Raw genomic sequence first — 53587 nt, 5'->3', positions numbered from 1 at the left:
ATCGCCGAGCTCGGTCGGGGTGCCGTCGGCGGGGAGCTCCTCGATCGCGAGGTGGGTCATCGACGTGGTGTCGGTGGCGCCGTGCCAATGCCACTCGCCGGCGGCGACGCGGACGGTGTCGCCCGGCCTGATCAGCTGCGCCGGCCCGCCGCGGCGCTGGACGTAGCCGGTGCCCTCGGTGACGACGAGCACCTGGCCGAGCGGGTGCCGGTGCCAGCGGGTGCGCGCGCCGGGCGCGAACTGCACGCGGTCGACGCGGGTGCGGGAAGCGCCTTCCGGGACGGCGAGCGAGGTGACCCACGCGCTGCCGGTGACCGCGTCGGCCGGGGCCGGGGTGCTGGTGGACGGAACGTGGCGGACGTGCATCGGGGTCCTCCCGGGAAGTCAATGGGCGGCGAGCAGCGCGAGCACGCCGGAAACGGCCTGGTCGAAGGGTTCGGTGCGGCCGGCCGCGCGAGCCAGCACGTAACCGCCCTGCAGGACGGCGACGATCGTGGCGGCCAGCGCGGCGGTGTCCAGCGTGGCGGGCAGCTCGCCGGCGGCGCGGCCTTCGTCGAGCACCTCGGCCAGCCGGGTGCGCATGCCGGTGAGCGTTTCGTCCACCGGCGCGCGCAGCACCGGGTCGCCGACGATGTCGGGATCCTGCGTGAGCCGGCCGATGGGGCAGCCCTTGAGCACCTCGCGTTCGCGCCGCAGGTAGGCGGTGACGCGCTCGACCGCGGTGCCGGGCCGGCCGAGCTGCTCGTCGGCGGCGGCCAGCAGATCCTCGGCGCTGCGTCGCACGGCGGCCAGCGCGAGCTCCTTCTTGCCGGCGAAGTGGTGGTACATGCTGCCCTGGCCGGCGCCCGCCCGCTGCTGGATGGCCTTCGGGCTGGTGCCGACGTAACCGCGTTCCCAGAGCAGGTCGCGGGCGCTGTCGATGAGCTGGTCCCGGGTCCCCATGGGTCCGGACTGTACATACTAGTAGGTACAGAAACAAGTGACTCGCGCCATGTCACAGCCGTGCGCCCTTCGGTGTCTTGAGGCCGAACGGAAGGAGACACCATGGACCTCGCCCGGTGGATCGCCGCGGGCCTGATCCTGCCCGCGGCGACCGGGATCGCGCCGGTGCTGGTGCCGGTGACCGCCGTGTGCTGGGTGCTGCTGATGGCCGGTGCGATGATCACCCACGTCCGGCACGGCAGCGCCGAGTTCGCGGCGGTGAACCTGGGGTACCTCGCCGTGGCGGCGTTCGTCGCCTGGGGCGGTTTCACCGCGTGATCGAAGGAGACGTCATGACCGACCCGGCGACCGGCGTCTTCGTCGCCCACCGGAACCTGCTCTTCACCGTCGCCTACGAAATGCTGGGCTCGGCGGCCGACGCCGAAGACGTCCTCCAGGAAACGTGGCTGCGCTGGGTCGAGGTCGACGCGCACCAGGTCCGCGACGAGCGCGCCTACCTGGTCCGGATCACGACCCGGCTGTCGCTGAACCGGCTGCGCACGATGAAGCGCCGCAAGGAGGCCTACGTCGGCCCGTGGCTGCCCGAGCCGTTGCTCACCACCCCGGACGTCGCCGAAAACGTCGAACTCGCGGAAAGCGTGTCGATGGCGCTGATGCTCGTCCTCGAAACGCTGGCGCCCACCGAACGCGCGGTGTTCGTGCTGCGCGAGGTGTTCGAGTTCGGCTACGGCGAAATCGCCGAGGCGGTCGGGAAAACCCCGGCCGCGGTCCGGCAGATCGCGCACCGGGCACGCCGGCACGTCGACGCGCGCCGCCCTCGCGAGACGGTGTCGGCCCGGGAGACGCGGGCGGTGCTGGAGTCGTTCCAGCGCGCGTTGGAGGGCCAGGACCTGCAGGGACTGCTGGACTTGCTGGCCCCGGACGTGGTCCTGATGAGTGACGGCGGCGGCGTCAAGCAGGCGGCCCTGCGCCCGGTCGACGGGGCGGCGAAGGTGGGCCGCTTCATCGTCGGCGGCATCGGCAAGGCGGAGATCGAGCTGACGACCGCGGTGGTGACGGTGAACGGGAACCCGGCGCTGGCGCTGCACGTGGACGGCTCGTTCGACGGGATCATGGCGGTCCGCGTCGAGGGGGGCCGGATCACCGGGCTCTACTACGTGCGCAACCCGGAGAAGCTGACCCGGGTGGCGTCGGAGACGCCGTTGACCCTGCGCTGAGGCCGGCGGTGTGCTTCCCCGCACGCCGCCGGGTCCGCCTCACCCCAGCCGCTCGTGCCACTCCTCGAAGGCGGCGACGAGGTCCGCCGGTCCGCCGGTGTCCCGCAACCGCCGGATCTCGGCCTCGATGTAGTGGCGGTACAGCGGAACCAGGCCCGCCGCCAGCTCCGGCTCCACCTCGGCCGCGTCCAGCGGGTGGCCGCCGCGCACCCGGGCGCCCAGCCGGACCAGGGACTTCGCCGGTGCCTCCGTGCGGTCCAGGTACCACGCCAGGGACTCGTCGTTGGTCGCCGCGCGGCCCGAGGCCGTCGTTCCCGAGTACAGGAAGCGGACCGGGAAGAACACCGCCTTCGTGAACCACACCTTGTCCGCCAGGAGACGGCGTGGGTGCCGGAACTCCGCCGTCACCTCGTCGGTCGCCAGGATCGCGATGGCGAACTTCGCGCTCTCCAGCAACAACTGCGCGGGCTCCGGGCGGGCCACCTCCGGCGTGACGTCGTCGCCGAGGAGGACACGGCCGTGGTCCGCCAGCTGCAGGCGGTCCAGGGCCGGGAAGCGGCCGTCGTCCTCGCCCGCGCGCAACGCCGGGAGGGAGGCCCAGAACACCGAAAGCTTGCGGTGCAACGGGCTTCGGCCCTGCAGGGCCTCCGTCGTGGCCGAGACCGCCGCGTGGTCGCCGTCCCGGACGTCGGTGAGGATTATCGCCAGGTCGATGTCGCTCACCGCGGGGGAGTAGCCGCCGTACGACAGGCTGCCCAGCAGGTACGCGCCGATCAGGCGGTCCCCGAACGTCTCCTGGTACGCGCGGGCGGCCTCGGCCGCGATGGAGCGGGCCCCGGTGGCCGGGTCGGTCGTCGTCATGCCGCCACGGTATCGCGGCGGGCGCACTCCGCGATGCGGTCGGACACCACGCCGATCACCTGCCACGCCCGGTCCAGCACGTCGATCACCGCGTCCACGGTCCAGTCGCTGCGCCGCCGCAGGATGTCGTAGCCCATCTCGAGGTGCTCGACGTCGGCTTCGTCGTGCAGCTCGAAGTACTCGTCGTCCGGGAACGCGCGGGTGCCCGCCTGGCTGAACACCAGGCTGCCGGCTTCCAGCGCCAGGTGCGCCAGTGCGGCCCGCTGCACGCCCGGCAGGATCGCGAACTGGTCGACGAACCAGGACGCGCCCATCTCTATCACCGGGTCCCAGACCAGCTCGGGGTCGTCCGCGCGGCTGCGGGCCAGTATCCGGTCGTGGCCGACCTCTTCCTGCTGGTGCTCACACGCGAGCGCGCGCAGTTCCGGGTCGCTCTCGAAGGTGACGCGGGCGCTGATCATCCGCTGGAACGCGTTCGACCACGGCTGCAGGTACGTGAGCACGGCCTTCTTCGTCTCGGCGGTCGTGGTTTCGTCGGTCAGCAGCCGGATCAGGTCCGACGACTCGTACTCCCGTTGCCGCTGCTCGTTGTGGCGGGCCACGCGCTCGACGTCCTGGGTCACGCTCTGCTCCTCACGGTGGTGCTGCACGGAGATCATCTTTTCGCGGCCGCTAAGCAAGATCAACGGGCGAAAGCGGGGACGGCGGGGGCCGGTCGTAGACGGGGAGCCGGAAGTAGGTGGTCACGTCGCCGTGGCGGGCCGCCGCGCGGAAGCTCACCAGTTCCAGGACGCCCCTGCTGTCCGCCAGCGGCCCGGGGGTCAGCGCGGCGGCGAGGGCGCGGAACCGGCCGGGATCCACGCCCTGGTCGTGCAGCAGCGCGGCGGTGCGCTCCACGGCTTCCCGGTCGTCCGGCGCGAGGTCGGGCAGCCGCAGGTACGTCGTGGACTCCGCGGCGCGGTCCACACCGGACCGGAACGCCAGGCAGCTCAACGCCGCCTCGCCGGCGTCGGTGCGGTCGCCGGCGAGCGTCCGGTACGCGGCCCGCGCCCGGCGCGCGTCGTGGTGGACCGCCGCCGAAGCGACCCGCTCGACCTGGGCGAGGTCGGCGCCGTGGTTGCGGTAGTAGATCTTGACCCGGGCGTGCGCCTCGTCGGCCAGGTCGACCGCGAAGAACTCGATCTCGCGGTCGCCTTCGACAGTTTCGACGTGGCGGCGGGCGTCGTCCCAGGCGGCGGCCATGCCGAGCCGTCCCATCGCTTCCGCCACCGCGGCTTCGCGCTGCGCGTGCGGCCACGAGTACAGCCCGAAGTAGGTCTTGTGGACGATCCCCGAGGGCGGGCGCCAGGCGAGCGAATGCCACAGCGGCGCCGGCGACGGCCGGCCCGCGCGCGGGGTGAACGTCTCCCGGACGTGCTCGAAGCGGCGGGCCCGGAAAACGCCCTCACCAGGCCAGACGATCTCGTGGCCGAGGCTGTCGAACAGCACGCGCAGCTCCGGCTGCGCACCGGACCAGTTCACCGACATCTCGGCCGGGAAGCCGTCGTCCGCCACATAGGACGGCTGGGCGGGGGCCGCGCCGATCCGTTCGTGCGCCCACGGCGGCAGCAGGCCGCGCAGCATCCGGGTCGTCCGGACGGACTGCTCGAGCGGGATGTCGAGTGCCTCGCACGCGGCCGACCACAGTCCACCCAGGAAGTCACCGAAGAGACGGCCCTGTGCCGGATAGTTTTCCCTTATATATTCAGGAAACTCCGGCGCGCGACTCGTCACGAGCGGATGCTATCAGTTTGATGCTTGCTCAACTAAAAGGCTGCACCCGGGTGGTCCAACCAATTGGGCCATGTGGGTACGCCGGTGCCCGCCGCGGCCACGTAGGGCCACAACGGACGCCGGCGGTGTCCAGACGAGACAAAAGCGGACAACGCGCAGGTCTCAGACCCGGGCGGGCACAACCGTCATCGCGTGCTTGACCAACCGGATCAGCGCGAGCTTGCTGGAGTCGCGGTCGCGTGCGTCACACATGACGATCGGCACACGGTCCGGGACGACCAGCGCCTCGCGGATCTCGTCGGCGGTGTACCGCGGCGCGTTGTCGAAGCAGTTCACCGCGACGACGAACGGGATCTTCCGGCGTTCGAAGAAGTCGATCGCGGCGAAGCTGGTCTCCAGCCGCCGGGTGTCGACCAGCACGACCGTCCCGATCGCGCCGCGCGCCAGGTCGTCCCACATGAACCAGAAACGCGCCTGGCCCGGGGTCCCGAACAGGTACAGCACGTGCCGCGGCGAGATGGTGATCCGGCCGAAGTCCAGCGCGACCGTCGTCGTCGTCTTCCGCTCGACGCCGGACAGGTCGTCCACACCGGCACTCGCCTCGGTGAGCACCTCTTCGGTGGTCAGCGGCGGGATCTCGCTGACCGAACCGACCATCGTGGTCTTCCCGGCGCCGAACCCGCCCGCGACGATGATCTTGACCGGGGTGGGGACCATGTCCGCCCCCGTGCCGTCAGTACTTGATGAGGCCATCGAGAACCGCCTGGAGAGTTTCGAGGTCCGGCGACTGCGCCGGGTTATGGGTGGGCGAGCGCGTGATGACGAGGCCGCGTTCGATCAGGTCGCCGACGAGCACCCGCACGACCCCCAGCGGGATCTTCACGTAGACGGCGATCTCGGCGACGGACACCGGGTGGCGGCACAGCTGCACGATCGCCACGTGCTCCGGGCCCAGCCCGGCCGGCTCCTGCTCCGACCGCAGGGTCATCACCTGCGTGGACAGATCGAGCCGCGCGGTGCCGGCCGGCGTCCGGCCGCTCGTGATCGTGTACGGCCGGACCAGCGGTCCGGCGGCCTCGTCGTACCAGCCGTCGTCGGAGCTCATGTGGCCTCCCGGAGGACCGACGCCGCTTCGCGCGGCGCCGATGCCATGTAGTCGCCGACCCGCTTGACCAGCCGGCTCATTTCGTAGGCGATCATTTCCACGTCGACGTTGTCCGCGGCCAGCACGGCGAGGCACGCGCCCTGCCCGGCGGCGGAGACGAACAGGTAGCCGCGCTCCATTTCGATCATGTTCTGCAGCACCGGTCCGCGGTTGAACTGCTTGCTCACCCCCTTGGCCAGGCTCTGCAGGCTGGAGGCGATCGCCGACAGCTGGTCCGAGTCGTCCTTGCTCATCCCGGCCGACTTGCCGATCAGCAGCCCGTCGGCGGACAGCACGATGGCGTTCTGCGCGCCGACCACGCGGTTCACCATGTCATCGAGCAACCAGTTGAGATCGGGTTTGGGGTTCCCGTACTCGTTCATTCGACGTCAGACCCTGACTTTCGGTGTGTGGACTTTCCTGTGTGCGGTCGTCGCGGACTAGGAGTCGAGGCCGCCGCGCCCGCGGCGGGTGCCCTTGTGGAACGCCGCGAGGGTGCGTGCCGTGCCTTCCCCCGGCGCCACGACGTCGTCTTCGCTGTCGTCGGGTTCGTTCTCGAGCTGGGCGACGAGGTTCTGCTGGGGCTCCCGCCGGGGCAGCCGCGGCCGGTCGTCGGTCGGCCGCACCGCGGGCTCCGGCTCGGCCACGGCCACCGGCTCCGGCACCGCCGCCGGGACGGACGGCAGGTCGTCGGGCGAGGGGAGCGCGCGCGCCGGGTACGGCCTCGGCTTGGTGTCTCGCTTCATCGGGATCTGGCCGCTGAACGAGCTGGGCGTGTCCATCGTGCGGAGCGAGCTTTCTGCCGCCTGCTTGGCCGGGGCGCCCACCGGGGCGAGGACCGCGGTGTCCTCCGCCGGGGTGGCGGCGGGGGCGCCGTCGTGGTCGGCGTTCTGGCCGGCCAGGTGCTGGGTGGGGATGAGGACGGTGGCGCGGAGGCCGCCGTAGCGGGACGGGTCGAAGGTGACGGTGATGCCGAGCCGGGCCGCCAGCCGCGCGACCACGAACAGGCCGAGGCTGGAGTCGGCCCGCAGCGCCATCGCGTCGAACTCGGGCGCCTCGGCCATCATGGAGTTCGCCCACTCGCGGACGCCGTCCTTCATGCCGAGCCCTTGGTCCGAGACGTCGACGACGACCCCGCGCGCGACCATCCGGCTGGTCACCTCGACCGGCGAGCCGGGCGGCGAGAACGACGTCGCGTTGTCGACCAGCTCGGCGACGAGGTGGATCGTGTCGGCGACCGCGGCGCCGACGATCGCGACGTCGGCCACCTGCTCGACCTGGACCCGCGCGTACTGCTCGGTTTCCGAGACGGCCGCGCGCAGGACCTCCATCAGCGCGACCGGCTTGCGCCAGCGGCGCCCCGGCTGCTTGCCGCCGAGGATGATCAGGTTCTCGGTGGTGCGGCGGGCGCGGGCGGCGAGGTGGTCGAGCTGGAACAGCGACGCCAGCTGCGTCGAGTCGTCCTCGCGGGCTTCCATCTCGTCGAGGATCTGCAGCTGCTGGTGGACGAGGACCTGGTTGCGGTGCGCGATGCCGAGGAACACGTTGTGCACACCGCTGCGGGCCTTCGCCTCGCTGGCCGCGGCATTGACGGCGGTCAGCTGGGCGACGTTGAACGCCTCGGCCACCTGGCCGATCTCGTCGCGGCCGTGGTCGAGCTGCGGCAGTTCTTCCTTGAGGTCGACGGGTTCGCCGCTCTTGAGCCGCTCCACGATGTTCGGCAGCCGGTTGCGGGCGAGGTCGAGCGAGTCGTTGCGCAGCCGCGCGAGCCGCGTCATCAGGGCGCGGTCGACGAGCGAACGGGACACGCGCACCGCGACGATGATCGCGGCCAGCGACGCCAGCAGGGCGACGATGCTGCCGATGATCACGTTGCGCAGCTGCGCGTCCCCGGCGTCGATCGCGGCGGCCGAGACCTTGTCCGCCTGGGTGATCGCGAGGTCGTTGAGGCCCTGGGCGACCTGGGTCGTCGCGTTCTCCCAGTCCGTTTCGGACACCGGCACGGAGTTCTGCTCGCCGGTCGACCACGGGCCGTGCTTCACGATCGCCTGTTCGGCGGTCGCCAGCTGCCGCCACGCCGTGCTGGTGGTCAGCGCCTGGTACTTCTGCCGGACGCCGGGGTCGAGGAACGGCGCGATCTGCGCCAGCTGCGTGCGGTAGAGCCCGGACAGCTGGGCGAACTGCGCGAAGTCGTCGGGCGCGAACGTCCCGGCGGCGAAGGCGGTCGAAGCCAGCGACGTCTCCCGCGACATCATGTCGCCGGCGCGGAACACCGACGTCGCCGTGATGCCACCGGTCGCGGCTTCGGCGTCGGGCACCACGCGGGCCTGGGTGTCGAAGAGGTTGGACGCGGTGTCCATCACGCCGTTGTAGTAGGAGTTGACCTGCGCGCGGTCGATGCTGCGGAAGCTGATCTGCGAGCGCAGCACGGGCAGCTGGTCGAACTGCGACTTCAGCGCGTTCACCTTGGACGCGATCTCGTCCGGCGCGTTGGAGATCGTCGCGGCGAAGGCGTCCTTCAGCGCGGAGAGCTTTTCGTCGGTGGCTTTCTGCTGCTGCTGGAGCCGCGCCGGGCCGAGGCCCGGGTCGTCCAGGTACTGCAGCGCGGTCTGGCGTTCCTTCTGGAACTCGGCCAGCGCGGTGGCGGCGGGGATCGACACCTCACGCACGGAGGCGGCGACCAGCCGGACGTAAACGCCGTTGAAGAGGAAGTAGGACGAGACCGCGATCCACAGCACCAGCAGCGTCACGCTGGGAATGAGAACGGTCCTGGTCAGCCTTTTGCGGATCGACTTGTCGTACGGCTTGTCCGACTCGTCCCGGGGGTCTTTGTTCAGCACGGCGGTTCACGAACTCCTGAGTGACGGTCGGCGAGGAATGGGGACCCGGACGAGGAAGCGGACACGACGATGGGTCACAGCGGCCGCCGTCACCCGTCTTCGCCTCACCCTCCGTGTTGCCGCGGAATCGATCAGGGTCCGTTTTTTACCATGAACCCCTGGGAGGTGGTCGGCTCGACCCGCCTTCCGGACAGGCGTCCGGCTGGCGGCGAACGGCGTTTACTGTCTGCTCCGGGATGATTACCGGCATTTCCTCAGGTACTGGCGCCGCGGGTGAATTCGGGATGCCGAGCGTTGGGCCGAACGGGTGAAAGTCAATTCGGCCGGTTCGGCGTGCCCGCGTGTCCGGAGTGCGGGAAGAAAGGGCAACGGCGGTGCCCCGGTGTCGGTACCGAGCCTGGGATGGCGTCTTGGTGTCCCTTTACATCGACCGGACGATTGTCAAACTCGCTGTACGTCCCCTATCGTCTTGTCAACTCAGCCGCCAAGGAGGGTGTGATGAGCGAAGTGACCGGGACCGTGCCCGCCGGCTCCACCGAACGGTGGCGCGACCGCAAGCGGTACCTCTGGCTGATCGGCCTGGTCGTCCCCTCGCTGGCGTTCCTCGCCATCGGGCTGCACGCCGCCACCGGGTGGGGCGGCTGGTTCTGGATCGGGCCGGTCGTGATCCTCGTCGTCGTGCCCCTCATCGACCTGGTCGCCGGGCTGGACCGCAGCAACCCGCCCGACGACGTCATCGCACGGCTGGAGAACGACCGGTACTACCGCTGGATCACCTTCGCCTTCCTGCCCGTCCAGTACCTCGGCTTCGCCGCCGCGTTCTGGCTGATCGCGCGCGGGGAGCTCGACGTGGTGGACAAGGTCGGGCTGGCCGTGTCGATCGGGTGCGTCGGCGGGATCGGCATCAACACCGCGCACGAACTGGGGCACAAGAAGGAAAGCCACGAGCGCTGGCTGTCCAAGATCGCGCTGGCGCAGAGCTGCTACGGCCACTTCTACATCGAGCACAACCGCGGCCACCACGTCCGCGTGGCGACCCCGGAGGACCCGGCGAGCAGCCGCTTCGGCGAAAGCTTCTACCGCTTCTGGCCGCGGACCGTCTTCGGCTCGCTGAAGTCGGCGTGGCGGCTGGAGCGCAAGCGCTACGCCCGGCGTGACCGCCACCCCTACCGGCTCGGCAACGACGTGCTCAACGCCTGGCTGATGTCCGCGGTGCTGTGGGCGGCGATGACCGTCTGGCTCGGCGCCGGTGTCCTGCCCTACCTGGTGATCCAGGCCGTCGTCGGGTTTTCGCTGCTGGAAGTCGTCAACTACATGGAGCACTACGGCATGCGGCGGCAGCGGGTCGGCGCGCCCGGGCGGCGGCGCTACGAGCGCGTGGACCCGAGCCACAGCTGGAACTCCAACAACATCGCCACCAACGTCCTGCTCTACCACCTGCAGCGGCACAGCGACCACCACGCCAACCCGACGCGCCGCTACCAGACGCTGCGCGACTTCGCCGAGTCGCCGGTGCTGCCCACCGGGTACGCCGGGATGATCGTGCTCGCGCTCGTCCCGCCGCTGTGGCGCCGGGTGATGGACCCGCGGGTGCTCGCGCACTACGACGGCGACATTTCGCGCGCCAACATCCAGCCCGGCAAGTGCGCCAAGGTCCTCGCTCGCTACGGAACCCGTGTCACGGCCGAGGCCGGCGAGGTCGCCGACACCCGCGGCGACGCCACCGAAGGCGGCATGTGCCCCGGCTGCGGGTACGTCTACGACGAACAGCGCGGCGACCCGCGCGAGGGTTTCCCGGCCGGTACGCCGTGGGCGGCGATCCCGGACTCCTGGTGCTGCCCCGACTGCGGCGTGCGCGAGAAGATCGACTTCGCCGCACCGGGCCGGGTGGGCTCGGCCGGGAGCGCCACCACCTAGAATGCCGATCATGAGCGGGGCACTTCCGGCGCCGCCCGAGGGCGGCCAGCACCGGCGGCCGATCATCGCCGCGGCGATCGAGCTGACGGCGAAGTCGGGGTGGCCGGCGGTCACGATGGCCCGGCTGGCGGAGCTGGTGGGCGTCAGCCGCCAGACCGTCTACAACGAGATCGGTTCCAAGACCGCGCTGGCCGAGGCGATGGTCGCACACGAACTCGACCGGTTCCTCGCGGCCGTCGGCGCGGCCTTCGACCGCCACCCGGACGACCTGGTCGAGGCCATCCACGACGCCGTCCGCGCGGTCCTCGAGCTCGCCGACGACAACACGCTCCTGCGCGCGATCGCCTCCGCGACCCACGGCGCCGCCCCCGAGCTCCTCCCGCTGCTGACCACCGACGCGGGCGCGCTGCTCACGCAGGCGAAGGTGATGCTGGCGCACCGCGTGGCGGCCTACCGCCCCCCGCTGGACGACGACCGGGTCACGGTGGTGATCGACCTGGTCGTCCGCGCGGTCCTCAGCCACGTCATGCGGCCGTCCGACACACCGGCCCGCACCGCGGACGCCCTGGCGTGGGTCGTGGCGCGCGTGCTCGGGGTGCCGGCGAACCCGCCGCTGCGGCACACCTAGCCGCAGTGTTCAGCGACGGCGGCCGAAGGTGCGAAGACGTTCATGGTCGCGGCGACGACCGCCGGGCGTTACGCCTGGCGCAGCCCGTGCCGGTCGAGCCACGCCGCGATCTCCGCGGCGATCTCTTTGGGCCGGTCCTCCTGGGCGTGGTGCCCGGCCTCCCCACAGGCGACCACGTCCAGCGCGGCCACGTGCTCGGTGCACCACCGCGTCATCTTCTCGCCGATGAGCAGCGTCGGTGAGCCTTCGAACGTCATGAGCAGCTTGGGCGTGCCGTCGCTCGCCGCCAGCCACTCGTCGTAGGTCTCGATGCGCTCGACCAGCTCCGCCGGGTCGCCGCCGAGGGGCAGCTGGCGGGCCCAGGCGAGGACCGGGCGGCGGCTCTCGGGGGTCGGGAACGGGGCGAGGTAGGCGGCCAGGTCGTCCTCGCCGACCGGCGTGCGCACGCCGCCGGTGAACGCCTGGCGGATGAACAGGTCCTGCGTCAGCACCATTTCCTCGCCGACGCCCGGGGTGCGGATGCTGCGCGAGCGCTCGGCCGCCTGCGGCGTCAGGTCGTCCCAGGCCATCGGCTTGACGATGGTTTCGAAGAACGCGACCCCGCGGATCCGGTCCGGATGCCGGGCGGCCCAGTCGAACGCGAGCGCACCACCCCAGTCGTGCCCGACCAGGACTACGTCGTCGAGACCGAGCGCGTCGAACCACGTGTCGAGGTGGCGGGCGTGGTCGGCGAACGAGTACGGGATGTCCGGCTTGGGCGAGCGGCCCATGCCGATCAGGTCGGGGGCGAGCAGCCGGCCGCCGCCGACGTGCGGGAGGACGTGGCGCCAGCCGTGCGAGGAGCCGGGATTGCCGTGCAGGAAGACGATCGGGGTGCCGGTGCCGGTTTCTTCGTGGTGCAGCATGCGGAGTCCCTTCAGGAATCCAGCGGGGTGTCGAGGAGGACCGTGAGCTCGCGCGCCAGCGCCGCGGTGCGCTCGCCGGCCCGGCCGCCGAGGGGTTCGAGGAGCCGGTCGAGCAGCGCGGCCACGGTGGCGATCGCCGGCTCGGTCACCTCGCGCCCGCGGGCGGTGAGGCGCAGCCGGACGGTCCGGGTGTCGGCGGGGTCACGGGTGCGCTCGACGAGACCGCCGGCGTCGAGCGTGCGCGCGAGCTTGGAGACGTAGAGCGCTTCCAGCCCGGTGTGCTCGGCCAGTTCGCGCTGGCTCGGCCGCTCGCCGGCGCGCTCCAGGCCGAAGAGCGAGGACAGGAAGACGTACTGCGCGTGCGTCAGCCCGGCGGGGGCGAGGGCGCGGTCCACCGCCACCCGCCACTTCGTGGAGAGGCGCCAGACGAGGTGTCCCGGAGTGCTCACGGCAGTTACTGTACATGGCTACTAAGTACATGGCTACTGAATCCGCGGGTGGTCAGCCGGCCAGCTCGCGGATGCGGTCCATGGCCCGCCGCACTTCGGCGAACCCGGTGGTGAGCGGGCTCAGCCCGATCCGGATGCCGTCGGGACGGCGGAAGTCGATGAGCACGCCGTTCTCGATGAGGACCCGCGAAAGCCGTTCGGCGTCCGGGTGCCGGAGGGTGACGTGACCGCCGCGGCGGTCGTCGTCGCGCGGCGAGGCGACGGTGAAGCCGAGCGGGACGAGCCACGCGTCGGCGAGGGCGAGCACCCACCGGCCCAGCGCCACGGCCTTGGCCCGCACGCGGTCGATCCCCGCTTCCGCCAGCAGCGCCACGCCCTCCTGGACGCCCACCATGCCGAGCACCGGCGGAGTGCCGGACAGCGCCCGCCGGATCCCGGGCGCGGGCACGTACTGCGCGGCCATGCCGAAGGTGTCGGCCGCGCCCATCCAGCCGGTGATGGGCTGGCCGAACGCCTCGTGGTGGCGCGCGTTGACGTAGAGGAACGCGGGCGCGCCGGGCCCGGCGTTGAGGAACTTGTAGGTGCAGCCGACGGCGAAGTCGGCCTCGGCGGCGTCCAGCTCGACCGGGATCGAGCCGACGCTGTGGCAGAGGTCCCAGACCACGAGGCCGCCGCGCTCGTGCACCAGCCGCGTCACGGCGGCCAGGTCGGTGATCGCCGCCGTCCGGTAGTCCACGTGGGACAGCACGACCGCCGCGGTCCGCGGCCCGGTGACCGCGGCGACGTCGGCGTCGCCTTCGATCCACCGGACGGTGAGGCCGAGTTCGGCGGCGACGCTCTCGACCAGGAACCGGTCGGTGGGAAAGTTCGCGGTGTCGGTGACGAGCTCGTCGCGGCCGGGCCGCAGCGCGACAGCCGACCGGAGCGTCTTGTAGAGGCACACCGACGTCGAGTCGGCGACGATCGTCTGGCCGGGCGCGGCCCCGAGCGCGACGCGGCCGAGCTCGTCGCCGATCTCTTCAGGCAGCGTGAGCCAGCGCTCTTCCCACGACCGGATCAGCCGGCCGCCCCACTCGTGCGCGACGAGTTCCTGCAGCCGGTCGGCGGTGGCGCGCAGGGGACGGCCCAGGGAGTTCCCGTCCAGGTAGGCCACGACGCCGGGGTCGCTGATCGGCACGAACCGCTCGCGGAACGCGGCGAGTTCGTCTTCGGCGTCGAGGCGCTCGGCTTCCCCGGGCGAGATGTCGGCAGTCATGCCCGCCATCTTGCCGGGCGTGCCCCGCTCAGCGGTTCTTTTCTTTCACCCGCACGGTTTCCTTCCGCACCTCGGCCTGCGTGGCGCGCTCGCGCACCAGCCAGTCGGGGCTCTGCGCCTTCAGCTCGTCGATCTGCTCCGTCGTCAGCGGCTCGGTGATCCCGCCGCGGGTGAGGCCGCCGATGGAGACGCCCAGCTTCGCCGCGACCACCGGACGCGGGTGCGGGCCGGTGCGGCGCAGCTCCCGCAGCCACTCGGGCGGGTCCGCCTGCAGGGCGTTGAGCTCGTCGCGCGTGACCACGCCCTCCTGGAACTCCGCGGGGGTGGCTTCGAGGTACACACCCAGCTTCTTCGCCGCCGTCGCGGGCTTCATCGTCTGGGCGGTCTTGTGCGACGTCATGCCGTCCAGGGTAGCCAGCGTCACTCCCGGTAACCTGACCCGGTGACCTCTTTCAAGCTCGCGTACGTCCCGGGAGCGACCCCCGCCAAGTGGGTGCGGACCTGGGCCGAGCGGGTCCCGGAGGTCCCGCTGATCCTGGTCCCGGTGGCCGCCGCCGACGCAACCGGCCTGCTGCGCGCCGGCGACGCCGACGCGGCCCTCCTGCGTTCCCCGATCGACCGCGACGGCCTGCACGCGATCCCGCTGTACACCGAGACGTCGGTGGTCGTGGTGCCCAAGGACCACCTGCTGGCGGCGGCGGACGAAGTGTCCACCGTGGACTTGGCCGACGAGGTGGTGCTGCACGCCCTCGACGACACGCTGGAGTGGCCGTCGTTCCCGGGCCGTGCGGCGGTCTCCCGCCCGGAGACGACGGCGGACGCGATCGAGCTGGTCGCGGCGGGCGTCGGCGTGCTCGTCGTCCCGCAGTCGCTGGCGCGGCTGCACCACCGCCGGGACCTGACCTACCGGACGGTGGCGGACGCACCGCAGTCGAGCGTGGCGCTGTCGTGGCCGGAGGAGGAGACGACGGACCTGATGGAGCAGTTCATCGGCATCGTCCGCGGCCGCACGGTGAACAGCACCCGGGGGCGCCCGCCGGCGGCGGTGGAGCGCAAGCGCGTGGAGCGGAAGCCGGTGGAGCGGAAGGCCGCGGCGAAGCCGGCCCGGCGGGGCGGCGGGCCGGGGAAGCGGCGCCGCCGGGGCTGAGCCGCCGGGGAGGACTGCGGCGGTGCAGCGCGGGCGTCCGGAGGGGTCGGTGGAGCAACGCCGAAGCCGGCCCGGCGGGGTGGAAGCGGCGCCGCCGGGCCTGGGCGTCAGGGAGTCGTGCAGACGCAGTTGCCGTCCACGCGGTCGGGCAGGTCGGGGTCGTCGAACCAGTGGCCGTCTTCGCCGAGGTAGCGGAAGTGCAGCACGGTGCCCGGTGTCACGTCGATCGACGCCGAGCGGCGGCCGTTGGAGCGCGGGGTGAGGTGGTGGCGGCCCGGCGTCCAGTCGTTGAACGAGCCGACGACGCTCACCCGTCCGGGCGGCGCGCCGGCCGGGAGGCTGAAGGTGACGCGCTGGGTGCCGGCCAGGCTCTTGCTGATCTTGATCACTCGTGGGGGCCTTTCGCGGGAACGGTCGGGAGGGCGTGCTCGGCACTGAGCGCCGACATGATGGCACGCCAGTGACGATTCGGTCACGCCCAGTACCCGATTGGGTTACGTGGCCGCTCAACGGTTCGCCACTGACCGGGTGGTCCTCGGCTGAACCATGATCATTTCGTGTTCGGAGCGCGCCCCGGTGGGAAACTGACAGCCGTGACCGTCGCCGCTGATCGTCAAGTCAAGGACCCGTGTGCCTGGCTCAGCGCTGTCACCCACGAGCTCGCCGAGGCCCATCCGGCCGACACGCGAGCGGTGCTCCTGACGGTGTGGGACGGGCTGGCCGCCGCCCGGTTGGCCGGGCTGTACGCGGCCGCGGCTTCGCCGCGCTGGCGAGCCAGACAACGTCACGCCGAAGCGGTCGAGTTCGATCTCGCCCTGCTGCTGGCGCGCAACTGCACCGTGGCCACCGGCCTGGCCATCCCGGCCCGGCTGCCGCGAGCCGCGGTCGCCTGGCCCGCCGAACGGGCCGACGCGGCGGTCGCTGCGGTGGTCTCCTTCTGCGGCACGGCGGAAGCGATGCTGCGCCGCGCGGGCGAGCTGACCCCGGTGTGGGAGGACAGCCTCCTCGGGCCGGTGGCGCTGGCCCGCTGGCTGGCGGACTGCTGGACGGGCCGCCACACCGGCGGCTGCCCCCTGCAGCTGCCGGTGCCCCCGCCCCCGTGGTGGCGGTGAGGACTGTCCGTCAGGTGAAGTCTGGGCCGGCGAGGGCCGGCACGGGCGGGAGAGGAGGCCGAGGGTGACCGAAGCAGCGGCCCCGCCCGCAAGACTCCCGGAGCCGGCCCGGGCAGCGGTCCGCGAGGTACTCCTGGCCGAACTGACGGCGGCGGCCGCCCGAGCCCGGGCGGCCGGCTGCTCACCGGAGACCCTCGCGGCGGTGTTCGAGGGCCGCCGCCGGCGGGTGGGTGAGGACGGCGCGAGGCCGGAGAGGTGAGGACGGCTCGCCGCGAGCGGCTGAGTCGGTGGCTGCGGTTGGTTGCGCCGCTTCCTGGCCGGCCGTGTGGCGAACGTGGCCGGCTGTGTCGCGTCCCGCCGGCGTGGGCCGGCGGTCGCGATGCTCAACGGCCCAGAATCGCCAACGCCGTCGCCACGATGCCGGCCAGTCTCGCCGGGTCCGCCAGGGCCGCGGCCAGCCAGTCGTCGCGGGCCGCGGTTCCCAGTGGGTCCTCGCCGAACACCAAGGTCAGCACCGTGGCCACCGCCGTTGCCGGCTCCTCTCCGCGGTTCAAGCGGAGCTCGATCGCGCCCAATGCCTCCTCGGCCAGTTCCGCCAGCCTGGCGTCCGCCCGTTCCTCGCGGCCGACCAGCTCCAGGGCCGGGAGCTCCGCCGGCATCGGGGCCACCGGGGCCTGCTTGTGGCCCAGCGGGCGCTCCACGTGCTCGGCGTGCCACCGCTCGCGGGTGCGCATCGCCGCCAGGACCTGCCGGACTTCGCCGTCGAGGGTGTCGCGGTCCGCCGCCGGCTCGCCCGTGCGCTCGGCCCGGCGCGCCGCCCAGCCGTCCAGGGGCCAGAGCTCCGCTCCCGCCGTCGCCGGGACGCCGACCCAGAGCAGGATCTGCACCGCCAGATCGCACAGCCAGGCGTCGCCGCCGAGGGCGTCGGCCAGCCAGGCCGGGAGACGAGGCCGTTGCAGGGCCCCGATTTCGCCGCGCCGGCGGCGGTGCGCGTCGACCGTTGCCGGGTTGAGGCGGGTCGACAGCCAGCCCTCCAGGTTCTCGATCGGGTCCGTCGCGCGCCGCAACGCGTGCTCCACCACCGCCTCCACGTCGTCGTGGAAGCGGTCGAGGCAGTCCGGCCGCAGCCACTCGAGCCCGCGGGCGCAGTCCGCGTGCCGGCGCCGGTGCTCCAGCGGCCGCGTGATCCGGGTGAAGACCAATGGCCAGGCCACGCTGTAGACCCCGGCGCGCAACCGGGCGAGCGCGCGGGGCTGGGCGGCCGCGGCCGAGCCGGCGAGCAGGCCGTCGCGGGCCAGCCGCCGGATCCCGGCGACGTCGGCCGGGTGCACTGTGCCGAGCAACGTTCCCTCCCCGATGTCGACGGGAAAATCGTCGGGCAGCCGGAGAATGGGAAAAGGCCACGGCCGGGTCGAATCCACGGCGGACTGGCCAACGACAGGCCACATCGGAATCACCTGATCGGCGCAGCGAGCGCCGCTGATCGCCGCGAAGCCCGCGTGCCACAATCGAAATCCCATGGCACACAAGGACGGGCTGCTCCGGGAACTCACGACGTTGCGGCGCGGCTGGGGATTGGAAGCCGAACGGCTGCGCAGCCGGCTCGGGCCGCTCGTCTCCGGCTGGTGCGAAATCCACCGGACGACGAGCGACCGGGACGCGCGGCGCGTTCTGCGCGAAGCCATTTCCGCCGCGATCGCGGAATTCCCGGCCGACGACCAGCTGGCGGTGAACGTCGCGCTGGCCATCGCCCCCGGCGCGCAGCACGCCCTCCTCAGCGACCGGATCGGCGTCCTCGCCGAACGCCTGAGCGTCTCCGAACGCACGGCCCGGCGGCGGATCGACCGGTCGTTCGCCCGTCTCGCCGCGGAGATCGAGGCCGGCACGCGGCCGGGCGACGGCGTGCCCGATCCGGACAAGGGCTGGTTCGTCAAGCGGCTCAAGGTGCTCGTGCGGCTCGACACGCCGGAGCCCGAGGTGACCGAGGAACGCCTGATCGTGGCGACCAGCGACGACCTCGGCCGGATTTCCGCGCAGTTCACGGTGCCCCGCACCTACGACGACCGCGACGGCGAGCGGCACGTCACCGCGGACGCCCAGCACGGCGCCCGGATCAGCGCCGCCCACCGGGAGGGCCAGCGGCACTTCCGCTGGCTGCTCGACCTGCCGCGTCCCCTGTCCCGCGGCGACAGCCACACGTACTCGCTGGTGTTCCGGCTCCAGGACGGCCGGCCGACCCGGCCCTCGTACGTGTTCGTGCCGCTGGTGACGTGCGAATCGTTCACCGTGCGGGTCCGCTTCGACCCCCGGCGGCCGCCGCGGGTGGTGTGGCGGCTGGACCGGGTGCCGCCGTCGGTGCTCGCCGATCCGCCCCAACCGGGGCCGGCCCTGCCGCTGGACGGCGCGTGCGAAGTGGCCCAGGAGTTCGCCGCGCCGCAGCTCGGATACGCCTACGGCCTCCGCTGGCTCCCCGCCGAAGATATTCCTTGACCTGAATATTCTTCTGTGTGAATACTAGGTCCCATGGACCGGATCGCCGCCGCACTCGGGGACGCCGCACGCTGGCGCATCGTCGAGCTCCTCGCCGAGCGTCCCCGCTCGGTCGGGGAGCTGGCCGAGCTCACCGGGCTGCGGCAGCCGCAGACCAGCAAGCACCTGCAGACCCTGGCCCGCGCCGGGCTGGTCACCGTCTTCCCGCTCGGGCAGCGGCGCGTCCACGCGCTGGAAGCGCAGCCGCTGGCGGCGCTCGCGGGCCGGCTGCGCGAGCTGGCCGAGGCCACCGAAGGGCACGCGGGGGAGCGGGACGTCGTCGCGCGGTACCGCGCGGCCATCGACCGGGAGTCGGCGGCCGCGGACCGGGACCGGTGGGCGGACGGGCGGTCGTTCGCGTTCGAGCGCCTGCTGCCCGGGCCGCCCGAGGTCGTCTGGCGGCACTGGGCCGAGCCGGACCTGCTGGTGTCGTGGTGGGTGCCGCCGTCGATGACGATCACCGCGTGCGTCCTCGAACCGCGGGCGGGTGGCCGGGTCCTGCTCGGTTACCGCGACGCCGACGCCGAGTACCACTCCGAAGGCCGGGTGCTGGTCGCCGAGGAGCCGGCGCACCTGGTCTTCGACCTCGCGGTGACGGGGCCGGCGTCGTTCACCGGCCACTACGACCTCCGCATCGAGCCGGGTGCCGGCGGCACGAAGCTGCGGCTGGGCCTCGAAATCACGGCGACGACCGTCGACGCCGTTCCGTTCATCGCCGGGATCGAACCCGGCTGGCAGCAGGTGCTCGACCACCTCGCCGACGTACTGACCGAGAGAAGGGCCTGAACCATGACCGCACGCCGGGTGACCGCAAACCTGAGCCTCACCCTCGACGGGCGCTACCACGGCCCGGCGGGGCCGGCCGACATGGGCGCGATCGTGTCGTACGCGACGACCGAAGTCGCGCGGCGCTACCTCACGCGCATCTGGGAGGGGGCGACGACGGCGGTGCTGGGCCGCCGCAACGCGGAGGGTTTCCTGGGCTTCTGGCCCACGGTCGCCGCGGACGAAAACGCCGACCCGCGCGACCGGGGTTACGCGAAGTGGCTGGTGGACGTGGAAAAGGTGGTGTTCTCCCGCACGTTGACCGAAGCTCCGTGGGAGCGCACCCGTCTGGTCGACGCCCCGGTGGCCGAGGTCGTCGCCGACCTGAAAGCCACCGGCGAAGGCGACATCCTGGTCAACAGCAGCGCAAGCATCATCAAGCCCCTCCTGGCGGCGGACCTGCTCGACCGCCTGTCGTTGATGATCTGCCCGGAGATAGCCGGAGGAGGCCCCCGCCTCTTCGACGGCGGCCTCCCGCCATCAAGGTGGAGCCTCACCCACCACGAAACAGGCGACCTGGGCGAAACCGCCCTGACCTACGACCGCATTCGCTGAGCGAGAGGCGCGCACGGAACGCCAGGAGTCCACCCCGCAAGGCGAGCCGCATGGCGCCGCCGGGAGTCCAGCCACGCAAGGCGAGCCGCGTGGCGCCGCCGGGAGTCCACCCCGCAAGGCGAGCCGCGTGGCGCCGCCGGGAGTCCACCCCGCAAGGCGAGCCGCGTGGCGCCGCCGAAGGGGCAACCACGCAAAGGGAGCCGCGTCGCGCCGCCGGGGGTCCGGGGGGTCGCCCCCCGGGAAGATACTGCGGGCACTGGGAGGGCGGCCGAAGGCATCCCGAACAGGGCATGCCGCCTCGTGGGGCGGGCGGGGCTCGAACCCGCGGCCAAGGGATTATGAGTCCCCTGCTCTAACCAACTGAGCTACCGCCCCCTGGCCTCGGCGCGTAGGCGGCACGAGGATTTGCATCTGCACAAAACACTCAGTTCGCTCCAAGTTATCACAGCGGCCATCCGGGCAGATCCGGTAGGCCAAACAGGTTGAAGTGCCCGCCGACCGGCGCAGGCTCGTCTAGGTTGCAAGGGCGTCACCGCTGACCGGAACGGCGGGAGGAAGTGATGGCCTCTGCTCTGTGGGCCGGCTCGTCCCGGGACCGGGTGTTCGGGCTGGCGCTGCTGGACGCGTTCACCGCCGGGGCGGGCCTGGGCTACCTTGCACACCAGTACCGGGAGGTTCTCGTGGCGAACCCCGCGACCGTCGGCTTGGTGCTGTTGTTCACGTTCACTCTGGTGGTGCTGATCGGTTCCGCGGTGCGCGCGTTGCGCCGGGCGGCTTCCCGTGTCGACACCATTTTCGCGGAGGAACTGCGGAAGAAGCCTTCGCCCGGGCCGCGGTGACGGAAAAGCTTGGTGGACAAGGGGATTGCTGCGGATTCCGCTCAGCTGTCACGGCGACCGATGTCCGGCCCGAGAGACTGATTGTGCCGCAGAATCCCGCCCGTTCATGACCGCGCGAGCGCTGCCGCCCCCGACATGGATCAGCCTGCTGCGGAACAGGCCGCCGCCGGAGGAGCTGCGCCTGACCATCCACATAGGACGTTCACCCGATCCGGTACCGGAGGTTGGCGATCGGCCCGGCCTGGCTCACCTCCACCGGCTCCAGCCGCACCCGGGTGCCGCCCGGGTGGTCGAAGAAGCGGACGCCGTCGCCGAGGAAGACCGGTGCCACGTGAACCAGGACTTCGTCGAGCCGGCCGGCTTCCAGGCACCTCCGGGCCGTCGCCGCGCCCAGGACCGCGACGTAGCCGTCGCCCGCCGCCTCCGAAGCTGCCGCCATCGCTTCGGGCAGGTCCGCGACCAGGGTGAAGCCCGGGGCCGGCTCGGCGTCGCGGGTCACCACGAAGATCCGGCCGTGCCAGCGGCCGCCGTACACCTCTCCGTCGGCCGTCGCGGCCGGGGCGTACGTTCGGTGTCCCATCAGGACCGCGCCGACTTCGCCGAGCACCCGCTCGACGGCCGGGTTCGGGCCCGCGGGCACGTCGTGGAGCCAGGACATGTCGTCGCCGAGGGCCGCGATGAAGCCGTCGAGGGACATCGTGACGTGGTACAGGAACTTGGCCATGGGGTACGCCTCCCGGTTGCGGTTTCCCATACCGACGGGCCCGGGCCGGGAAACTCATCGGTCAGGCCGGCACGAGTTCCCCGGCTTCGGCGTAGCGGCGCGCCAGTGCGGCGCAGACGATCAGCTGGATCTGGTGGAACAGCATCAGCGGCAGCACGATCAGGCCCACCTGCGCGGGCCCGAACAGGACGGTCGCCATCGGCAGGCCGCTGGCCAGGCTCTTCTTCGACCCGCAGAACACGATGGTGATCCGGTCCGCGCGGGCGAACCCCAGCAGGCGCGCGCCCCAGCCGGTCGCGGCCAGCACCGCCGCGAGCAGCACGCCGCACACCAGCACGAGCACCAGCAGGTGCCCCACGTCGAGCCGGTGCCAGCTGCCCTCGGTCATGCCCGCGCTGAACGCCGTGTAGACCACCAGCAGGATCGAACCGCGGTCGACCAGCTTCAGCGGCGCGGAATGGCGCTTGATCCAGCCGCCGATCCAGCGCCGCGCCAGCTGCCCGGCCACGAACGGCGCCAGCAGCTGCAGCACGATCCCGAGCACCGCCGAGCCGTCGACGCCCGCGCCGTCGCCGGCGAGCAGCAGGGCCACCAGCAGCGGGGTCAGCACGATGCCGGCCAGGTTGGACAGCGACGCGCTGCAGATCGCCGCCGCGACGTTGCCGCGGGCGATCGAGGTGAACGCGATCGACGACTGGACCGTCGAGGGCAGCACGGCCAGGAACAGCACGCCCGCGGCCAGCTGCGGCGGAAGCACCGAGGCGGGGAGCAGGAACAGCGCCAGACCGAGCAGCGGGAACAGGACGAACGTCGCGCCGAGCACCACCGCGTGCAGCCGCCAGTGCCGCAGCCCGTCGAGGGCCTCCTGGGTGGACAGCCGCGCGCCGTACAGGAAAAAGAGCAGGCCGACGGCGATGGTGGTGGCGACGCCGAAGCCGCCGGCCACCGCGCCCGACGCGGGCAGCAGGGTGGCGACGCCGACGGTGGCGAGGATGGCGAGGACGAACGGGTCGAGACGAGGCATGGATCTCCTTCCGCAGCCATTTTCGGCGCCCGGCCGCTCATTGTGAACCTCGATGACCGGACTGACTGTCATCGCGAATCGCGATAAAGTGCCGGGATGCTGGACCCGCGCCTGTGCCGTTCGTTCCTCGCCGTCGCCGAGACGCGCAGCTTCACGGCGGCCGCGCGGCGGCTCGGGGTCGGCCAGCCGACCGTCAGCCAGCACGTCCGGCGGCTCGAGCGCGACGCGGGCGGGCTGCTGTTCGCCCGGGACACCCACACGGTGGAGCTCACCGGGCGGGGGCAGGCGATGCTCGGCTTCGCGCAGACCATCGTCGACACCGAGGAACGCGCGGAGCGGCACTTCCGCGGCGCCGAGCTGCGCGGGCGCGTGCGGTTCGGCGTGTCCGAGGACTTCGCGCTCGGCGAGCTGCCGGAGATCCTGCACCGGCTGCGCCGCAGTCACCCGCTGGTCGACGTCGAGCTGACGGTCGAGCTCTCGGACGTGCTGACCCAGCGGCTGCGCGCCGGCCGGCTCGACCTGGTGCTGGGCAAGCGCCGCCCGGGCGCGCACCACGGCCGGCTGCTCTGGCGGGAGCCGCTGGTCTGGATCGGGTCGGCGGCCACAGTGCTGGAGCCCGGCGAGCCGGTGCCGCTGGTGCAGTACCCGATGCCGTCGATCACGCGGCAGCTGGCGGTGGAGTGCCTCGAGCGCGCGGGCCTGGAGTGGCGCGCGGCGTGCCAGACATCGAGCCTCACCGGGCTGCGCGCCGCGGCGGCGGCCGGGCTCGGGGTGACGCTGCACGCGCGCAGCCTGGTCCCGGCCGACCTCATGGAGCTCGACGGCCTGCCCGAGCCGGGCGACATCGAGTTCATGCTGCTGTCCCGCGAGTCGATGGCGGGCCCGGCGGCGGCTTTGGCGGAGTTCATCGTGGAGCGGGTCGGGCGCGAGCCTTAGCCGCGGTGGGGGCGAGCGGCCGGCGGAGCGGGGCGGTGGTCGCGAGCGTGGCGCCTGCCGGGGTCCGGCGGTGCCATCGGCGCGACCTCGAACCGTTCGGCGCGCGCCTTGCCGGTGAGCAGCAAGCGGCGCGGAGCGGGACGGCGGTCGCGAGTGTGGTGCCTGTCAGGTCCGGCGGTGTCGGCGCGACCTCAGCCGTCCTCGCCGGTCAGCATCCGCCGCAGGCGGGCGAGCGCGCGGTGCTGGGCCACGCGGACCGCACCCGGGGTCGACCCCACCGCCGCCGCCGTCTCCTCCGCCGACAAGCCGACCACCACGCGCAGGACCACGATCTCGCGCTGCTTCGCCGGCAGCACGTCCAGCAGCCGGGCCAGCTGCTCGTTCAGCTCGAACCGCAGGGCCCGCTGCTCCGGACCCGCCGATTCGCTCACGCCGTCGGGGACCTCGGGCACCGGGTCGGCGCGGTTGCGGGCCGCCGCGCGGTGGGCGTCCGCCACCTTGTGCTGGGCGATGCCGTAGACGAACGCCAGGAACGGGCGACCCTGGTCGTGGTAGGACGGCAGCGCCGTGAGCACGGCGAGGCAGACCTCCTGGGCGACGTCGTCCGCCGACGCGAACGAGCGCTCGTGACGCCCGACCCGGGCCCGGCAGTAGCGCACCACCAGGGGCCGGATCGTGGCGAGCAGGCGGGCGATCGCCGCGTAGTCGCCGGCGATCGCCGCGGCGACCGGCTCGTCGTGCCGGCGCCAGTGCGGCGGGAACGCTTCGGGCGGCGGGGCCGCGGCGATCTCCCGGACGAGCGCCCGGCTGCGCACCCGCAGCAGGGTGCCCTCGACGTCGAGGCCGGCGCGCAGCGAGTCGTGCAACGCGGCGTTGGACGCCCGCAGCAGCTCGGTGATCGCGCGATCCCCGTACTCGGTTGCCGGCATTTCGCTCACCTTTCCCTGTCCCGCTGGTCACCGTGCCGCGCGGCCCGGTGTCGCCTGAGGCGTTCCCGCACGTGGCGGAGGGTGGAACGGACCGTCGCGGGCGCGATCCGCAGCGCCTCCGCGATCTCGGCCGGCGTGAACCCGTCGAGCGACCACGCCAGGACCATGCGCTGCCGGCCGGGGAGGGAGGCGAGCAGGTCGATGAGCCCCGCGTGCTGCTCCACCAGCCCGGAGAGCTCCTCGTCGTCCCGCGGGTCGCCCGCCAGGGTCCAGTCCGCCCGGCCGCCGCCCGGGGCGTCGAGCAGCCGCCCGGCGACCCGGCGGACCCACGCCCGCGGGTCCTCGAGGGTCGGCCACGCCTCCAGCGCGTGCAGCATCGCCTCCGCGGCGACGTCCCGCGCGGTCTCGACCTCGAACCCGGCCTTGCACAGGAAGGCGACGAGCTGCGGGAAGTCGGCGCGGAAAAACGCGTCGAACTCGTCGTGACCGCCCACGGACCCCTCACCACCCCTCGCCTCACCAACACAGGTGCGCTGAGGTGCCGGCTACGTGTAACGATTCGATCAAGACTGCTCGGTAGGAGTAATGGACCGCGTTGCTTCGGTGACGCCGGGTGACAGCGACCCGCCCGCGAACGGCGGATTCCGGTCGCGCGGATGGTGCGTCGCGCCGGTCATGTTTGATCACGCCCGAGCCGGAAACCCGTGCTGGACAAGGTAAGCGGGCCCGGTCGGGGGCCGCCCGGCGGACGTGCGCCGGGGCCCGGCCGTCGCCGATCGGGTGACGTGATCGACATCGAGATCCGGGGAAGAAGGGCGTACTCTCATGTGTTGCAGTCTTGGTTGCCCGGAGGGTGAGCCGGGGACCGAAGCCAAAACCCCCTTGACCCAGGCGGATACGCTCGCGCGTCCGCCGGAGTTAAGTCGGTTGACGCGCCCCAACAATGGGAAGCAGTAAGAGATAGGAGGTGAACGAAGGAAATGGAAGCCACGATGACGGGCTGGGCGGAACTCGCGGCCTGCAAGGACGAGGACCCGGAACTGTTCTTCCCGATCTCCGAGGTCGGTCCCGGCGCCCGGCAGACAGCACAGGCGAGGGCCGTGTGCGCGCGCTGCCCGGTGCGCGCCGATTGCCTCGGCTACGCGCTCGACAACGGCCTTGACCACGGCGTCTTCGGCGGCACCACCGCAGACGAACGCCGGCGGCTGGTGCGCACCGCGCCGCAGCGGCACCGAGCGGCCTGACGCACTGCCGGTGACCTCTTCCCGGCGGCCTCGAGCATAACCACAGAATCCGGAACAAAATCGGTTCCGGTCGTGTGCGCGCCCGGGTGGGTGATTCCTCGTGGATCACCCACCCGGGCTTTTTCCACCGCTCGGTAAACATGCGATTCATTGCATCTTTCCCGCCGGCCCGCCGTCGCCGTGCCCGGCCGGCCAGGTTTCCGGCAGGTCCCACGCGGCCGCCGTCGCCGACTCGAACGCGGCCATCCCGGTGATCAGGCCGTCCTCGATCGTGAGGAGCGTGACGCCGAACCAGTGGTGTTCGTGCTTTCCTGGTCGCCGCAGGTAACCGGCCACCGCGGGCTGCCGGTTGGCGCGGACCGGCTGCATCCGGAACCGCCCGATGCAGTGCGGCGATGCCGGATCCATCGACAGCGACAGCGCCCGGATGATCGAAGCGCGGCTGTCGAACCACAGCGAGTACGGCGGCATGACCGCCTGGGCGTCCTCGCGCAGCAGCCGGGCGACCGCGGCGGGGTCGCCGTCCTGGTAGGCGGCGATGAACCGCTTCAGCAGCGCCGTTTCTTCCGCCGTCGGGTCGCCGACCGTCCACTCGGCACGCCGCGCGGGCAGCCGCTCACGCAACGTCGCACGGGCCCGCTGGAGCGCGCTGTTGGCCGACGCGACGCTCGTCTCCAGCAGCGACGCCGTTTCCTTCGCCGGCCAGCCGAGCACGTCCCGCAGGATCAGCGTCGCCCGCTGGCGGGGCGGCAGGTACTGGACGGCGGCGAGGTAGGCCAGCTCGATGGTCTCCCGCTCGACCACGGCGTCGTCCGGGCCGGCGCCCTCGAGCAGCCGGTCCGGGTACGGCTCCAGCCACGGCAGGTCGGCGGCGGTGATCGGGCCGGCCGGCTCCCCGGCCGGGCCGAGCTGGTCGGGCAGCACGCGCCGCGGCCGGCGGGCGAGGACGTCGAGGCAGGCGTTCGTCGCGATCCGGTAGAGCCAGGTCCGCACGCTCGCCCGGCCTTCGAACGCGTCCCGGGCCTTCCACGCGCGCAGGAACGTCTCCTGCGTGAGGTCTTCGGCGTCGGCCAGCGAGCCGAGCATCCGGTAGCAGTGGACCTGGATCTCCCGGCGGTGCCGTTCGACGAGCGTCTCGAAGTCGTGCCCCACCCCGGCACGCTAGCGCACCCGGGCTGCAAGACTGCGGCGGTGAGCGGAACGGTGCTGGTACTCGGCGGACGCAGTGAAATCGGGCTAGCCGTGGCGAAACGCCTGGTCAGCGGGGATGTGCGACGGTTCGTGCTGGCCGCGCGCCCGGGTGCGGACCTGGCCGCGGAGGTTGCCGCGCTGCGCGCCGCGGGCGCCGAAACGGTGGACACGGCGGAGTTCGACGCCGACGACCTCGGCGCGCACGGTCCCTTCCTGGAGAAGGTGGCGGCCGAGCACGGGCCGCTCGAAACCGTCGTGCTCGCCTTCGGGATCCTCGGCGACCAGGCCCGCGCCGAACGGGACAGCGCCCACGCCGCCGCGATCGTGCACACCGACTACGTCGCCCAGGTCGGCGTGCTGACCCACGCCGCGAACCTGCTGCGCGCGCAGGGGCACGGCCGGCTCGTCGTGTTCTCGTCGGTGGCCGGGGTGCGGGTGCGCCGCGCGAACTACGTCTACGGCTCGGCCAAGGCCGGGCTCGACGGCTTCGCGAGCGGCCTCGCCGACGCGTTGCACGGGTCCGGCGTCCAGTTGCTGCTCGTCCGTCCGGGTTTCGTGATCGGCCGGATGACCGAAGGCATGGCGCCCGCGCCGTTTTCCAGCACGCCGGACCAGGTGGCCGACGCGACGGTCGCGGCGCTGCGCCGCGGCCGCGGGGTCGTCTGGGTGCCCGGAGTACTCCGTCCGGTCTTCTTCGCGATGCGCCTGCTGCCGCGCGCGGTCTGGCGCCGCCTGCCACGCTGAGGCCACTGTGTCCGGTGCCACAGCACTTTCCCGTGCGCGCTTCGGTACCGTGCGTGGCAAAACCGACCGTGGTGCTCGGCCGTTCGGGCAGCGTCACAGCATTCCGACAACTTTCTCAGCTGATTCCCAGCTAACGCGGTGATCCTCGAAGGGGGGAACCGTCAGAGGGAAGCAAGGGGAAGTGCCGTGCTGTTGTCGTCGCGGGGGCGCCGCATCGGCGGCCGGGTCGCGCTCGGCGTCGTCTCGACCGTGGTGCTCGGCGCCACCGGTTACCTGTGGACGCAGCTGAGCAGCCTGGACGCCGGCATCGTCACCGCCGACGTCATCCCGCCGGCCGCGCAGCTCGACAACGATGACACCCCGCCCGGCGAGCCGCTGAAGACCGCCCAGAACATCCTGCTCGTCGGGATCGACGCGCGTACCGACGCGTACGGCAACCCGTTGCCACAGAACGTGCTCGACGCGTTGCACGCCGGAAGCGGCGACGACGGCGGCGACACCACGGACACGATGATCGTGGTGCACATCCCGGCGGGCGGCGCCGCGGCCACCGCGATCTCGATCCCGCGTGACTCCTATGTGGACATCGCGGGCGGCTACGGCAAGCACAAGATCAACTCGGCGTACAGCCGCGGCAAGAACGCCTCGATGTCCGGTTTGCGCGCCCAGGGGCTGTCCGGCGCGCAGCTGGAGGTGGCCGCGAACGCCGCGGGCGCCCGGACGGCGATCCAAACCGCGGAGAAGTTCACCGGCCTGACGATCAACCACTACGCGGCGATCAACCTCGCCGGCTTCGACGCGCTCTCGCAGGCCGTCGGCGGTGTCGAGGTCTGCCTCAAGGCGCCGGTGCACGACAGCTACTCCGGCGCGGACTTCCCGGCCGGGACGCAGACGCTGTCCGGCGCGCAGGCGCTCGCCTTCGTCCGCCAGCGCCACGGCCTGCAGAACGGCGACCTCGACCGGATCGCGCGGCAGCAGGCGTTCCTGTCCGGGATGGCGAAAACCGTGCTGAACGCGGGCACGTTCACCGACCCGTCCAGGCTTTCCGCGCTGGTCGGCGCGGTGCAGGGCTCGGTCGTGCTGGACAAGGGCTGGGACATCCTGAGCTTCGCGCAGCAGCTGCGCGGGATGACGTCCGGCGCGATCGCGTTCGTCACGATCCCGGTGCAGAGCCTGTCGCTGCAGACGCCGTACGACGGCGACGCGGTGAAGGTCGACCCGGCCCAGGTGCAGCAGTTCGTCCGCACGGCGATCAGCACGCCGGCGGTCCGGGCCTCGGGCGACGACACGACCGGCGGCGTGAAGCCGGTCGCGGCCACCGGCACGAAGACGCCGGCGCCCGGCAGCGCGGCCACGGACGCGAAACAGCCGGCGACCGGTACGGCCGCCGGCTGCGTCAACTGAGCTATCTCACACGAACGCGGACTGTCCCGTGATCGCCTTGCCGACGATCAGGGTGTTCATCTCGCGCGTGCCCTCGAAGGAGTAGATCGCCTCGGCGTCGGCGAAGAACCGCGCGACGTCGTATTCGAGCACGATCCCGTTGCCGCCGAAGATCTCGCGGCTCCAGGCGACGACCTCGCGCATCCGCGAGGTGACGAACGCCTTCGCCAGCGACGAGTGCTCGTCCTGGAAGATCCCCGCGTCCTGCAGGCGGGCCAGCTGCACCAGCATGCCCCAGGAGGCGGTGATGTTGCCGAGGCTCTTCACGAGCAGGTCCTGCACCAGCTGGAAGCGGGCGATCGGCCGGCCGAACTGCGTGCGCTCCTTGGCGTAGTCCAGCGCGAGCTCGTAGGCGCCGATCATCACGCCGAGTGCCTGCCAGGCCACGCCGCCGCGGGTGGCGCGCAGGATTTCGGCGACGTCGCGGAAGGAGTTGATGCCCTGCAGGCGGTTCTCCTCCGGCACGCGCACGTCGGTCAGCGTGATTTCGGCGTTTTCGACGATCCGGAAGGCGGTCTTGCCCTGGATCTTCTCGGCCACGAAACCCGGCGTGCCCTTCTCGACGACGAACCCCTTGACGTGGTTGTCGTCGAGGTCACGGGCCCACACCACGACGTAGTCGGCGAAGGTCGCGTTGCCGATCCACTTCTTGGCGCCGTTGAGGACCCAGCTGTCGCCGTCACGCTGAGCGGTGGTGCGCATGCCGCCGGCGACGTCCGAGCCGCCCAGCGGTTCGGTCATCGCGAACGCGCCGATCTTGTCCATCGCGGCCATTTCCGGGAGCCAGCGGTCGCGCTGCTCCTGGCTGCCGCCGCTGTGGATGGAGTACATCGCGAGTCCGTTGTGGACACCGAAGAACGTCGCCACGGACGCGTCGGTGCGGCTCATCTCCATCGCCATCATGCCGGTGAGCAGGTGGCTGACCGCCGCCTTGTGCTCGCCGTAGCCCTCGTAGGGCAGGCCCGCGAGGCCGGAGCCGCGGAACAGCCCGATGAGTTCCTTCGGGAACGTGCCGGCTTCCCAGTTCTCGTTGACCAGCGGCTTGACGTCGTTGCGCATGAACTCGCGCGCCTGGACCAGCAGCTTGCGCTCGTCGTCCGGCAGCAGCGCCTCGAAGTCGTAGAAGTCGGCGGTGAGCTTGTCCTTCAGCGGTTCCATTTCAGTTCTCCTCCAATGCGGACAGGATGGCCAGCTGCTTGCGGTCGCGCGTCTCGGCGAGTTCCGAATACGTGGAGGAGCCGTAAGCCCGTTCGACGGCTTCGATCAGCCGTTCCTGCTCTTCGGGGCGCTGGCTGGGGGTGCCCAGCCCGGCCCACATCTGCTTCATGGACTTGCCGATGTGCTCGGCCATGTGCCGGTAGCCGCCGGGGCCGCCGCCCAGGTGCGAGCCGAGGAACGGCCCGACCGTGGCCCAGCGGATGCCGAGCGAGCTGGTGATCACCCTGTCGAGGTCCTCGGGCGTGACGACACCCTGCTCGACGAGGTAGATCGCCTCGCGGCTCAGCGCGTTCTGCAGGCGGTTGCCGACGAAGCCGGCGATCTCCTTGCGCTCCACGACCGGCGTCCGGCCGAGGGAGGTGTAGAAGGCGACGGCCTGCTGCACGGTTTCGTCGCTGGTGTGCTCGCCGGGGACCACCTCGACCAGCGGGATCAGGTGCGGCGGGTTGAACGGGTGTCCGATGAGGACACGACGGCCGTCGATCTCGCCGGTGAACGCCGTCGAGGGGATGGCGCTCGACGAGCTCAGCAGCAGCGCGTGCTCCGGAGCCTCGTCGACGAGCTGCCGGAACAGGTCCTTTTTGAACTCGACGTTCTCGGGACCGTTCTCCTGCACCACATCCGCGTCCCGCACGGCCTCGGTGACGTCGGCGGCGAGGTGCACGCGGGCCGCCAGTTCGGCGGCGGTCGTGCCGAGGTGCGGGGCGAACGTTTCGAGCGCGTCCTGCACGGCGTCGGCGAGGTCGGGGCGGGGGTCGCTGACCCGGACGGTCAGGCCGTGGCTCGCGAACAGGGCCGTCCAGGACAGGCCGATGGTGCCGGCGCCGATGACTGCGGCGTTCTTCACGACTGCGCTCCCTTCAGGTAGTCGAAGACCGGCTTGACCGGGGCGAGCGTCAGGTCGGTGCGGATGTGGCTGGCGGAGACGACTTCCAGCACCGGCAGGTCGGCCAGCGGGGCCAGGACGTGCTGGAACAGCTGCAGCCGCGCCGGGCCGGTGTACGCCTCCTTGACCACGACGTCGCTGATCTCGGTGCGGACCAGCTCCTGGACGCGCGGGGCGCCGTCGTAGCCGGGGATCGTCTTGAGCATGAACGTCGGGACGGTGATCTGGCGTTCGGCCTCGCCGGCGTCCAGCTCGTGGTGCTTGTAGCCCATGGTCGCGGTGGCCACGCGCAGCGTCCCGTAGTCCAGGGTGCCCACGAGGACACCGTTGTCGACATAGAGATCCGGGCGGCCCACCGTTTTCGGGTAGGCGCTGACCTCGCGCCCGGACGCGGTCGCCGGGAAGTTGTCCAGGTACATCGCGTGCAGGTACTCGCCGCGCTCGCCGTCGAAGCTGACCTCGATCGCCTGGCCTGACTCGGTGTACGGCCCGTAGCCGGAGACGTCGCCCATCTTCATGACTTCGAAGCGCACCAGCGGTTCTTCGATCCGCAGGGGCTCGGGGACGACGGCGCGCAGGGCGTCGGCGTCGGTGCGGTAGACGATGTTGAGGTACTCGCGATCGGTGAACCGCGGGACCACGGGCGCGAACGCCGGGGCGGTCAGCGGGGTCGTCACGTGCCGCCGGACTTCTTCGATCTTCATTCGCCTGTCCACTTCGGAGCGCGGCGTTCGGCGAAGGCGGTCATGCCCTCGCGGACGTCTTTGGACTGCATCAGTTTCTTGGTCTCTTCGCGTTGCACGGCAAAGGCTTCCGCCTCCGAGCCGCGCACGATCTTCTTCACGGCGGCCAGCGCCAGCGGCGCGTTCTCCGCCAGCTGCTCGGCAAGGGCGACGGCCACCGCGGCGGCGTCGCCGTTCGGCGTCACGCGGTTGACCAGGCCCAGCTCGCCGGCGCGGCGGCCGGTGACCGGCTCGCCGGTGAGCAGGAACTCCATCGCCAGGTGGTGCGGGATCCGCTTCGGCAGCCGGATGACGCCGCCGCCGGCGGCGATCAGGCCGCGCTTGACTTCGGGGAGCCCGAACGTGGCGTCTTCCGCGGCGACGATCAGGTCGCAGCCCAGCGCCAGTTCGAACCCGCCGCCCATCGCGAAGCCTTCGACGGCGGCGATCAGCGGCTTGGTCAGCTCGGCCTCGGTCAGGCCGCCGAACCCGCGGCCCGGGATCTCCGGCGACTCGCCCTTGAGAGCGGCCTTGAGGTCCATGCCGGCGCTGAAGGTGTTCTCGGCACCCGTCAGGACGCCCACCCGGAGCGTGGGGTCGCTCTCGAGTTCGTCGAGGGCGGCGGCCAGCTGGGCGGCGACGGCGGCGTTGACCGCGTTGCGGGCCTGCGGCCGGTCGATCGTGATCAGCAGGGTGCTGCCGATCCGCTCACTGCGTACTTCACTCATGCTCTTCACTTCCCAGGTGCCACTTTCACGTGAAAGTGACGGTGGTTCAGACCAGTTCGGCGAGGACTTCGGCGGTGTCCTGGCCGGCCAGCGGGGCCAGGCGGCGGATCGAGCCGGGCGTCGCGGAGAACTTCACCGGGATGCCGACCGTGCGGATGACGCCCTCGCTCGGGTGCTCGACGGTGTCCAGCAGGTGGCCGTCGCGGACGTACGGGTCCTCGTGGGCCTTGTCCAGGTCCAGGACCGGTGCCATCGGGATGCTGTGCTTCGCGCAGACTTCGGCCCACTCCTCGGTGGTCAGCGCCGGGGCGCACACCGCGATCTGCTCGCTCAGCCACTCGTTGTCGGCGCGGTCGATGGCTTCGCCGTTCACGCGCGGGTCCGCGGCGAGGTCGGGCCGCTCGGCCGCGGCGAAGAAGTCGCGGAAGTTCTGCGGGTTGTAGGGGATGACGCAGGCGAGGCCGTCCTTCGTGTGGACCGCGGCGTGGCCCTTCGTCATCGACAGCGCGAAGCCGGTGGGGCCCTCGGGCGGCTCGTAGGTGTGCCCGGCGAGGTGTTCGACCAGGTTGAACGCGAGCAGCGTGTCGGTCATCGGGATCTCGATCTGCTGGCCCTGCCCGGTCTTGTCCCGGTGGACCAGCGCGGCGAGCACGCTGTAGGCGATGGTCAGCGACGAAACCTTGTCGCCGATGATCGTGGGCAGGTAGACCGGCTCGCCGAGCGCGCGGTGGGTCACGTCGACCAGGCCGGAGGAGGCCTGCACGGTCTCGTCGTAGGCGGCGTTCCCGGCGCGGTCGGAGTCGCTGCGGAAGCCCTGCGCGTGGGCGTAGACCAGGCGCGGGTTGCGCTCGGCGACGTCGGCGTAGTTCAGGCCGAGGCGGCTCAGCGCGCCGGGGCGCATGTTGGTGATCAGCACGTCGGCCGTGTCGATCAGCTTGAGGGCCTGCTCGCGCTCGGTCTCGTCCTTGAGGTTGAGGGCCACGCTGCGCTTGTTGCGGTTGACGTTCAGGTTCAGCGCGGTCATGCCCGGCGTGGTGCGGTACTGGCCCACCCGCACGGTGTCCGCGGGGGACTCGATCTTGATCACGTCGGCGCCCAGGTCGCCGAGGATCTGGGCCGCGTACGGGCCCATCACCACGGTGGAGAGGTCGATCACGCGCACGCCGTCCAGTGGTCCGGTCGTGATGTCCGTCATCTTTCTTCCTTTCGCACCTTGCGGTTTCGCTCTACTTACGAACGTAGGCGCATCGGCCGCGAAAGGGAATGATCATGATGCGAACAATGGTGTGACTCTGGCGGTCATACCATTTTGCTAGGAGTTGAGCGGCTCGGCGAAGATCGCTTTTGCGGCATCGACGAGCTCGCGCAGGTCGCCGTCGGTGCGGTCGCGCCGCCAGAGCAGGCCGGTGTCCAGCTGGGGGCGGAAATCGGTGAACGGCAGCACGATGACGTTGTCGAGCCGGTAGCCGTGCATCGGGCTCTTGCTGTCGAGCATGGAAATGGAGAAGGCTTCGCCGCTGGAAATGATTTCCGACGTGCCGCCGTAGCCGGTGTTGCTCAGCCGGATGCGTTTCTTGACGCCGAGTTCGTTCAATTGGTGGTCGAGCTGGTCGAAATACGCGGGGACGATTTCACCTGGTGAGGCCACGTACGGGAACTCGGTGAGCTCGGCGAGGGAAACGGAGTCCCGCCCGGCGAACAGGTCGGCCGGCACGACGGCACCGAGCCGTTCGGTCATCACGGGCAGCTGTTCCAGCGCGGGATCGGTGACCGGCAGCCGGGCGAGGGTGAGCGCGAGCTTGCCGTCGTGCACGCCCTGCACGAGGTCGGCGGTGGTGCCGGGCCAGCGTTTGAGCTCGTAGGTCTGCTTCACCCGTTCGGCGAGGGCGTTGACGCGTTCCCGCAGGTCGGGGTGCACGCCGGCGGGCATCCCGAGGAAGACGGTGCTGCGTTGCGGCGTGGTCGCCTCCTTGAGCTTCCACGGAATGGCGCCGACCTGCTCGAGGACGTCCCGCGCGAGCGGCAGCAGCGCGGCCCCGGCGTCGGTGAGGGTGACGTGGTGGGTGCTGCGGTCGAACAGCTGCTGCCCGAGTTCGTGTTCGAGATCCTTGATCCGCTGGCTGAGCGGGGAGGCGGCCATGTGCAGCTTCCGCGCGGCGGCGGAGAAGTTCAGTTCCTCGGCGACCGCGACGAAGTAGCGCAGGTGCAGCATCTCCATCCCTCGACCCTAACCACCCGACCCTCCCGGCCCCCGAACCGACCGTCCCGGCACACGAGATGCCCCTCCAATCACGCGAGTTCCGTCTCCAATCACGCGAGTTCCGTCTCCAATCACGCGAGTCCCGCCTTCAATCACGCGAGTCCCGGCCCGGATCACGCGAGTGCCGCGTACCGGACCGGCGAACTCGCGTACCCAGGCGGACGACTCGCGTACTCGGAGGGTCGGCTCGCGTGACCCGGCACGTATCTCGCGTGATCCGGCACGTATCTCGCGTGATTGGGCACGTAACTCGCGTGATTGGGGGCGTGACTCGCGTGATTGGAGGGGCATCTCACGTGATTGGCGGGGCGACACGGGCCAGGGGGAACGTGAGGGTGAAGGCGGCGCCGCCTTCGGGGGCCGGGCCGGCCGTCAACGTGCCGCCCATGCGGGTGAGCAGGCCGTGGACCAGGGCCAGGCCGATGCCCGAGCCGACCGGACGGCGGTCGCGGTACCGCGCGTTCAGGACGCCGCGCTCGAACGCCACCGGGTAGTCCTCCGGCGCCAGCCCCGGCCCGCCGTCGCGGACGGACAGGGAAGCCGACGAATCCGACACCGAGAGCGAAAACACCATCGGTGCGCCCGCCGGCGTGACCCGCAGGGCGTTCTCCGCGAGCCCGTCGACCACCTGACGCAGCCGGCGCGCGTCCGCCCGCACCGGTACCGGCGAAGGCGGCACCGAGACGGACAGCGCAACGTCGTCCCGCGAGCACCGCAGCCGCCACACCTCCGCGCAGTCGTGCACCAAAGCCGCCAGGTCCAGCGAAGAGACGTCCAGCCGGAACTCGTCGGCCCCCAGCCGGGCCAGCTCCAGCAGGTCCGTGACCAGCCGCTCGAGCCGCGCGGCCTCCCGCTGGATCGTCTGCCCCGCGCGCACCGCGTCAGCACCGGAAGCGACGCCGTCCGCGATCGCCTCGGCGAAACCCGTCACCGCCGTCAGGGGCGTCCGCAGTTCGTGCGACACCGACAGCAGGAACTCCCGCTGCCGCGCCTCGCTGACGGCCAGCGCGTCGGCCAGCGCGTTCAGCGACCCGGCCACCTCCGCCACTTCACGCGGTCCCTGCACCGGTACCCGCACGTCCCGACGGCCCGCCCGCAGCGAACCCGCGGCCAGCGCGGCCCGGCGCAGCGGCCGGCCCAGCAGCCGCCCCGAGACGAAGCCCGCGAACGCGGCCACCAGGAGACCGATCCCCAGCGCCAGCAGGATGTTGCGCACCAGCGCCCGCTGCGTCGCTTCGGCGTTGCGCGCGGGCAGGACCAGTGCGAACGCCGCCCCGCGCGGGCCCACGACCCGCGTCTCGACCAGGTACTGCGACCCCGCCACCGTGACGCGCCCCGAGTGGTCCGCCGAGAGCCCGAGCTTCCCGGCGGCCTGCACCGCAGCCCCCTCGCCGAGCGCCGGCCCGCCCGCGCGCCGGACCACGACCGAGATGCCCTGCCCGCGCACGACGTCGGCCACCTTGCCGACGCCCAGCCGGTTGCCGATGCCCGTTTCGTCCAGTTGGGACGCAACGACGTCCGCCTGCGCGGCCAGCGACGACTGCAGCGCGTTGTCCGCCGTGGTCCGGATCAGCCGGGCCGCGACCAGCCCCGCGACGATCACCGCCACCCCGGCGACGGCCAGGCACACCAGCGTGATCCGCCCGGCCAGCGACCCCCTCACGCCGGATCCGCCGCGTACCCGATGCCCCGCACCGTCCGGATCGGGCTCGACACCCCGAGTTTCGCCCGCAGCTGAGCCACGTGGACGTCGACCGTGCGCGTCCCCGCCGCCGCGGCGTACCCCCAGACCGCGCTGAGCAGCTGGTCGCGCGAAAGCACCTGCCCCGGGTGCCGGAGCAGGTGCGTGAGGAGGTCGAACTCCGTCGACGTCAGGGAAATCTCGGCCTCGCCCGCCCACGCCCGCCGGCGGAGGACGTCGACGCGCGCGCCGCCCACGGCGAACGTCTCCGCGGCCGGGGCCGTTCCCGCGCTCCGGCGCAGCACCGTCCGCACCCGGGCGGCCAGCTCGCGCGGGCTGAACGGCTTGGTCAGGTAGTCGTCCGCGCCGATCTCCAGGCCCAGCAGCCGGTCGAGCTCGTCGTCGCGGGCGGTGACGAACAGCACCGGCGTCCAGTCCCCGGCCGCGCGCAGCGCCTTGCAGATCTCGATGCCGTCCATTCCGGACAGTCCGATGTCGAGCACGATCGCCACCGGCTTGAGGCGCCGCACCGCGTCCAGCGCGCGGCCGCCGTCGGCCTCGACGTGCACGCCGAAGCCGTCGCGCTTGAGGTAGAGCGCCGCCAGCTCGGCGATCGCGGCCTCGTCCTCGACCACGAGGACGAGGCCGCGTCCCGGTGACCCCATGCCTGCTCCCGTCTCCGCCGTGGTTCAGAGGGGAGACGCTAGCCGGTCAGGGCGAGCCATCGCTGTTCATGTCCGACTCGATCCCGTTCAGCGTCGACTCGATCCCGCCCAGCTCCGACGACGGCGACACCGAGGACGACACCGGGGACGACGTCGAAGGAGCGGGCGAGCCCATCAGGTTGTCCCGGCAGGCCGAGCAGCCGAGCGCGACGAGCGCGGCGGCCCCGACCGCCGCCGCGACCCTCGCGCCCCTCACTTGGCCGGCTTGCAGTGCGCGGACGCGAAGGCGTCGAGCTTCTGCTTGGCCGCGTCCAGCTCGCCGATGCGGCCCTGCCGCTTGGTGGCGCGCTGGTCGAGCTGGTCGGCACGGGCGGTGTGCCCGGCCGTCCGCTGGTCGGCCGCCCGCGCCTTCAGGTTGGCCACCGAGCCCTTGACCTCGGGACCGCCGTTGATCCGCTTCTCCAGGTTCTCGGCCTTCTTCTGCAGCTTCGGCAGCCAGTCCGAGCAGACCTGCTGCGACTCCTCCGGGCTGAGCGTGATCGGCGCCACCGGCGCCGGCGTGTCGGCCGAAGCCAGCGGTGCCGCCACCAGCAGGCAGGCCGCGCTCGCGCCGCCCGCCAGCACCAGCCGCGTCCAGGTGGTTCCTCGCATCGTTTCTCCTCGTATCCGTTCTTGGGTACGGGGAGAACTCTGGCCGGGCGGTGTTCGGAGGGCGTCCGTCTGGTGTTCGGGCTTTGTAAGGCCGACGCTGACCGACGTCCGCGCGAGGTCGAACGTCAGCGTGTCGCCCAGCCGCGGCAGTGCCGGGTCGAACAACTGCCCGTCGGTGCCGCCGAGGAGCAGCCCGAGCCGGTGGCCGGCCGGGACGACGTGGTCGAGCGCGGTGAGGTCGAACGTCATGGGGTACGCCCGGCCCGGGACGAGCGGCTCGCCGTGCCACAGCGACGCGTGGGCCCCAGCACGACCGCGTGGCCAGGTTCTCGACGCCGCTACCGTACATCGCGGTGTTTCGCGTTACGGCCGGCCCGTAGTCGACGAGCGCGACGCCGATCCGGGCGGCGGTCCGGTCCGACGCCGCCGTGACGGTCACCGAAGGGGACCCGGCGAGCCGCACCGGGGGCCGGCAGGAGAGGCCCGGTGAACCGCGTCGTCCAGTCCTCGCGGCCGGTCGCGGGATCGTCGGCGACGGTCGCCGAGCCGGATCCGCGGGCGCCCAGGGTGCCGTCGGCCGAGGGCCGGAACGTCACCGGGGACGTCGCGGGCGGCCAGCTCCGGACGTCGGTCCAGCGGTCCGGCGCGGTCTCGAGGTGCACGGCGGGCTCGCGCTCGACGCCGTTGCGCAGGCCGAGCAGCCAGCGGTCGAACCAGCGGTGCAGCGTGCTGACCCACTGCGCCCGCTGCAGGTCGAAGGGGTCGGTGTGGCCGGCCTGGCTGAGCCACGCCTTGCGCGGGACGCCGGCGCGGCCCAGCGCGTCCCAGTAGCCGGCGAACTGGTTCGGGGTGACGACCCAGTCCCCGAAGCCCTGCGCGATGAGCACGCCGGCCTGCCCGGCGCGCGGGACGTGGTGCACGCTCCGCCAGTAGGCGTTGTAGTCGCCGTTCGTGCCCGCGCGCGCCTTGACGTCGGCCTCGAACGGCCGGCACAGCTCGGCGGCGCGCTCGTTGTAGGTGAAGGACGAGCCGGTGTTCTCCGGCGTGGCCAGGGGCGCGCCGTTCGCGACGAGCTGGGCGTAGTTGTCCGCGACGCCTTCGATCGGCACGATCGCCCTCAGCCCGGCCACGCCCGAGGCCGCCATCCCGATCGCGGTGGCGCCGTCCTGCGACTTGCCGATCGCGCCGACGTCCCCGGTGGCCCAGCCCGCGGTCCGCGGCGGGCCGGATGACGTCGGCGGCGACGCGGTCGGGCTTGCCGTCGTGGTCGTGGTCGGTGCCGGTCTCCACCCACGCCGTCTCGCGGATCGCGTCCGCGTAGGAGTAGACCGGCCGGCTCTCCGGTGGGGCCGCGGAAGCCGCGGGGGCGAGCCCCGCCGTCGTGAGCAGTGCGGCCGAGAACCCCAGTAACAGTCGCATCGGGTCAGTGCATCACGGATGTTCGTACCGGGCCATGAACATCGCCATGGCGGCGTCGACGGCTTCGCGGTCGCCGGTCGTCACGAGGTCGAGCAGCAGCCCGCGGGTCACGGCGAGGCCGAGCCGGGCGTGCGCGGGCCGGTCGGCCGCCGGGACGCCGAGCTGGGCGAGCCGGGCTTCGATGGGGCCGAGCCAGTCGTCGACCACGCCGTCGAGGAACTCCGCCGTGCCCGGGGTGCCGCCGAGGGCCTGGCCGTAGAGCTGGAAGAACAGCTTCTCGTTGGCGCGCAGGTCGTCGTCGGTGAGCCGGCGCCAGAAGCCCGCCGGATCGAGGTCGGCGAGCGCGGCGCGTTGACGGCCCTCGACCTCCCGCGCCACCGCCGTGAGCAGGCCCTCCTTGGAGCCGAAGTGGTAGATCAGCATCCGGTGGCTGGTGCCGAGGTCCGCGGCCAGCGCCCGCAGGCTGCGGTCCGCGCCGCCGTGGCGGGCGATGTGGTCGATCGCCGCGTCGAGCAGCTTCGCGCGCGGGCTTGTGCCGATCATGTACCAGATGGTACACGTACCAAATGGTACAAAGAATTTCGGTGCACGCCGCCACGGCCGCCTCGGCCGACGCCGTGTATGCGTTGCTGCGGGACGGCGCGAGCTGGCCGAAGTGGTCGCCACTGGGGTCGTTCGAGCTGGTCCGCGAAGGGGACGGCGAGCCGGAGGGGCTCGGGGCGATCCGGCTGTTCAAGACCAACGGCGTCCGCTCGTACGAGAAGATCGTCACCCTCGAACCCGGCCGCCGGTTCGGCTACGCGCTGGAGCACGGCCTGCCGCTGCGGGACTACGTCGCCTACGTCGACCTCGCCCCGCGGGCGGGCGGGACCGACATCCACTGGCACTCGACGTTCACGCCGAAGATCCCCGGCACCGGCTGGTTCTACCGGTGGTTCCTCGGGTCGTTCATCAGGCGGGTGGCCGCGGGATTGGCCGCTACCGCCTGAACGGCGTGTTACTCTCCCGGGGAGAGTGAGGAGCGCGCCGTGGGACCCGATCCGTACGACCGCAACTGCCCGACCCGCCAGCTGCTCGACCGCATCGGCGACCAGTGGACGGTGCTGATCGTCGGCGCGCTCTCCGGCGGCCCGCTGCGCTTCACCGAAATCGGCCGCCGGGTGGACGGCATCTCCCAGAAGGTGCTGACGCAGACACTGCGCAGCCTGGTCCGCGACGGCATCCTCGCCCGCACGGCGTACCCGACGATCCCGCCGAAGGTCGAGTACGAGCTGACGTCCCTGGGCCGCAACCTGTCCGAGCCGCTGGACGTGCTCGACCGCTGGGCCCGGCGGCACATGGCGTCGGTCCAGGAAGCCCGGGACGCCTACGACGCGGAGCACACGCCCGCGTCCGCATAGTCACCGTCCAGTTGACAGCTCCTGGACAAACCGTCGCAGTACGGGTTCTGCCGTCCCGTCCGCAGGGACACTGTCGCCGTGCTCAGCGAGACCGTGCCCGCACCGGGCTGGGAAGTCGTTGCCCTCACCGCGTTGTTCGCCTTCGCGGTGTCGCTGACGTCGTTCACGACGCCGCCCTCCGGCCGGCCGAGCCTCCTGCGCAACGCCAACGTCCTGGCCACGCTGTTCCACGAAGGCGGCCACGCGGCGGTGACCCTGCTGACCGGCGGGGACGTCTCCCGCGTCGCCATCACCGGTGCGGGCGACGGCTTCACCGCCTGGAAGCACAAGTCGGGACTGGGCATAGTCCTGGCTTCCGCGGCCGGCTACGCGATGCCGCCGCTGGCCGGGCTGGGGGCGGCCGTGCTGCTGCACCAGGGCCGGGTGGCGGCGGTGCTCGTCCTGACCCTCGTCGCCCTGGTGTTCATCCTGTTCTTCGCCCGGGACCTGCTCACCTTCGCCGTGCTCATCGTGGTGGGGGCGGTCGTGTACTGCGCCTTGCGCTACGCCCCGGGCTGGCTGCGCACCGCCATCGCCTACACCGAAGCCTGGCTGCTGCTGACCAGTGAGATCGACGGCGTGCGGATCCTCGTCGTCAACCGCATGAACCACGGGTTCCGCGACCGGACGGACGACGCCGCCGCGCTGGCCAGGCGCACCGCACTGCCGTCGCCGCTGTGGATCGGCGGCTGGTTCCTGCTCAACGGCTGGGCGTTGTGGCACGCCTTCCCGCTGCTGTGGCCTTAGCGGGCCGCCAAACCGGCTTCGTGGGCCAGCAGCCCGGCCTGGGTCCGGTTGGTGCACTCCAGCTTGACGAGCATCCGCGAGACGTAGCTCTTCACCGTCGCCTCGGCCAGGTGCAGCTTGGCCGCGATGTCCGCATTGGACAGTCCGGCACCCAGGCAGGCCAGCACGTCCCGCTCGCGTTCGGTGAGGCCCGCGGTGCGCCGGCGGGCGTCTTCGCCGCGTTCCCGGCTGTCCGAAGACAACGCCACCAGCCGGCGGGCGGCCGAGGGGGAGAGCACCGTGTGGCCGTCCGCCGCCACCCGGACCAGGCCGATCAGGTCCTCCGGGGGCGTCGACTTGACCAGGAACCCCGCCGCGCCCGCGCGCAACGCCCGGATCACGTACGTGTCCGCGTCGAACGTGGTCAGCGCGACCACCGCGGGCGGCTCGGGCAGCGCCGTGATCCGCGCGATCGCCGTCAGCCCGTCCACGCCCGGCATCCGCAGGTCCATCAGCACCACGCGCGGCCGGTGCCGGACCACGGCTTCGACGGCTTCGGCGCCGTCGCCCGCCTGCGCGACGACCTCGATGTCGCCGGCCGAACCCAGGATCGTGCGCAGGTGCGCGCACACCATCGGCTCGTCATCGACCACGAGCACCGGGATCACAGTGCGTGCCTTCCGCTGTCGGGACGTAGGCGGGCAGTATCGCACCGACCCGGAACCCGCCGCCGGGTGCCGGGCCCGCGGCGAAGCGCCCGCCGACCAGCTCGACGCGCTGGCGCAGGCCCGCCAGCCCGGCCCCGGACCCGCTGCCCGCCAGCGCCGGGTCGGGTGGGCGCACCGCCGCCGTGCTCTCCACCGAGACGTCCAGACCACCCGGGTGGTAGCGCAGCGAGACCGCCGCCGACGCGCCCGGCGCGTGCTTGCGCACGTTGGTCAGCGCCTCCTGCACCAGCCGGTACGCGGTGCGCGCGACGGTCGGCGACACCTGCGCCGGGTCGCCGTCCACCGCCAGCTCCGTCGCCACCCCGACCGACCGGGACTCCTCGACCAGCCGGGCCGGATCGCCCGGCTCGTCCGGGCTGAGCGTCCGCGGCCCGGTCTCGGCCCCGTTGCGCAGGACGCCGACGAGGTCGCGCAGTTCGTCCAGGGCCAGCGCGCCTTCGCGGCGGATGTCCTCGGCCGCCGTCCGCACCGCCGGGTCGGGGGACGTCACGCCGAGCGCGCCGGCGTGCAGCACCATCAGGCTGAGCCGGTGGGTGACGACGTCGTGCATCTCGCCGGCGAGCCGCCGCCGTTCCGCCGCGCGGGCCTGCTCGGCGAGCAGGTGCTGCTCGCGCTCGGCGCGTTCGGCCCGGTCGCGCAGCGACTGCAGCAGCTGCCGCCGCGCCTGGAAGTACAGCGAGCTCAGTGCCGGCAGCGCGGTGCTGAGCAGGCCGAACGGCGTCGTCGCCCAGCTCGGCGTCCACGGCCGCGCGGCGATCACGGCGAGGACGCCGGCCACCCACAGCACGGTCCGCCGGTCCAGCACCCGCGCCGCCTGGGAGAGGATCACCGGGGTGATCGACGGCACCGTGGTCAGGGCGAGCGGGTGCAGCGGCACGAGCAGGCCGGGCGCGAAGGTGTCGGACGCGAGCATGGCGAACGCCGCCGCGGTGACGAACGCGCACACCGGGCCGGGGAACCGGAACATCAGCACGAGGCTGAGGTCGCAGGCGACCTGCAGGGCCAGCCCGGCCGCCGGGCCCCACGCGCCGGTGGTCCGGTCGCCGAGGGCGTAGAAGAGGGTGTTCATCCCGGCGAACGCCAGCGCGGCGAAGATCAGCCAGCCGGCGTCGGAACGGCTCGGCCACAGCGGCCGCCGGGCGATGGTCACGCGGTCACGGTAACCGCCGCTCGCGGCCGCCGCCCCGGGCATGCAACGAAAGTTGCACCTGATCACCCTCCTCGTCGGGTATCGCCGGCGACCCGCACCCGGTGGACTGGGGGCACGCGGTGAGAGGGAGACGGCGGATGTCCCCGGCATCCGCCGTGCGTACGGTGCCCGCCGGCGTTGCTCCCTGCCCGGCGCCGGCGGGCCCCGGACTTTTTCCGAGAGGGGAATGGGATGAACGAGCTGTCGTTGCCCGCGCGGGCCTACCTGCTGGCGTGCGACACCAGGCGCGACCGGCTGCCGGACCGGGAGCGCGTCGCGCTGCTGGTCCGCGCGGCGGCGTTGACGGACCTGGTGCTGCGCGGCCTGGTCGAGGACGCCGACGGCCGCCCGGTGGTCCGCGGCGCGGGCGGCACGGGCCACCTGGTGCTCGACGACCTGCTCGCCGAGCTGGCCGCCGACCCGCACCGCAAGTGGCGCGCGTGGGTGCGCCGCGGCGCCCGCGGCACGCTGCAGTCCCTGGAGGCCCAGCTCGACGCGGCGGGCGTGCTCACGCTGCGGACGTCTCGCGTGCTGGGGCTGTTCCCGCGCCGGCGCCCGGTGGTCCGCGACACGGCAACGGCGGCGGCCCTGCACGACGAGGTGGGGGCGGCCCTGCGCAGCGGTTCGCCGGTGCCGCCGGAGGTCGCGGCCCTGACGTCCCTGGCGGCGGCGGTCGAGCTGGGCACGGTCCTCCCGCGCGGCGAGCGCCGCCGCCACCGGGAGCGCCTGGCCCGCCTGGACGCCCAGGCGGGAGCGGCGGTTCCGGCGCTGCGCAAGGTGATCCGCGAGCTGCACGCGGCCCGCACGGCCCGGATCGCGGCCGCCTCCGGAGGCGGCGGCTGAGCGGGTCAGGCGGAAAAGAGCCGGTGGAGGTAGTAGTCCACTGTGGACACGGCCGCGGCCGGCGTGCGGTGGCCCATCAGGATTTCCGAGCCCTGCGAGTCCGCGATCGCCCACAGCAGGGCTGCCTCGATCGCCGGGTCGGCCGACGCCGGGACGTCACCCGCCTCCTGGGCCTGGCGGACCTGGTCGGCGAAGAAGGCCAGGAGTTCCGGCACGCCCTCGCCGAAGGCCGCCGCCATCGCCGGGTCCGCCACCGCGCGGATGAAGTACGCGACGCCGATGAGGAAGTCGGCTTCGCTGTCGGGATCGCGGGGCAGGATCTCCACCAAGCACGCGCGCAGGATCGACCGCGGGGTCGGCGGTCCCTCGGCGAGGACCTTCGCGGTGATCCGCTCGCTGCGCAGCTTGTGGCGGTGTTCGAGGGCGTAGCGCAGCATTTCGTCCTTCGTTTTGAAGTAGTGCTGCACCGACCCCATGGACATGCCCGCCTCGGCGGCGACCTGGCGCAGGCTGACGCCCTCCAGGCCGGCGCGCGTGGTCAGCCGCTGCAGCGCCTCGGCGATCTGCACCCGGCGCTGCTCGTGGTCCACCTGCTTCGGCACGTCCGCTCCCGGTTGTCATGCGATCGCATTGCGAAACCGGGGGTCTCGCCGTTACGATGCGGTCGCATTGTAAAACAACCTCGGGGGGTGTCCGGTGGAGACCGGAACAGTGCGGCTGCGGCCGCCCAGCCACGCGCTCGACCGCCGCGCGATCGCCTGGTGGCGGGCGCAGGGGGCGGTGACCTTCGGACCGGTCGTGCTGGTGCTCGCCGGGCTCGGGCTGCTGATCCCGCCGGCCGCGGCGTGGCTGCTGGGCCCGGCGGCGGTGGTCGCCGTGCTCGGCGCGGCCTGGTGCGCGGTGCTGCCGCGGTGGTGGTTCGGCCTGCACCGCTGGGAGGTCACCGACACGGCGGTCTACGCGCGCTCGGGCTTCCTGTGGCAGGAGTGGCGGGTGGCGCCGCTGTCGCGCGTCCAGACGGTCGACACGCTGCGAGGCCCGCTGCAGCAGCGGTTCGGGCTGGCGACGGTCACCGTGACGACGGCCTCGGCCCGCGGCGCGGTCAAGCTCCGCGGCCTCGACGCGCAGCTCGCGGCCGACGTCGCCGAGCGGCTGACCGAACGCACGGACGCGACGCCCGGGGACGCGACGTGAGCGCCTGGCGCCGCCTGGACCGGCGTACCCTCGGCGTCACCGCCGTGCTGCTGGCCGGCCTCGCCGTCTCGGCGGGCACCCCGGTCGCCGTCGGAACGCGGTCGTGGTGGCTCGTCCCGGCCGCCGCCCTTCTCGTCGGCGCCGGCGTGCTGGCCGAATACGTCCGCTGGCGGCACACCCGCTTCCGCTGCACGTCCGAACGCCTCGAAATCGAGTTCCGGTTCGCCGTCCACACGCGCAAATCCCTGCTCCGCGACCGGATCCGCACCGTCGACCTGACGGCCGGCCCGCTGCACCGTGCGTTCGGCGTGGCCGCGCTGTCGATCGGCACCGGGCAGCAGGAGCGGATCACCCTGTCCCCGCTCGCCCGGGCCGACGCCGAGGCACTGCGCTCCGAACTCCTGCACCGGCTCCCGGAACCGTCCACCCAGGACGGTCCACTCGCGACACTCGATCCGCGCTGGATCCGTTACGCCCCGGTGTCGTTCGTCGCCCCCACGCTCGGGCTCGCCGCGTTCGGCACCCTGTTCAAGGTGGCGGACTGGTTCGGCGCCGGCGGCGGGCTGCTGAGGTGGCTGCGGAACCTCTTCGGCGACCTGCCCCTGGCCGCCGGGATCGTGCTCCTGCTCGTCCTGGCGACGGTCGCCGGCGTGGCCGGGGCGGTGGGCCTGTTCGCCGAGATGTGGGCGCACTACCGGCTGGACCGCGAGCCCGGCGGCACCCTGCGCGTCCGGCGCGGGCTGCTCACCACCCGGTCGACCACGGTCGAGGAACGGCGGCTGCGCGGCATCGAGCTGGTGGAGCCGCTCGGGGCCCGGCTCGCCGGCGCCGCGCGGGTGGACGCCATCGCCACCGGGATGCCGCGCGACGACGACAAGACCGAGGCCAAGACGCTGGTGCCCGCGGCGCCGCGCGCGGTGGCGTACGACGTCGCGGCGAAGGTCCTGGGCGAGCGCGTCGAGCCGGCCGGGCTGGTGCCGCACCCGGTGGCGGCCCGCGGGCGGCGGCTGCGGTGGGCGCTCGCCACGGTGCTCGTGCCGGTGCTCGTCCTGCTGCTGCTCGGCGTGCTGCTCACCGACGTCCTGCTCGTGCTGGGCGCGGTGCTCGCCGTCGTCGCCCTGCCGGTGGCGGTCCTGCTCGCCCGGGACGCCTACCGCAGCCTCGGGCACGGCACGTCCGGCCGCTACCTGCTGCTGCGCGCGGGCACGGTCCGGCGGAGCACGGCCGTGCTGAAGCGGGACGGAATCATCGGCTGGACGGTGCGGCAGTCGGTGTTCCAGCGCCGCCGCGGGCTGGCGACGTTCACCGCGACCACGGCGGCGGGCGCCTACGCGATCCGCGACGCCGACGCCGCGGAGGGGCTCGCCTTCGCGGCCGGCGCCGTCCCCGGGGTGCTCGCGCAGTTCGCTTCGGTGCCCGCCGAACCGTCGCGGGCCTAGGTTCGGGGCATGGACGAATTCCGTGCCCTGCACGTCCCCGGCTCCCCGCTGCTGCTGCCGAACGCGTGGGAGTTCGGCGTCGGCGCCTTCCTCGTCGCCCAGGGCTTCCGCGCCCTGGGCACGACCAGCCTCGGCGTCTCGGCGGCGGCGGGGGAGCCGGACGGCGCGCCGTCGACGCGGGACGCGACCGTCGCCCTGGCCCGCCGCCTGGCGCGGCTGGACGCGCTCGTCAGCGTCGACATCGCCGACGGCTTCAGCGCGAACCCGGCCGCCGTCGTCGGCCTCGCGGCCGAACTCGCGGACGCCGGCGCCGTCGGCGTCAACCTCGAGGACGGCCGCGCCGACGGCTCGCTCGCCCCGGTCGACGTCCAGTGCGCGCTGGTCACGGCGGTGAAGGAGCGGGTGCCCGGGCTGTTCGTCAACGCCCGGACCGACACGCACTGGGCGGGCGACCGCTCCGTCGCCGAAGCCGAACGGCGGGTGCGCGCGTACGCCGCGGCCGGCGCGGACGGCGTCTTCGTGCCCGGCCTGGCCGCGCCGGGCGACGTCGAGCGGATCGTCGCCGCCGGTGTGCCGCTCAACCTGCTCTTCCTGCCGGGCAAGAGCACCCTGGCCGGGCTCGCGGAGCTGGGCGTCGCGCGGGTCAGCCTCGGCTCGCTGCCGTACCGGATGGCGCTGGCGGCCGCCGCCGGGACCGCGCTGGCCGTGCGCGACGGCCGTGACCTGCCGCTGAGCCCGCCGGCCTACGCCGACGTCACGGCCCTGCTGCCGTAAATCGGGTGAACCGGCCGGGCCGGATCTGCTTGCCTGGAGGCATGCGCGCCTTCGGAACCGACTTCGCCGCCCCGCCCGGATACCTGAACACGCCCAGCGTGGGTGTCCCGCCCGCGCCGGTCGCCGCGGCGGTGGCCGAATCGGTGGAGCGGTGGCGGACCGGGGCGACGCGGCCGGGGGAGTTCGACGAGTACGTCACGCGGGCGCGGGCCGGGTTCGCCCGGCTGCTCGGCGTCGAACCCGCGCGGGTCGCCAGCGGCGCGTCGGTCTCGCAGCTCATCGCCAACGTCGCCGCGGCCCTGCCCGCCGGCACCCGCGTGCTCGCCGCCGAGGGCGACTTCACCAGCGTGACGTTCCCGTTCGCGGCCCAGCCCGGCGTCACGGTGACCGAGGTGCCGCTGGACGTGCTGCCGTCGCGGGTCGAGGGCCACGACGTCGTCGCGGTGAGCGTCGTCCAGTCCGCCGACGGCCGGATCGCCGACCTCCCGGCCCTGCGCGCCGCGGCCGAGGCCGCCGGGGCGGCGGTGCTGCTCGACGCGACCCAGGCGGCCGGCTGGCTGGCGCTGGACGTCGCCTGGGCGGACTGGGTGGTCGGGGCGAGCTACAAGTGGCTCTGCGCGCCCCGCGGCGGCGCCTGGCTCGCGGTGCGGCCGGACGCGCAGGAGCGCACCCGCGCGGTCGCGGCGAACTGGTACGCGGGGGAGGACCCCTGGGCCACGGTCTACGGCCTCCCGCTGCGCCTGGCCGGCGACGCCCGCGCGTTCGACCTCTCCCCGGTCTGGCTGGCCCAGGTCGGCTCGGCCGCCGCCCTGGAGTACTTCGGCGGCCTCGACCTCGCGCAGGTCCAGGCGCACAACACCGGCCTGGCCGACGCGCTGCTGGCGAAGCTCGGGCTGCCCCCGCGCGGCACCGCGATCGTGGCGCTCGACGCCGACCCGGCGCGGGTGGCCGCGGCGGGGATCGTGTCGAGCGTCCGCGGCGGCCGGGTGCGGGTCGGTTTCCACCTCTACAACACCGTTGACGACGTCGAACGCGTTTTTCCCGCGTTCGGGTGAACCGCGGAACGCGGGTGAACTACCGTATGGCCCCGTGGTTGGTGCGCATTTCACCCCAGGCCCGTCCGACACGGCCCCGCTGGGCGCGGTTCCCCCGCAGCCCCGCCCGCCCGTGCCGGGACCGCCGGCCCGCGACACCCGGTCCCTGCTGCTCAGGGGCGCCGGGCTGGTCGCCATCGCCGTCGTCTCCGGGCTCATCTGGTTCCTGATCCGGCACGACTCGGCCCCGGACGAGCCGGTCGCCCAGCCGCCGGCGCAGAACACCGGGCAGTTCAAGTTCACGCTGGTCGCGGGGCCGGTGAAGACGACGGACTGCGCCGACAAGTCCTACGGGCAGACCCAGCGCTTCTTCCAGGACAGCCCGTGCCGGTCGCTGGTCCGCGCGCTGTACACGACGGAGTCGGGCGGCGCGAAGGCGCTGGTCTCCGTGGCGCTGGTCGGCATGCCGGACTCGACCCAGGCGAAGGCGCTCAAGGCGCTGACCGAGAAGGACGGCACCGGCAACGTCACGGACCTGGTCAAGGACAAGACGTTCGCGGGCACCGGCACCCCGAGCGTGAGCGGCAAGGACGCGGCGTACTCGTCGAAGGTCGACGGCACGAACACGACGATCGTGCTGGCCGACTTCTACGCCAAGCACAAGGACAAGGACCTGATCGAGCGGATCGCCGACGACGCCCTCCGCCTGTCGGCCGACCTGCACTCCTGACCCGGGTGCCCAGCGCCCCAATGTGGCGTTGGTGGCGTCAGACGCACCCAATGTGGCGTTCGGTGCGTCTGACGCACCGAACGCCACATTGGGGCGCTGGGGCGGCGACCGCTCAGCTGTTCTGACCCGGCATCGCGATGACGGCCGGCTTCACGCCCGCCTCGGAGCGCCACGGCGTGCCCCGGCGTGAAGCCGCGACCAGCGCGTGCAACGCCGTCGTCCGCAAACCCGCGTCGTCGGTGTGGTCGATGACCGCCAGCCAGGCCGACGCGCAGTCCGCCTCGGCCGTCGCGACCACCTGCGCCGCCGACTTCGAGTCCGTCACCGGGTTCTTCGGCACGTACGCCGCCTCCGGCGCGACCGGGGTCGCCCCGGCCGCCGAGAGCATCGTCTGCAGCAGGTCGCGGCGCACGGCGTGCTCCGCCGCGCCGCTCTTCTCCGCGTCGCCGAAGTCGCCCGGCAGGAAGGCGCTCACCAGCCCGTACACCCACACGGCGGCGTGCTCGGCGGCCAGCGCGCCCTGCAGCGGGTCCACCGCCTCCGGGGGCACGGTCCCGGAGGCCGCGGCCGGCGGCTTCGGGGCGTCCTCGCCGGGGCCCAGGGCCGGGGCGGTCCGCTGCAGCGCCGCGCAGCCCGCCGCCACCGCGGCGGCCAGGCCGGCGCGGTACCGCGGCAGCCCGGGCACGAGGTCTTCGGCCTGCTTGCGCGCGGCCGCCAGGCGGTCCTTCAGGTCGCCCAGCGCGGCCGGGACCGGTGGCGCCGCCGACGGCGACGGCACCGGCCGGTTCAGCCGGTCCACTTCGGACTTGAGGGCGGCCGCGTGGGCCGCGCGCGCGTCGGCGAGCTGGCCGGCGGCGTCGGTGTCGGCGCCCTTGGCCAGCGCCCGCGCGGCGTCGGCGTCGGCCTGGGCGGCGGCCAGCAGCGGCCGCAGCGGGTCGGGGCTTTCGTCGTAGCCGGGCCCGCAGGCGGCGAGGGGCACGGCCAGGGCGGCCAGGGCCGCCGCGCGGAGGGCGCCGCGGCGGGTCAGCTCGGTCGGTCTTCCGGTCACGCCGCCCCATCCTGCCAGGCCCCGGGGCGGCCCCGCCGCTCGCGCGGGCCCAGCGGGCGACCGGATAAGCTGGTCCACCACCGACCCGACCACCCAGCCCGAGCAAGGAGACCCCCACGTGCCAGGAGAACTCGCCAGCCGGCTTCAGCCGATAGTGGCCGAAGCCGTCACCGCCGCGGGTTTCGACCTCGACTCGTTCGAGGTGCAGCAGGCCGGCCGGCGGCAGCTGGTCAAGGTCGTCGTCGACGCCGACGACGGGGTCGGGCTGGACGAGGTCGCCGAGGTCAGCCGCAAGGTCTCGGCGGCGCTCGACGAGAACGACCACGTGCTGGCGAGCGCCTACACGCTGGAGGTCACCTCGCCGGGGCTCGACCGCCCGCTGACCCAGGCCCGGCACTGGCGGCGCGCGCGGTTCCGGCTGGTGAAGGTCACCCCGGCCGACGGCGCGGCCTTCATCGGCCGGGTCGGCCACGCGGGCGAACACGCCGCCCGCGTCCTCGAAGGCGGCAAGCTCCGCGACGTCCGCTACGCCGACGTGGCGAAGGCGGTCGTGGAGATCGAGTTCAAGCAGCCGCCCGCCGAGGACCTGAAACTGCTCGAAGACGACGCGTCCGGCATGATCGCGGCCGAGACGGAGAAGGGGTCGAAGTGAACGTCGACATCGCCGCGCTGCGGGCGATCGAACGGGACAAGGACATCCCCTTCGAAACGGTGATCGAGGCCATCGAAACGGCCTTGCTCACCGCGTACAAGCACACCGAGGGCCACCAGTCGCACGCCCGCATCGACATCGACCGCAAGACGGGCCTGGTGCGCGTGCTCGCGCACACGCTGACCCACGACGGCCAGGTCGACGAGGAGTGGGACGACACCCCCGAGGGGTTCGGCCGGATCGCCGCCACCACCGCGCGCCAGGTCATCCTGCAGCGGCTGCGCGACGCCGAGCACGAGAAGACCTTCGGCGAGTTCTCCACCAAGGAGGGCGAGATCGTCGCCGGCGTCATCCAGCGCGACGCCCGGGCGAACGCGCGCGGCATGGTCGTGGTCCAGGTGGGTGACACCGAGGGCGTGCTGCCCTCCGGCGAGCAGGTGGCCGGCGAGTCCTACGAACACGGCAACCGGATCAAGGCGTACGTGGTCACGGTGTCGCGCAGCAACCGCGGCCCGCAGATCACGCTCTCGCGCTCGCACCCGAACCTGGTGCGCAAGCTGTTCGCGCTCGAGGTGCCGGAGATCGCCGACGGGACGGTCGAGATCGCCGCGGTCGCGCGCGAGCCGGGACACCGCACGAAGATCGCGGTCAAGTCCACCGTGGCGGGCGTCAACGCCAAGGGCGCCTGCATCGGCCCGGTCGGCGCGCGCGTGCGCAACGTGATGAGCGAGCTGGCCGGTGAGAAGATCGACATCATCGACTTCTCCGAGGATCCCGCTCGCTTCGTCGGGAATGCGCTGTCGCCCGCGAAGGTTGTCTCGGTACGAGTCGTGGACGAACGGGCGAAGACCGCCCGCGTCGTGGTGCCGGACTTCCAGCTGTCGCTGGCGATCGGCAAGGAGGGCCAGAACGCCCGCCTCGCCGCCCGTCTGACCGGCTGGCGGATCGACATCCGCAGCGACGCCGCACCCGCGGACGACGAGGGTGATCAAGACCACGCCCGTCCGCCGCGGCCCGCCGCGACAACCGGTTCGGCTGAGTGAAGGTCGAAGCGCTAGACTCAGTAGTGGTTCAACGCCCGCGGCGGGTAGCCGAGCACCAGCCCCACCGGATTTCCCCGGTGCGGACTTGTGTCGGCTGCAAGCGGCGGGCATTGACCGGTGAGCTGCTGCGCGTGGTCGCGGTGGCCGGGCGGGTGGTCGTCGACGAACGTCGGCGGCTGCCGGGCCGGGGGGCTTGGCTGCACCCCGACCCGGACTGCCTGGCCAAGGCCGAACGGCGGCGGGCTTTCCCGAGAGCCTTGCGGGCTCCCGGGGCGCTCGATGCCCGCGAGGTCCGCGAGCGCGTCGAGCACACCACCACGCACCACGAGCCCGGGACGTCCCCGGGGTCGCGAGGAACCAAGGAAGCAGGTCGGACCCGTCATGAGTCAGCCGTGAAGCTGAAGCCATGAGCGTCAGACAATAAGGACGAGGTCAGCGGTGTGCCGCCTGGCCTCCCCTAGATGAGGAGAGTTGTGCCAGGCAAGGCCCGCGTACACGAGCTCGCGAAAGAGCTCGGCATCACCAGCAAGGACGTGCTCGCGAAGTTGAAGGAACAGGGCGAGTTCGTCAAGTCCGCGTCGTCCACGGTCGAGGCGCCCGTCGCCCGCCGTCTCCGCGACGCGTATGCGCCCAAGGGCGCCAAGAAGCCCACCCCCGGTCCGTCGGCGCGCCCCGGCCCGCCGGCCGCCAAGCCGGGCCCCGCCGCCCCGAAGCCCCCCGCGCCTGCCCAGCAGGCTCCGGCGGCCCAGGCGGCTCCGGCTCCGGCCGCGTCGGCTCCGGCCGCACCCCAGCAGCAGGCGCCCGCGGCGTCGAAGCCGGCCACCCCGGGGCAGCGCCCCGGCCCCCGGCCCGGCCCGCGTCAGCAGCCCGCCGCGCCCGCACCCGCGGAGCAGGTCCCGGCCGCGAAAGCGGAGGCCCCGGCCGCTCCCAAGCAGGACACCCCGGCGACGCCCCCCGCGGGCGGCACCGGTTCGGTCGTCCCGCCGAAGCCGCAGGGCCCCAAGCCCGGCGGTCCCAAGCCCGGCCCGCGCACCCCGCGCGTCGGCAACAACCCGTTCGGCGTCGGTTCCGGCGCCCCGGCCCCGCGTCCGCAGGCTCCGCGCCCCGGTGGCGGGCAGGGCGGCGACAACCGGCCCCCGCGTCCCGGCGGTGGCGCCGGCGGTGACCGTCCGGCCCCGCGGCCGGGTGGTGGCGCCGGTGGCAACCGGCCGAGCCCGGGCAACATGCCCCCGCGGCCGAACCCCGGCATGATGCCGGGCCGCACGCAGCGTCCCGCCGGTCCCGGTGGCGGCGCCCGCGGTGGTCCCGGTGGCGGCGCCCGTGGCGGTCCCGGTGGCGGCGCCCG

General features: G+C 72.7%; 63 protein-coding genes, 1 tRNA gene and 1 pseudogene (1 of these 65 cut by a window edge). 28 read left to right on the top strand and 37 right to left on the bottom strand.

Translation table 11 applies throughout. From position 1 onward, the window contains the following. Nucleotides 1–366, bottom strand: partial view of a cupin domain-containing protein gene (locus tag C2L59_RS03785; protein WP_103348109.1) — the 5' portion only. The gene continues 363 nt to the left of window position 1, outside the view; only the first 366 of its 729 coding nucleotides appear in the window; the start codon lies at nucleotides 364–366; the stop codon falls past the left edge of the window. An 18-nt stretch (nucleotides 367–384) separates the two neighbouring features. Next, nucleotides 385–942, bottom strand: a complete 558-nt coding sequence (locus tag C2L59_RS03780) for a TetR/AcrR family transcriptional regulator (RefSeq protein ID WP_103348108.1) — start codon at nucleotides 940–942, stop codon at nucleotides 385–387. 102 nt (nucleotides 943–1044) lie between these two features. On the opposite strand from C2L59_RS03780, the gene C2L59_RS03775 reads away from it, so the two are divergent. Together C2L59_RS03775 and C2L59_RS03770 are read left to right on the top strand one after the other, a co-directional pair. Beyond that, on the top strand, nucleotides 1045–1260 hold the full coding sequence (locus tag C2L59_RS03775; protein ID WP_103348107.1) for a DoxX family protein: 216 nt from the start codon (nucleotides 1045–1047) through the stop codon (nucleotides 1258–1260). A 14-nt stretch (nucleotides 1261–1274) separates the two neighbouring features. After that, on the top strand, nucleotides 1275–2159 hold the full coding sequence (locus C2L59_RS03770; protein ID WP_103348106.1) for an RNA polymerase sigma-70 factor: 885 nt from the start codon (nucleotides 1275–1277) through the stop codon (nucleotides 2157–2159). Nucleotides 2160–2198: 39 nt separating this feature from the next. On the opposite strand, the gene C2L59_RS03765 is transcribed toward C2L59_RS03770, so the two are convergent. The 7 genes from C2L59_RS03765 to C2L59_RS03735 form a co-directional block, all read right to left on the bottom strand. Next, nucleotides 2199–3020 (bottom strand): hypothetical protein, encoded by an 822-nt coding sequence (locus C2L59_RS03765; protein WP_103348105.1) that lies wholly within the window; start codon nucleotides 3018–3020, stop codon nucleotides 2199–2201. Beyond that, the gene (locus C2L59_RS03760; protein WP_103348104.1) at nucleotides 3017–3679 is read right to left on the bottom strand and encodes a hypothetical protein; all 663 of its coding nucleotides are present in this window, start codon (nucleotides 3677–3679) and stop codon (nucleotides 3017–3019) included. Before C2L59_RS03760 ends, C2L59_RS03765 begins: the two co-directional genes overlap by 4 nt. A gap of 13 nt (nucleotides 3680–3692) precedes the next feature. Continuing rightward, a complete protein-coding gene (locus tag C2L59_RS03755; protein WP_233223255.1) occupies nucleotides 3693–4793 on the bottom strand; it encodes a tryptophan dimethylallyltransferase family protein in 1101 nt (366 codons plus the stop codon). Between the two features lie 162 nt (nucleotides 4794–4955). Beyond that, on the bottom strand, nucleotides 4956–5510 hold the full coding sequence (locus C2L59_RS03750; RefSeq protein WP_103348102.1) for an ATP/GTP-binding protein: 555 nt from the start codon (nucleotides 5508–5510) through the stop codon (nucleotides 4956–4958). Between the two features lie 16 nt (nucleotides 5511–5526). Next, entirely contained in the window at nucleotides 5527–5898 is a 372-nt protein-coding gene (locus tag C2L59_RS03745; RefSeq protein WP_103348101.1) for a DUF742 domain-containing protein, read from the bottom strand. Continuing rightward, complete coding sequence (locus C2L59_RS03740) at nucleotides 5895–6320, bottom strand: roadblock/LC7 domain-containing protein (RefSeq protein WP_086851216.1); 426 nt, start codon at nucleotides 6318–6320, stop codon at nucleotides 5895–5897. The genes C2L59_RS03745 and C2L59_RS03740 overlap by 4 nt, the downstream gene beginning before the upstream one ends. Nucleotides 6321–6377: 57 nt before the next feature. After that, nucleotides 6378–8777 carry an ATP-binding protein gene (locus C2L59_RS03735; RefSeq protein ID WP_103348100.1) on the bottom strand — a complete coding sequence of 800 codons (2400 nt, stop codon included), beginning with the start codon at nucleotides 8775–8777 and terminating at the stop codon, nucleotides 6378–6380. Between the two features lie 498 nt (nucleotides 8778–9275). On the opposite strand from C2L59_RS03735, the gene C2L59_RS03730 reads away from it, so the two are divergent. Continuing rightward, the gene (locus tag C2L59_RS03730) at nucleotides 9276–10694 is read left to right on the top strand and encodes a fatty acid desaturase (RefSeq protein ID WP_103348099.1); all 1419 of its coding nucleotides are present in this window, start codon (nucleotides 9276–9278) and stop codon (nucleotides 10692–10694) included. 1 nt (nucleotide 10695) lies between these two features. Next, complete coding sequence (locus C2L59_RS03725; RefSeq protein WP_103348098.1) at nucleotides 10696–11322, top strand: TetR family transcriptional regulator; 627 nt, start codon at nucleotides 10696–10698, stop codon at nucleotides 11320–11322. Between the two features lie 68 nt (nucleotides 11323–11390). Here C2L59_RS03725 and C2L59_RS03720 read toward each other — a convergent pair whose 3' ends face one another. From C2L59_RS03720 to C2L59_RS03705, 4 genes are read right to left on the bottom strand one after another with little or no spacing between them, the layout of a single operon-like run. Further along, entirely contained in the window at nucleotides 11391–12227 is an 837-nt protein-coding gene (locus tag C2L59_RS03720; RefSeq protein WP_103348097.1) for a haloalkane dehalogenase, read from the bottom strand. A gap of 11 nt (nucleotides 12228–12238) precedes the next feature. Continuing rightward, entirely contained in the window at nucleotides 12239–12676 is a 438-nt protein-coding gene (locus C2L59_RS03715) for a MarR family winged helix-turn-helix transcriptional regulator (protein ID WP_103348096.1), read from the bottom strand. A 52-nt stretch (nucleotides 12677–12728) separates the two neighbouring features. Continuing rightward, complete coding sequence (locus C2L59_RS03710) at nucleotides 12729–13931, bottom strand: kynureninase (RefSeq protein ID WP_103348095.1); 1203 nt, start codon at nucleotides 13929–13931, stop codon at nucleotides 12729–12731. A 28-nt stretch (nucleotides 13932–13959) separates the two neighbouring features. Further along, nucleotides 13960–14331: a DUF5997 family protein gene (locus C2L59_RS03705; RefSeq protein WP_199198898.1), complete on the bottom strand. Its 372-nt coding sequence runs from the start codon at nucleotides 14329–14331 to the stop codon at nucleotides 13960–13962. Between the two features lie 42 nt (nucleotides 14332–14373). Between C2L59_RS03705 and C2L59_RS03700 the strand changes: the two genes are divergently transcribed. Continuing rightward, nucleotides 14374–15078 carry a LysR substrate-binding domain-containing protein gene (locus C2L59_RS03700; protein ID WP_103348093.1) on the top strand — a complete coding sequence of 235 codons (705 nt, stop codon included), beginning with the start codon at nucleotides 14374–14376 and terminating at the stop codon, nucleotides 15076–15078. 107 nt (nucleotides 15079–15185) lie between these two features. Here the strand turns inward: C2L59_RS03700 and C2L59_RS03695 are convergent, their stop codons facing one another. After that, nucleotides 15186–15467, bottom strand: coding sequence for an isoamylase (locus C2L59_RS03695; RefSeq protein ID WP_103348092.1), 282 nt, complete (start codon nucleotides 15465–15467; stop codon nucleotides 15186–15188). Between the two features lie 204 nt (nucleotides 15468–15671). On the opposite strand from C2L59_RS03695, the gene C2L59_RS03690 reads away from it, so the two are divergent. Together C2L59_RS03690 and C2L59_RS03685 are read left to right on the top strand one after the other, a co-directional pair. Then, complete coding sequence (locus tag C2L59_RS03690; RefSeq protein ID WP_103348091.1) at nucleotides 15672–16190, top strand: hypothetical protein; 519 nt, start codon at nucleotides 15672–15674, stop codon at nucleotides 16188–16190. 64 nt (nucleotides 16191–16254) lie between these two features. Continuing rightward, nucleotides 16255–16449: a hypothetical protein gene (locus C2L59_RS03685; protein ID WP_103348090.1), complete on the top strand. Its 195-nt coding sequence runs from the start codon at nucleotides 16255–16257 to the stop codon at nucleotides 16447–16449. Between the two features lie 124 nt (nucleotides 16450–16573). Here the strand turns inward: C2L59_RS03685 and C2L59_RS03680 are convergent, their stop codons facing one another. Continuing rightward, nucleotides 16574–17533: a hypothetical protein gene (locus tag C2L59_RS03680; protein ID WP_103348089.1), complete on the bottom strand. Its 960-nt coding sequence runs from the start codon at nucleotides 17531–17533 to the stop codon at nucleotides 16574–16576. Between the two features lie 175 nt (nucleotides 17534–17708). Between C2L59_RS03680 and C2L59_RS03675 the strand changes: the two genes are divergently transcribed. The 3 genes from C2L59_RS03675 to C2L59_RS03665 are packed head-to-tail and all read left to right on the top strand — an operon-like array spanning nucleotide 17709 to nucleotide 20099. Beyond that, complete coding sequence (locus C2L59_RS03675; RefSeq protein ID WP_103348088.1) at nucleotides 17709–18680, top strand: hypothetical protein; 972 nt, start codon at nucleotides 17709–17711, stop codon at nucleotides 18678–18680. 33 nt (nucleotides 18681–18713) lie between these two features. Further along, nucleotides 18714–19505, top strand: coding sequence for a metalloregulator ArsR/SmtB family transcription factor (locus tag C2L59_RS03670; protein ID WP_103348087.1), 792 nt, complete (start codon nucleotides 18714–18716; stop codon nucleotides 19503–19505). A gap of 3 nt (nucleotides 19506–19508) precedes the next feature. After that, nucleotides 19509–20099: a dihydrofolate reductase family protein gene (locus C2L59_RS03665; RefSeq protein ID WP_103348086.1), complete on the top strand. Its 591-nt coding sequence runs from the start codon at nucleotides 19509–19511 to the stop codon at nucleotides 20097–20099. A gap of 301 nt (nucleotides 20100–20400) precedes the next feature. On the opposite strand, the gene C2L59_RS03660 is transcribed toward C2L59_RS03665, so the two are convergent. Further along, a tRNA-Ile gene (locus C2L59_RS03660) sits at nucleotides 20401–20474 on the bottom strand. Between the two features lie 185 nt (nucleotides 20475–20659). Here C2L59_RS03660 and C2L59_RS03655 point away from each other — a divergent pair. Then, the gene (locus C2L59_RS03655; RefSeq protein ID WP_103348085.1) at nucleotides 20660–20938 is read left to right on the top strand and encodes a hypothetical protein; all 279 of its coding nucleotides are present in this window, start codon (nucleotides 20660–20662) and stop codon (nucleotides 20936–20938) included. A 202-nt stretch (nucleotides 20939–21140) separates the two neighbouring features. Here C2L59_RS03655 and C2L59_RS03650 read toward each other — a convergent pair whose 3' ends face one another. Together C2L59_RS03650 and C2L59_RS03645 are read right to left on the bottom strand one after the other, a co-directional pair. Continuing rightward, nucleotides 21141–21662, bottom strand: a complete 522-nt coding sequence (locus tag C2L59_RS03650) for a dihydrofolate reductase family protein (RefSeq protein WP_103348184.1) — start codon at nucleotides 21660–21662, stop codon at nucleotides 21141–21143. 61 nt (nucleotides 21663–21723) lie between these two features. Beyond that, the gene (locus C2L59_RS03645; protein ID WP_103348084.1) at nucleotides 21724–22686 is read right to left on the bottom strand and encodes a bile acid:sodium symporter family protein; all 963 of its coding nucleotides are present in this window, start codon (nucleotides 22684–22686) and stop codon (nucleotides 21724–21726) included. A 96-nt stretch (nucleotides 22687–22782) separates the two neighbouring features. On the opposite strand from C2L59_RS03645, the gene C2L59_RS03640 reads away from it, so the two are divergent. After that, nucleotides 22783–23622, top strand: coding sequence for a LysR substrate-binding domain-containing protein (locus C2L59_RS03640; RefSeq protein ID WP_103348083.1), 840 nt, complete (start codon nucleotides 22783–22785; stop codon nucleotides 23620–23622). Between the two features lie 191 nt (nucleotides 23623–23813). Here C2L59_RS03640 and shbA read toward each other — a convergent pair whose 3' ends face one another. Beyond that, nucleotides 23814–24410, bottom strand: a complete 597-nt coding sequence (gene shbA / locus C2L59_RS03635) for an RNA polymerase sigma factor ShbA (protein WP_199198907.1) — start codon at nucleotides 24408–24410, stop codon at nucleotides 23814–23816. A gap of 146 nt (nucleotides 24411–24556) precedes the next feature. After that, a complete protein-coding gene (locus tag C2L59_RS03630; protein WP_103348081.1) occupies nucleotides 24557–25045 on the bottom strand; it encodes an RNA polymerase sigma factor in 489 nt (162 codons plus the stop codon). A gap of 486 nt (nucleotides 25046–25531) precedes the next feature. Here C2L59_RS03630 and C2L59_RS03625 point away from each other — a divergent pair, with 486 nt between their 5' ends. After that, the gene (locus C2L59_RS03625) at nucleotides 25532–25795 is read left to right on the top strand and encodes a WhiB family transcriptional regulator (protein WP_103348080.1); all 264 of its coding nucleotides are present in this window, start codon (nucleotides 25532–25534) and stop codon (nucleotides 25793–25795) included. Nucleotides 25796–25942: 147 nt separating this feature from the next. Here the strand turns inward: C2L59_RS03625 and C2L59_RS03620 are convergent, their stop codons facing one another. Next, nucleotides 25943–26947: an RNA polymerase subunit sigma-70 gene (locus C2L59_RS03620; protein WP_103348079.1), complete on the bottom strand. Its 1005-nt coding sequence runs from the start codon at nucleotides 26945–26947 to the stop codon at nucleotides 25943–25945. A 39-nt stretch (nucleotides 26948–26986) separates the two neighbouring features. Between C2L59_RS03620 and C2L59_RS03615 the strand changes: the two genes are divergently transcribed. Then, entirely contained in the window at nucleotides 26987–27730 is a 744-nt protein-coding gene (locus C2L59_RS03615; RefSeq protein ID WP_103348078.1) for an SDR family NAD(P)-dependent oxidoreductase, read from the top strand. A 186-nt stretch (nucleotides 27731–27916) separates the two neighbouring features. Then, nucleotides 27917–29134, top strand: a complete 1218-nt coding sequence (locus C2L59_RS03610) for an LCP family protein (RefSeq protein ID WP_103348077.1) — start codon at nucleotides 27917–27919, stop codon at nucleotides 29132–29134. A 6-nt stretch (nucleotides 29135–29140) separates the two neighbouring features. Here the strand turns inward: C2L59_RS03610 and C2L59_RS03605 are convergent, their stop codons facing one another. The 12 genes and pseudogenes from C2L59_RS03605 to C2L59_RS03550 form a co-directional block, all read right to left on the bottom strand. Then, the gene (locus tag C2L59_RS03605) at nucleotides 29141–30331 is read right to left on the bottom strand and encodes an acyl-CoA dehydrogenase family protein (RefSeq protein ID WP_103348076.1); all 1191 of its coding nucleotides are present in this window, start codon (nucleotides 30329–30331) and stop codon (nucleotides 29141–29143) included. Nucleotide 30332: 1 nt separating this feature from the next. Next, on the bottom strand, nucleotides 30333–31238 hold the full coding sequence (locus C2L59_RS03600; RefSeq protein WP_103348075.1) for a 3-hydroxyacyl-CoA dehydrogenase NAD-binding domain-containing protein: 906 nt from the start codon (nucleotides 31236–31238) through the stop codon (nucleotides 30333–30335). Next, nucleotides 31235–31981, bottom strand: coding sequence for an acetoacetate decarboxylase (locus C2L59_RS03595; RefSeq protein WP_103348074.1), 747 nt, complete (start codon nucleotides 31979–31981; stop codon nucleotides 31235–31237). The genes C2L59_RS03600 and C2L59_RS03595 overlap by 4 nt, the downstream gene beginning before the upstream one ends. Next, nucleotides 31978–32727 (bottom strand): crotonase/enoyl-CoA hydratase family protein, encoded by a 750-nt coding sequence (locus tag C2L59_RS03590; protein WP_103348073.1) that lies wholly within the window; start codon nucleotides 32725–32727, stop codon nucleotides 31978–31980. Before C2L59_RS03590 ends, C2L59_RS03595 begins: the two co-directional genes overlap by 4 nt. 46 nt (nucleotides 32728–32773) lie before the next feature. Then, entirely contained in the window at nucleotides 32774–33922 is a 1149-nt protein-coding gene (locus tag C2L59_RS03585; RefSeq protein ID WP_199198897.1) for a CaiB/BaiF CoA-transferase family protein, read from the bottom strand. A gap of 117 nt (nucleotides 33923–34039) precedes the next feature. Then, entirely contained in the window at nucleotides 34040–34945 is a 906-nt protein-coding gene (locus tag C2L59_RS03580) for a LysR family transcriptional regulator (protein ID WP_103348072.1), read from the bottom strand. Between the two features lie 334 nt (nucleotides 34946–35279). Then, nucleotides 35280–36650: a HAMP domain-containing sensor histidine kinase gene (locus tag C2L59_RS03575; protein WP_103348071.1), complete on the bottom strand. Its 1371-nt coding sequence runs from the start codon at nucleotides 36648–36650 to the stop codon at nucleotides 35280–35282. Beyond that, complete coding sequence (locus tag C2L59_RS03570; RefSeq protein WP_103348070.1) at nucleotides 36647–37333, bottom strand: response regulator transcription factor; 687 nt, start codon at nucleotides 37331–37333, stop codon at nucleotides 36647–36649. The genes C2L59_RS03575 and C2L59_RS03570 overlap by 4 nt, the downstream gene beginning before the upstream one ends. Before the next feature lie 46 nt (nucleotides 37334–37379). Then, complete coding sequence (locus tag C2L59_RS03565; RefSeq protein WP_103348069.1) at nucleotides 37380–37589, bottom strand: hypothetical protein; 210 nt, start codon at nucleotides 37587–37589, stop codon at nucleotides 37380–37382. Next, nucleotides 37586–37984, bottom strand: coding sequence for a hypothetical protein (locus tag C2L59_RS03560; protein ID WP_103348182.1), 399 nt, complete (start codon nucleotides 37982–37984; stop codon nucleotides 37586–37588). Before C2L59_RS03560 ends, C2L59_RS03565 begins: the two co-directional genes overlap by 4 nt. A 75-nt stretch (nucleotides 37985–38059) precedes the next feature. Further along, nucleotides 38060–39403, bottom strand: a pseudogene (locus C2L59_RS50215) (CocE/NonD family hydrolase C-terminal non-catalytic domain-containing protein); the annotation flags it as partial. A 12-nt stretch (nucleotides 39404–39415) separates the two neighbouring features. After that, nucleotides 39416–39946, bottom strand: coding sequence for a TetR/AcrR family transcriptional regulator (locus C2L59_RS03550; RefSeq protein WP_103348068.1), 531 nt, complete (start codon nucleotides 39944–39946; stop codon nucleotides 39416–39418). Between the two features lie 23 nt (nucleotides 39947–39969). On the opposite strand from C2L59_RS03550, the gene C2L59_RS03545 reads away from it, so the two are divergent. The 3 genes from C2L59_RS03545 (at nucleotide 39970) to C2L59_RS03535 (ending at nucleotide 41589) form a co-directional block, all read left to right on the top strand. Then, nucleotides 39970–40392: an SRPBCC family protein gene (locus C2L59_RS03545; protein WP_103348067.1), complete on the top strand. Its 423-nt coding sequence runs from the start codon at nucleotides 39970–39972 to the stop codon at nucleotides 40390–40392. Between the two features lie 39 nt (nucleotides 40393–40431). Then, entirely contained in the window at nucleotides 40432–40803 is a 372-nt protein-coding gene (locus C2L59_RS03540; protein ID WP_103348066.1) for a helix-turn-helix domain-containing protein, read from the top strand. A gap of 78 nt (nucleotides 40804–40881) precedes the next feature. Then, nucleotides 40882–41589: a M50 family metallopeptidase gene (locus tag C2L59_RS03535; protein ID WP_103348065.1), complete on the top strand. Its 708-nt coding sequence runs from the start codon at nucleotides 40882–40884 to the stop codon at nucleotides 41587–41589. Here the strand turns inward: C2L59_RS03535 and C2L59_RS03530 are convergent. Both C2L59_RS03530 and C2L59_RS03525 read right to left on the bottom strand, forming a co-directional pair. Further along, nucleotides 41586–42236, bottom strand: a complete 651-nt coding sequence (locus tag C2L59_RS03530; RefSeq protein WP_103348064.1) for a response regulator transcription factor — start codon at nucleotides 42234–42236, stop codon at nucleotides 41586–41588. The genes C2L59_RS03535 and C2L59_RS03530 overlap by 4 nt on opposite strands. Further along, complete coding sequence (locus tag C2L59_RS03525) at nucleotides 42211–43446, bottom strand: sensor histidine kinase (protein ID WP_103348181.1); 1236 nt, start codon at nucleotides 43444–43446, stop codon at nucleotides 42211–42213. Before C2L59_RS03525 ends, C2L59_RS03530 begins: the two co-directional genes overlap by 26 nt. A 231-nt stretch (nucleotides 43447–43677) precedes the next feature. Here C2L59_RS03525 and C2L59_RS03520 point away from each other — a divergent pair, with 231 nt between their 5' ends. Next, nucleotides 43678–44328 carry a GPP34 family phosphoprotein gene (locus tag C2L59_RS03520; protein ID WP_103348063.1) on the top strand — a complete coding sequence of 217 codons (651 nt, stop codon included), beginning with the start codon at nucleotides 43678–43680 and terminating at the stop codon, nucleotides 44326–44328. A gap of 5 nt (nucleotides 44329–44333) precedes the next feature. Here the strand turns inward: C2L59_RS03520 and C2L59_RS03515 are convergent, their stop codons facing one another. Next, entirely contained in the window at nucleotides 44334–44930 is a 597-nt protein-coding gene (locus C2L59_RS03515) for a TetR/AcrR family transcriptional regulator (RefSeq protein WP_199198896.1), read from the bottom strand. A 94-nt stretch (nucleotides 44931–45024) separates the two neighbouring features. Between C2L59_RS03515 and C2L59_RS03510 the strand changes: the two genes are divergently transcribed. From C2L59_RS03510 to C2L59_RS03490, 5 genes are all read left to right on the top strand, one after another. After that, nucleotides 45025–45522: a PH domain-containing protein gene (locus C2L59_RS03510; RefSeq protein ID WP_233223254.1), complete on the top strand. Its 498-nt coding sequence runs from the start codon at nucleotides 45025–45027 to the stop codon at nucleotides 45520–45522. Continuing rightward, nucleotides 45519–46961 (top strand): PH domain-containing protein, encoded by a 1443-nt coding sequence (locus C2L59_RS03505; protein WP_103348061.1) that lies wholly within the window; start codon nucleotides 45519–45521, stop codon nucleotides 46959–46961. The genes C2L59_RS03510 and C2L59_RS03505 overlap by 4 nt, the downstream gene beginning before the upstream one ends. A 9-nt stretch (nucleotides 46962–46970) precedes the next feature. After that, nucleotides 46971–47735 carry an isocitrate lyase/phosphoenolpyruvate mutase family protein gene (locus C2L59_RS03500; RefSeq protein ID WP_103348060.1) on the top strand — a complete coding sequence of 255 codons (765 nt, stop codon included), beginning with the start codon at nucleotides 46971–46973 and terminating at the stop codon, nucleotides 47733–47735. A 41-nt stretch (nucleotides 47736–47776) separates the two neighbouring features. Then, nucleotides 47777–48790, top strand: a complete 1014-nt coding sequence (locus C2L59_RS03495; protein WP_103348059.1) for an aminotransferase class V-fold PLP-dependent enzyme — start codon at nucleotides 47777–47779, stop codon at nucleotides 48788–48790. A gap of 112 nt (nucleotides 48791–48902) precedes the next feature. Then, nucleotides 48903–49499, top strand: coding sequence for a hypothetical protein (locus C2L59_RS03490; RefSeq protein WP_103348058.1), 597 nt, complete (start codon nucleotides 48903–48905; stop codon nucleotides 49497–49499). Nucleotides 49500–49611: 112 nt separating this feature from the next. Here the strand turns inward: C2L59_RS03490 and C2L59_RS03485 are convergent, their stop codons facing one another. Next, nucleotides 49612–50547, bottom strand: a complete 936-nt coding sequence (locus C2L59_RS03485) for a ferritin-like domain-containing protein (RefSeq protein ID WP_103348057.1) — start codon at nucleotides 50545–50547, stop codon at nucleotides 49612–49614. A gap of 118 nt (nucleotides 50548–50665) precedes the next feature. On the opposite strand from C2L59_RS03485, the gene rimP reads away from it, so the two are divergent. The 4 genes from rimP to C2L59_RS03465 form a co-directional block, all read left to right on the top strand. Continuing rightward, nucleotides 50666–51199 carry a ribosome maturation factor RimP gene (gene rimP / locus C2L59_RS03480; protein WP_103348056.1) on the top strand — a complete coding sequence of 178 codons (534 nt, stop codon included), beginning with the start codon at nucleotides 50666–50668 and terminating at the stop codon, nucleotides 51197–51199. After that, nucleotides 51196–52242: a transcription termination factor NusA gene (gene nusA, locus C2L59_RS03475; RefSeq protein ID WP_103348055.1), complete on the top strand. Its 1047-nt coding sequence runs from the start codon at nucleotides 51196–51198 to the stop codon at nucleotides 52240–52242. The genes rimP and nusA overlap by 4 nt, the downstream gene beginning before the upstream one ends. Further along, nucleotides 52239–52652, top strand: a complete 414-nt coding sequence (locus C2L59_RS03470; protein WP_370444712.1) for a YlxR family protein — start codon at nucleotides 52239–52241, stop codon at nucleotides 52650–52652. The genes nusA and C2L59_RS03470 overlap by 4 nt, the downstream gene beginning before the upstream one ends. A 63-nt stretch (nucleotides 52653–52715) precedes the next feature. Then, nucleotides 52716–53587: translation initiation factor IF-2 N-terminal domain-containing protein (locus C2L59_RS03465; protein WP_199198894.1), on the top strand; the 872-nt coding region annotated here is incomplete at its 3' end.

This window comes from Amycolatopsis sp. CA-128772, from assembly GCF_002904295.1.
GTDB lineage: Bacteria > Actinomycetota > Actinomycetes > Mycobacteriales > Pseudonocardiaceae > Amycolatopsis.
Note: the sequence above shows the minus strand (reverse complement) of the source record. Positions and strands in the feature narration are given on the sequence as shown.

Excerpts from the sequence above, each read along its gene's own strand:
- C2L59_RS03550 (WP_103348068.1), bottom strand. The coding sequence starts at position 39,946 with ATGATCGGCACAAGCCCGCGCGCGAAGCTGCTCGACGCGGCGATCGAC.
- C2L59_RS03625 (WP_103348080.1), top strand. The coding sequence starts at position 25,532 with ATGGAAGCCACGATGACGGGCTGGGCGGAACTCGCGGCCTGCAAGGAC.
- C2L59_RS03545 (WP_103348067.1), top strand. The coding sequence starts at position 39,970 with ATGGTACAAAGAATTTCGGTGCACGCCGCCACGGCCGCCTCGGCCGAC.
- C2L59_RS03665 (WP_103348086.1), top strand. The coding sequence starts at position 19,509 with ATGACCGCACGCCGGGTGACCGCAAACCTGAGCCTCACCCTCGACGGG.
- C2L59_RS03585 (WP_199198897.1), bottom strand. The coding sequence starts at position 33,922 with ATGACGGACATCACGACCGGACCACTGGACGGCGTGCGCGTGATCGAC.
- C2L59_RS03760 (WP_103348104.1), bottom strand. The coding sequence starts at position 3,679 with ATGATCTCCGTGCAGCACCACCGTGAGGAGCAGAGCGTGACCCAGGAC.
- C2L59_RS03765 (WP_103348105.1), bottom strand. The coding sequence starts at position 3,020 with ATGACGACGACCGACCCGGCCACCGGGGCCCGCTCCATCGCGGCCGAG.
- C2L59_RS03745 (WP_103348101.1), bottom strand. The coding sequence starts at position 5,898 with ATGAGCTCCGACGACGGCTGGTACGACGAGGCCGCCGGACCGCTGGTC.
- C2L59_RS03645 (WP_103348084.1), bottom strand. The coding sequence starts at position 22,686 with ATGCCTCGTCTCGACCCGTTCGTCCTCGCCATCCTCGCCACCGTCGGC.
- C2L59_RS03655 (WP_103348085.1), top strand. The coding sequence starts at position 20,660 with ATGGCCTCTGCTCTGTGGGCCGGCTCGTCCCGGGACCGGGTGTTCGGG.
- C2L59_RS03705 (WP_199198898.1), bottom strand. The coding sequence starts at position 14,331 with ATGACGTCGCACAAGACCGCCCAGACGATGAAGCCCGCGACGGCGGCG.
- C2L59_RS03720 (WP_103348097.1), bottom strand. The coding sequence starts at position 12,227 with ATGCTGCACCACGAAGAAACCGGCACCGGCACCCCGATCGTCTTCCTG.
- C2L59_RS03605 (WP_103348076.1), bottom strand. The coding sequence starts at position 30,331 with ATGGAACCGCTGAAGGACAAGCTCACCGCCGACTTCTACGACTTCGAG.
- C2L59_RS03740 (WP_086851216.1), bottom strand. The coding sequence starts at position 6,320 with ATGAACGAGTACGGGAACCCCAAACCCGATCTCAACTGGTTGCTCGAT.
- C2L59_RS03500 (WP_103348060.1), top strand. The coding sequence starts at position 46,971 with ATGGACGAATTCCGTGCCCTGCACGTCCCCGGCTCCCCGCTGCTGCTG.
- C2L59_RS03780 (WP_103348108.1), bottom strand. The coding sequence starts at position 942 with ATGGGGACCCGGGACCAGCTCATCGACAGCGCCCGCGACCTGCTCTGG.
- C2L59_RS03675 (WP_103348088.1), top strand. The coding sequence starts at position 17,709 with ATGGCACACAAGGACGGGCTGCTCCGGGAACTCACGACGTTGCGGCGC.
- C2L59_RS03725 (WP_103348098.1), top strand. The coding sequence starts at position 10,696 with ATGCCGATCATGAGCGGGGCACTTCCGGCGCCGCCCGAGGGCGGCCAG.
- C2L59_RS03730 (WP_103348099.1), top strand. The coding sequence starts at position 9,276 with ATGAGCGAAGTGACCGGGACCGTGCCCGCCGGCTCCACCGAACGGTGG.
- C2L59_RS03770 (WP_103348106.1), top strand. The coding sequence starts at position 1,275 with ATGACCGACCCGGCGACCGGCGTCTTCGTCGCCCACCGGAACCTGCTC.
- C2L59_RS03650 (WP_103348184.1), bottom strand. The coding sequence starts at position 21,662 with ATGGCCAAGTTCCTGTACCACGTCACGATGTCCCTCGACGGCTTCATC.
- C2L59_RS03570 (WP_103348070.1), bottom strand. The coding sequence starts at position 37,333 with ATGGGGTCACCGGGACGCGGCCTCGTCCTCGTGGTCGAGGACGAGGCC.
- C2L59_RS03560 (WP_103348182.1), bottom strand. The coding sequence starts at position 37,984 with ATGCGAGGAACCACCTGGACGCGGCTGGTGCTGGCGGGCGGCGCGAGC.
- C2L59_RS03775 (WP_103348107.1), top strand. The coding sequence starts at position 1,045 with ATGGACCTCGCCCGGTGGATCGCCGCGGGCCTGATCCTGCCCGCGGCG.
- C2L59_RS03580 (WP_103348072.1), bottom strand. The coding sequence starts at position 34,945 with ATGGAGATGCTGCACCTGCGCTACTTCGTCGCGGTCGCCGAGGAACTG.
- C2L59_RS03670 (WP_103348087.1), top strand. The coding sequence starts at position 18,714 with ATGGACCGGATCGCCGCCGCACTCGGGGACGCCGCACGCTGGCGCATC.
- C2L59_RS03640 (WP_103348083.1), top strand. The coding sequence starts at position 22,783 with ATGCTGGACCCGCGCCTGTGCCGTTCGTTCCTCGCCGTCGCCGAGACG.
- C2L59_RS03710 (WP_103348095.1), bottom strand. The coding sequence starts at position 13,931 with ATGACTGCCGACATCTCGCCCGGGGAAGCCGAGCGCCTCGACGCCGAA.
- C2L59_RS03520 (WP_103348063.1), top strand. The coding sequence starts at position 43,678 with ATGAACGAGCTGTCGTTGCCCGCGCGGGCCTACCTGCTGGCGTGCGAC.
- C2L59_RS03495 (WP_103348059.1), top strand. The coding sequence starts at position 47,777 with ATGCGCGCCTTCGGAACCGACTTCGCCGCCCCGCCCGGATACCTGAAC.
- C2L59_RS03750 (WP_103348102.1), bottom strand. The coding sequence starts at position 5,510 with ATGGTCCCCACCCCGGTCAAGATCATCGTCGCGGGCGGGTTCGGCGCC.
- C2L59_RS03590 (WP_103348073.1), bottom strand. The coding sequence starts at position 32,727 with ATGAGTGAAGTACGCAGTGAGCGGATCGGCAGCACCCTGCTGATCACG.
- C2L59_RS03595 (WP_103348074.1), bottom strand. The coding sequence starts at position 31,981 with ATGAAGATCGAAGAAGTCCGGCGGCACGTGACGACCCCGCTGACCGCC.